Here is a 47,412-nt window from a genome sequence, read left to right as displayed (position 1 = left end):
GTTCCTGACGATTGCGGTCATGTCGAGCTGGGTTGTCAGCCCGTTTTCGTCAACGTAGTCGATGTTGGTGTTGTCCGGGTTGAGCGCGATCGAGGTTAGTGTCTCAAGTGCCTTCACCATTGCCCTCAGGTCGACGGTCTGCATCTGCCCAAGTGAGTTGGTGTAGGCCAGCACGCCGTTTGCCGGGTCGTATTGAAGCCCTGTCTCGTTAAGCGGAATCGTCAGCACCGTTCCGTCTTCCGCGGTATAGGTTAGCGTATTCGTTGGGTGACTATACGTCAACCGCCCGACATCAAGATTAAACGTATGTGTAATCCTATCTTCATCAACGTAGGTTAGCTCGTGCGTGCCGCGATCATATGAAAGGGTTGTCACCGTCTCCAACTGGCCTACGATATTCGAAAGGTCAAGCTCTCCAAGCTGGCCCAATGTGTTGACATACCTTAGTGTACCGGATAAAAAATCGTATGACAGCTCGGTGTTGTTCAATGGTATGTTCACTGCTGTGCCATCTCCACCGGTATAATTGAGCACATTCGTTTGGTCATCATAGGTCAGTGTTCCTGAATTGAGGTCGAATACATGTGCGACACCATCCTCGTCGGTGTACTCAATTTTATGTGCAGTGTTGTCATAGGCCAGCTTTGTCACTGTCTCCACCGCCTTGACAACCTCTTCCAAATTGATGATTTGGGTTTCGCCGGATGCATCTATATACGTGAGTTCGTAGGTTGCTGAATTATAGTTGATCGGTATGACATCCTCTCCTTTAGCAACCAGTACCCAACGACTACCGTCGTTGTAATAAATGCCCGGTTTCACATCGTTTGCAGCGGCCGTATTGTATACCATCATGCCTACGCGATGCTGCGACAGCGGAGCAGCATCATCCGTACGGACCAATTGGACACGGGTATGCAATAATCCTCTGTTTGAACTCTCCAGCTCCAACAATGCGTCTTTATTAGGCAATACTGCGCCGGAAATGGTGTTGTCTCTCACCTTCTGTTGAGCAAGGGTGGAGGAAGAGACAATGACAAATATTAATGCCAGTAGTAGACGGTTTTTCATAGGCAACCCTGATTACATTCTTTGGAGCGCGCCCAAATGCATATTTGCTGGCCCTTCGCTCCAAACCGGTATGATGTTGATGTAGTGTAACGACACGGCAACTGCCGATACGTCGCTTGAACGGTTATGTAGATATTATATGCTTCATAAAGTAAATGGTAGATGAGCGCATAAAGATGCAAAGTTTTACTAACAATCTCAATAAACAAGGCCCTAAATTTTTATTTTTTGTTTAAACATTTAATTCGGTGGTCAAACGGTTCTAACTGCTCACCACAACTTCGCATTGCCTACTTGCAAAAGTTTGGTTACCTTCGTGCGGTGATGCCGATGTTACTGCTACGAGCATAGGCCTTTAGTCAATTCCGGTATCTATTATCCACATGGTATACACTTGAAGACGACACTCGCTAAATTAATTTCCACGCTCGGCCATCCGTTTCTAACCGTTCCGGTTTTTGTTATTTTTTTGCTTTTCAGCATCGAATCGGTATTGCAGGCGACCTACCTCTCGCTTTTGATTATCGGGGGTATATTTATACCGATCGGAATAAAGACAATCCGTGGGGTGAAGAAGGGTACCTACACCAATCTCGATGTCTCCGACCGGGTGCAGCGGCAAAAATGGTTTATCGCTACGACGTTGCTCCTGGCGGCGGTGACCATCATTATTTGGCTCACTAACCAGGATAGGACACTCCGCTTGGCGACGACGTGCGCGTTGATGCTGTTGGTGGCCGCACAGGCGGTAAACAGGCGTATAAAAGCGTCGATGCATTTGGCGTTCCACGTCTTTCTCGGTTTCTTGATTTTCTATTTCAATTGGATTGCTGGCGTACTTTTTTTGCTGGTTGCACCGCTGCTGGCGTGGTCGAGGATACACCTTAAACGCCATGTATGGAAAGAGGTTATAGCAGGCGTGATGCTGGGTACGGCTTTAGGGGTCGCGTTTTGGGTGTTGAACTAAACGTTTTTAGCTGCTGCAGCTAATTTTTCTGCAATAGGCAGGTCTGCCGCCGCCCAGTTGAGCTGAGGAAGCTCGGCCGGAGATAACCATTGGCATTGGATATGCTCTTCAAGCAAGAGCGATCCGACATCTGAAGTGGTACACAAGTATGCCGCCATAGTAATGCTGAAATCAGGATATTTGTGGAATACGGTATGATACAATTCGTCCACATGGATATTCAGATGAATTTCCTCTAATACTTCGCGACGTAAGGCAGCTTCAAGCGGTTCTCCTGTTTCTACCTTGCCTCCGGGAAATTCATATTTGTAGTCAATGTAGCTGTATTTGCCGGCGCCTTTCTGCGCACACAATATTTTCCCTCGGTGCTGAATGATCGCAGCTACAACATGATAATGCGGCATGGACAAATATACTAAACTAGCCGAACGACAGTAGTTTCAGGAGTGATGGCTAACCCGTTGGTGTTCGTTAGTAGGTTGAGCCCCGGGGCTTTGCCGCTTTCCAAGGTTCCGTAATGGTCGGCTATGCCCAGAACCTGCGCACCGTTTATCGTGGCCCACTTAATAGTTTCTGTAAGCTGAAGATCAGGGAAGTGCTCATGGATGGTTTTAAGCTCGGACAGGATGCACAGCCGGTCGTTGGAAGCTAAACTGTCTGTTCCGATGGTAATTTTTTGCGGATAGTGAATGAAATTCGGGATTCTTGGTAGGGTACCCTCGATGTAAAGATTGGCGTTGGGGCAAAAGCACCAAGTGACATCCCGTCCCTGGCGTTCCACGAAGAAAATATCCTTAGGAGAGGTATACGTATTATGTACTGATAGTACAGGTGTTGAAGGAGATAAGTACGCTAAAAATGTCTGCAAAGAGTTTCTCGCTTGGGCCTTGAAATCGGTAATGTCTTTGCCCAGCGTCCGGTAGAAGTTTAGGAACTGACCGCTTTTATAACGGAACAGCTTGTTTTCTTCTTCGCTTTCTTGATTGTGTATACTCAGCGGCTTCTGTTGCCTGAGGGCTTCTTCGTTTAGTAGCTTAAATAATTCTTTGGATACCGAATAAGGTGCGTGGGCTGTAAGAGATGTGCTGATGTCGCCAAACTGCCCGGCGACGGCGGTTGCTTCCGCAAACTTCTGGTCCGCCAGTTGCGGCTCAAACCCCAGCACTTCTACAAACGTATGGTAGTGGATGTTGCTTTCCGCTTTCACCGCCGCTGAAATCGCAGTATTGGCGTGGTCTCCTACTGCTACAATGCCATTTTCGTGCATTTGCTTGTCTGCCGCTTGCATTGCTTGTTTGATTTTTTGCTCATCGCCAGCCCGGAAGGCAATGACTTGCTGCAGGAAAGGCGCCAGTCCTGTGTTCTTGGGAATAACTCCTTTCATGTGGGACAGCTCAAGGTGACAGTGCGCATTTACAAAACCAGGTGTGATAATTCCCTTGTGCGTTTCGATGGCTTGGCCGGAAAGTTTCGGATTGTCCGGAGCGTATATGTCAACGACGGTACCATTATCCATTATCTCAACAACCCCATTCTTGACAGCATCGCCGGAGACCGGTAATACGTAGTCCGCTGAAAAAAAAGCGTTCATATTTGTATTGATATTGGTTTCATATTAGGCTCGTTATCAATTTAAACGATGGCACTACCCGTGAGCGCCAAGCCTCATGAATATGCTATCGGTACAGCCAGGCAGATATAGCGTCATTAGGCTAGGTTTAATTTGAAGAACACAACAGCAAAGATGTATTATTTTTGGTGTTTAACCAAACGAACGGTAAAAATACGTGTAAAAAAGCTGTATCTTTGTGCCGTGGTTGCAGTTGAGTCAAAATTGGATATCCGAAGGCTGACGCTTGACCAGCTTCGCGACCGTTTGGTGGCAATGGGCGAACAGCCGTTTCGTGCCAAACAGGTCTATGAATGGCTTTGGCAGAAATCCTGTACGGATTTCGATGACATGAGCAACCTGAGCAAATCATTGCGCGAGAAGCTGAAGCAGGCGTTTGTCATCCATGCAGTCGGCGTGCGGCAGGCGCAGCGTAGTGCTGATAATACGATTAAAAGCAGTTTCGTTCTACACGACGGAAACATCATCGAAGGGGTATTGATCCCAGCGCCGGACCGAATGACGGCCTGCGTGAGCTCTCAGGTAGGGTGCAGCCTTACCTGCAAGTTTTGCGCCACGGGCTATATGGACCGCAAACGTAACCTCTATGCGGACGAAATCTACGATCAGGTTGCACTGATCAGCAAGCAAGCACAAGCGTATTATGAGCAGCCACTTACCAACATCGTGTATATGGGCATGGGTGAGCCGTTGCTCAATTATGCGAACGTACTCGCATCGATAGAACGCATAACGGCGCCCGATGGTCTTAATATGGCTGCAAAGCGCATCACCGTATCTACGGCAGGCATAGCAAAGATGATCAAAAAGCTCGGCGACGATCAGGTGCGCTTCAACCTGGCTTTGTCATTGCATGCGGCCACTGACCATAAGCGTGACGAAATCATGCCAATAAATGAGCAAAATTCGCTAAAGGCACTTGCTGAAGCCTTGAAGTATTATTACGCGAAGACTAAAAATCCGGTAACCTACGAGTATATCGTGTTTGATGGATTTAACGACGACCTGTCAGATGCACGCGAACTCGTAGCATTCTGCAAGCACCTGCCCTGCAAAGTGAATATCATCGAGTATAATCCGATTGCGTTTGCAGATTTCGAAAATGCCGCTGAAGATAAGATTGACCGGTTCGCCGATTTTCTTCGGCAGAAAGGAATAATTACCAATATCCGAAGAAGCCGCGGCAAGGATATCGATGCCGCCTGTGGGCAATTAGCGATAAAAGAAAAGTCAAGCCCGGTAGTCTGATTGCTTATGATGGTCAAACAGTACCTCAATGACCTCGTATCCTTGTTTTTTCCGCAAACGTGCGCAGGCTGTGACGTGCCGCTTGCGTATGGCGAACAGCTGATTTGCACGGCTTGTTGGTTCCATCTGCCTTATACATACGCGCATCTCGATTCGGAAAACGCGAGTGCGAGGCAATTTTGGGGCAGGGTTAAGCTTGAGGCGGCTGCTTCCTACCTGTACTTTAAAGAGGCGTCGCGTGTACAGCAGATCATTTACCACTTCAAATACAAGAGCCGGCCCGAATTAGGATTGATACTCGGCGAACGGTACGGCGAGCTGCTCAAGGAGTCGCCTCCGTTTAACCGCGCGGATGTGATCGTTCCGGTACCCTTACATCCTGCAAAGCTCCGCAAACGAGGATACAACCAAAGTGCGTTATTTGCGGAAGGGCTGTGCCGAGCTATGCAAATACCTGTTGCGGCGCTCTGCTTGGCGCGCGTTAAGGCTACCAGAAGCCAAACGCAGGTAAACCGCTATGCGCGGCATGAGAATATGCTCGAAGCCTTCGAAATACGTGATCCTGAGATTATTGGCGGAAAACACGTGCTATTGGCGGATGATGTGCTGACTACCGGGGCTACCATCGAAGCTTGTGCCAGCGTGCTGCTGGACGCAGGGGCGGCCAAGGTGAGCGCCGTCACCATTGCCAAAGCGCTGTGAGGCAGCCACGTAGTCCTGGACCGACGATTGCCGGTGGACGGGCGGGCATTTACATCCGCCGCGGAAAAGTCCGCATGAGGAAAGCAATATCACAAACACAATGCCGACACAATGCTGGATAAACCGGAGGCAAGTCGTCGTTTTCGCCGGATTGTCACCCATCGACTTTCTCATATGAACGGTGAAACAAGAGGTAAGCAAATACTCCCATGCCGGTGCCGACTGCGTCCGCAAACAGATCCCAAACCTCAGCCGAACGGTACGTGAATATCTTCCACTGCAGATATTCGGTAAACAACGCGAACAAAAAAGATATCAGCACAACCTTACATGACAAAATGAACGATGGTTTCGACGTGCCGGACTTCCTGATCGCCCCATAATACACTAAAACGGTGAATACAAAGAAAAAGCCCGTATGCACAAGTTTGTCGATTCCAGGAAATTTGGGGACGCTAGCCGTGTTTTCCGACGGAATGCTGCATAACACCAATACGACAACCGCCCATAGTGCAGCCCAAATATAATGCTTCATATTACGCCCTTCTGCCCCGACATGGAGCTGCTACCAACCAGGTTGTGTTTATACCGCTACCTGAGCTTGGTATGCTTCCGCTGAAAGAAGTCCGGCTACGTCTGCCGAATCATTAAGCTTCACTCGAACCAGCCAACCGTCGCCATAAGGGTCTTGGTTTACTAACTCCGGTGAACTATCTATCTTCTCATTGACGGCAAGTATGGTGCCGGTGACGGGCATAAACAGGTCTGATACTGTTTTTACTGCTTCGACGGTGCCGAATACTTTGTCCTGCGCGACTTCCTCACCGACCGTGTTGATGTCCACAAAGACGATATCACCCAATTCTCGCTGTGCAAAATCGGTGATGCCGATTACGGCTTCTTCGCCTTCCACACGAATCCACTCATGGTCTTTCGTGTATTTTAAATCTGTAGGAAAAGTCATTAAAATATGTTTTGCTGTTTACTGTTTCTATCGACATGCTCACCAGTTGACGACAAGTGCAGGCGCATGTGGACGCTATGGATTAAATCCTTGGCAAAAATAGAATTATAAGATGAAACGGCAAAATACCTTATCTTTATCCCCTCCATGAACAACTATGTACAAAAGCTATATACCATCGCCGGAAAGAAATCCCGGTTGATTATCGGTCTCATGTCCGGTACGTCCATGGATGGGCTGGACATAGCGCTCTGCCGGATTTCAGGCAGCGGGAGACGCACGGGGCTAATACTCCACCGGTTTATGACAAAGTCTTATTCAGACGCATTTCGCCATCGCATACGAAAAGTCTTCGCCAAGCGGTCCATTGACCAGCAGGTGCTGTGTGGGCTGCATGCACTGATCGGACAGGTGCACGGTCAGCTGATAAATGAAGCGTTGCACGGATGGGGAATCAGCAACGAAAAGATTGATCTTATCGCCAGCCACGGTCAAACGGTATTTCACGCGCCACAGGCACTTACTGGAAGTAGTGACTATCCTAATAGTACCTTGCAGATCGGGGATGGCGACCATGTCGCGGTAACCACGGGTATCATTACGGTATCTGATTTCAGGCAGAAGCATATTGCTGCGGGAGGGGAAGGTGCCCCTTTGGCAGCATATGGTGATTACCTGCTGTATACCGATGAGTACGAAACACGTGTGTTACTTAACATTGGTGGTATCGCCAACTTCACGGTCCTGCCGGCAACAGCCGGCGGGAATCTTTGTTTCGCCGCGGATGTAGGGCCGGGGAATACGTTGATGGATCAATACATGCAGGCGCACATGGGTATGGAGATGGATCGCGACGCCGCTGTCGCGTCAACGGGCGCAGTTAACGAGCCGTTGCTGATGGCATTGCTTGACCATGAGTTTTTTTCGTCGCCGTTCCCCAAAACCACTGGGCCGGAGTTATTCAACCTGCAATACCTTTCGGCAGCTCAACGGGTGTCGGAAACGGAAATGCTGCCAGCAGGCGATGTGCTGGCGACGTTATGTGCATTTTCTGCTTCGGCGATCGTGTCGGGTATCCGGCGTACGGCGCTGCACTATGGAAGCACGAGGGTGTATGTAAGCGGTGGCGGCCTGCACAATCCGCTGCTTCTGCGTTTGATTAAGGAGGGACTGCCGGATGTACAGGTGTCTTCGTTTGCCGAATTAGGTATACTGCCAGATGCCAAAGAAGCCGCTTTGTTTGCTTTGCTGGCTAACGAGACCGTAGCCGGGGATGCCGAGAATGTGGCGTCTATCGTGGATGCACCGAAGGTGTGTATGGGCAAAATCAGCTTTCCTGCTTGAAACTACTCCGCTCCGAGCGCTTCGTGCAAAAACAGCTTGAATCCGTGCATGCTCCGGAATGCTTGGAGTACCGTGTTCAATGCAGCTTCTCTTGTCAACGCTTCATCGGAAAAAGGGACCACCGCAGTAAAACTTTTAAGCTTGATCAATTCGATGTACGGATTGTCAACGTCAAAACCGGCGGGCGGCCGCTTTAATTTGTCCTGCATATCCAACTGGCAATGCTTCTTGAAATCCGGTTCGTTCAATAGCTTTTGTAAACGGGCCCCGTTATAATCAATCTCCTGCCTAATGGCCGCCAAATGCTCTTTCTCGGGCCGCCAATACCCTCCGGCGGCAAAACTGCCGCCAGGTTGGATGTGCAGGTAATACTCCGGTCCATTCAATTTGCGGCCAGCGGTAGAAATCCCTGCGCCCAACCAAGTTTTATACGGTGTTTTATCCTTACTAAAGCGTGTGTCGCGGTATATACGGAACAGGCATTTCGAAACCGAAATGTCTTCGGAGATATATGGGTCTGTTTCAGCGAGCCCCTTAATAACTGCTCCCGTGAATTCTTTCATGTTCTCCCAAGCACGCTCGTATGCTTCGCGGTTTTCCTGGAACCATTCTCTGTTATTGTTTTCCTTGATTGCAGCGAGGAAGCTAAATGTACTTGGATATAGGTTTGTCAACATCAGTGTGTACGTTTTGTCATTCATTATAATACGGTTAGCAGAAATGCAAGCACCGCCGGCCCGGCAAGCAGTAATCCGTCAAATCGGTCGAGCAAACCACCGTGCCCCGGTAGCACCGCGCCTGAATCTTTTACTTGTTGGCTGCGTTTGAGCATCGACTCGACCAGGTCCCCGAATGTGCCGAATAAAGCGATGATCAGCGCCATGACCAGCCATTGCCATTGTGCTAACTGCGGGAAATAGTACGCCAAAACCATTGATGTGATTAACGCAAGCAGGACGCCGCCAACGAATCCCTCCCATGTTTTCTTGGGCGAAATGCGCTCAAAAAGACGATGCTTTCCGAAAAGCTTTCCAACGAGGTAGGCACCCGTATCATTGGCCCAAAGGATAAGTATAAAGCCCAGCGGGATACGGTAGTCGTACACATCGGACAGAAAGCCTAGGGAAAGAAAAGAGGCAAATGGCAAGATTACATAGACAATACCCAGCAACGTGTATGCAATGCCGATAAACGGCTTTTCCTGTTTTTTGTATAGGGGAGCTATAAATATGGCTGACACTAATGGAACAATTAACATTAGGTAGTTTAAGGGCACCCACCCCAAACAATACCCGGTGTAGAGCCCGAACAACGCCGCACCGGCAGACAGCCCCAACAGCCGTTGCGGGGTACCCGCGCTGTCCGCGATAATCCGGTAAAACTCGCTTAGGCAGTACACGCTAAGCAGCATGAAAAATATGGCGAATAGGTAAACGCTTAGCAGTATAGAAGCGAGTACTACGGCTACGAAGAAAAAGGCGGTAATAGTCCGTACTCTCATTGTGGTTATGCTTCGTTGTCTCCGCGTTCCATCTTGCCTATCAGATCGCGCGCAAGTGCTTCTTCTGATTCATGTACGTACAGTTCCAGCTGCCCGAAGCGATAGGACGAGTCTTGTTTATTGATAATCACAGCAGATACTTCATGTTCCTCCAACATTTGCTTGGTAATCTCTGCTTGAAACGGGTTGGTGGTAGTGAAAAGTTTAATCCAATGCTTTTCCATGTTGTCGTGTGTTTCCTGAAGTGGCTGTTTTGTAGTACTGATATAATAGGACCGCCGTAAGTACAAAACTAATAAAATATAACGATGTGGGTATCTGCTCGCCCAGGTCCATCTCATTAAGCGATTTGCCTTGCCTGCGCAGGTAGAAGGCAGATAGCGTAGCGGCAGCATTGTTGATGAAGTGTGCCAGGACAGGCAACCAAATATTTTTGCCCCAGAAAAGCAGGTATCCAAACAGGGCGCCAAGCAGCATCCTGGGGAGGAAGCCATAGAACTGTAGGTGAATGGCGCTGAAAACAATGGCGGTGAGCCATATGGCTACGTGCGGGTTTCTGAGCCAGCGGGTCAATATTCCTTGTATACAGCCCCGGAAAAGGAATTCCTCGCCGATAGCTGGTATTACGGCTACGACAAAAAGGTTGACCAATAGCCCCCAGTAAGAGGTGTCCGAGAGCAGCAGGTTGGTCAGCCTTTCGAGTTCGGCTTCCTTCGTCTTCATCCAGGTCTCAAGGCCTGAAAGTGCTTCCGGGAGCTGCATCTGCTCGTTCAGTTTAATAGTCTGCTCAAAAACCGGTGCTGAAAAAAACATGATGCCAATGACCATGAACCATAGCGTCGGATGTGCCCGCGCTTTGAAATAAAGATAGCGGTACCGCTGCTTTTCTACGACGCCCAGCAGCAATGCCGGTAGTACAAACGTACCGATACTGGATCCCGCTTGGAAGATTTTGAGGAAATCTGCATTAGCTGAACTTCCCGACAAAAGACCTTCGAGGCCATCGATGCCAGCAGTAGGCCCGATAACAGCCAAGCCTATCAGCAGGGATATTATTCCAAATAAAATGGCGCCTGCAACGACCATTGCCAATAACAAGATCAAGGACGTTGCCGGATGGTTCCCTCCGTGTTGCGGGAGGCTGCTTCCCGAAGCATCATATTTGGACATGGAGCGTTTTGTTATTTTGGGGATGAAGATACGGATTGCGGCCGACACTCGGAAAAATGCAGCGAATACATTATATTTGAATTGTACTAACTAGGGGGGCGATGATGAAAGCCTTGCCAATTGTATTCCTTTTATTCTTGAGCTGTTTATTGTTAAAAGTAAACGTAACGGCACAGGAAGAGTACATTCTACCGCCGTCGCGGACACTGACCGTGATACCTTTCTCACTTGCGGCAGAAAGTGTAGTGCTGGTAAAGGCTGTCCTTATAGGCCATAAAGATACACTTACCTTTATACTGGATACCGGAAGTAGCGGAATTTCGCTCGATTCGGCGACAGCCAATGCGCTAAACTTAGTGCCGCAAGCGTCTGACATCAATATCCGGGGAATAGCCGGGCTGCGGAAAGCCGAGTTCCTTTATCGCCAGAAACTTAAGCTGAACGAACTAATCATAGACAGCCTTAATTTCCACATCAACGATTACGAATTTTTATCCTTCATTTATGGAATAAAAATAGACGGTGTAATCGGCTATTCGCTGTTCAGTCGATACATCGTTAAAATCGACTATGACGTGCAGGAGATCGAGATATGCTCGCAAGGTCCTATCAAATATCCAAAAGGAGGCTTTTTGCTCCGACCGTTTATCCGGACGTTGCCGGTACAGTCTGCCCGGATCAAAGACAACCGTAAGATTACCTCACGCTTTCTCTTTGACATCGGCGCGGGCCTGTCGCTGGTGTTGTCTCGTGACTTTGAGCAGGATAGCGCAGTTGTGCGCAAGAAGCGCAAACGGTTTCCCGTAGAAGCACACGGTGTGGGCGGAAAACTGTCCATGGAGATGACCCTGGTCAAAGATTTCCGATTAGGTCCTTACCGTTTCCGGAAAGTCCCCACTATGGTGTTTGAAGATGAGTATAATGTGACATCGTATCCGTATCTGGGTGGACTGATTGGTAATCAGCTATTGAAACGGTTCAATACGGTGTTAAATTACGAAAGGCGCGAAATTTACTTAAAACCAAACACATTGTTCCGGGAGCCATTCGAGTACTCATACTCCGGGATGGAATTGTATTATATCGATGACTTAATTGTTGTTGGCTCCATCGTCAAAGGCTCACCGGCAGATATCTCCGGTCTTAAAGAAGGGGATATCGTCTTTGCTATTGACAATAACGCCAATCAGGATTTTATACAGTATAAGCGAGCACTGATGACTGCAAAAAAGAGAGTGAGGCTGATTATCCGGCGCGGCGAAGAGTTGGTCGAAATTCGGATGAAGTTGCAGAGTTTGCTTTGACGCTCGGGAAACGTCGCCCGAATATTGCTATCTTAGCCATATAGAAATAACGCACATCGTGAAGAAACTAGACGTAAGTAGACAGGAGAAGGCAACATTGGATGAAGCTATAGACCATTGGCAGGAGCAGGGATTATTGGATGAGACAACTTCAAAGCGCTTGGCCGACTCATATGATGTAAAGGGTTTCGACTGGCGGCGCTTAGCTCAGTACGCGTTTTGGATAGCAATATCATGTGTTATCTTAGCTTTCCTCTCGTTATTTGCTGACAAAATGGTCCTCCGGTGGATTGAGCGGCTTTACGATACACCCGATGTGGCGATTTGTGTTTTTTGCCTAGTGCTAGCGGTCGTTTTTTACCTATTTGGATTTCGGAATAAGCGAATATATCCAGATAAGACGTTCAGCAGCGAAACATTGATGGCGTTGGGGGTACTGGCTACCGCTGCCTTTATCGGATATCTTGGCAGAATCATCGACAAGGGTTCAGGGCATTTTTCCTTATTGTTTTTAGCTTCAGTGGTCATATACGGTGTGCTGTCTGTTAAATTGTCGTCCAAGCTGATCTGGGTTTTTACATTGATTAGCTTTGGAATCTGGTTCGCTACTGAAACGGCGTATCACAGCAACTGGGGGTTCCGGTTTTGGGGGATGAATTACCCACTGCGCTTTACGTTATTCGGTGCATTGCTAACCGCATTCTCACTGTTCTGGCAACCGCGTATCACGCCCCTGCGGCCTTTCCATCAAATCAGCTATGTTGTTGGGCTTACCTATCTGATGATTGCCTTATGGCTGTTATCTATTTTCGGCAACTACAGCGACTTGGACAAATGGTCACAAGTGAGGCAATGGCATATCTTTTACTGGGGGCTTTTATCATTGGCCGTGTCGTTGGGTTTGGCTTGGTATGGTCTCAAGCACCGGGACAATATAGCGAGGGAGTTTGGTATCGTTTTCCTGATAATCAATATTTATACTCGCTTCTTCGAGTATTTATGGGATAATATCAACCGAGCTGTCTTCTTCTTGCTGTTGGCGGGTTCGTTTTGGTACATTGGTCGTTGGGCGGAGCGGATATGGACTGGTAGGGAAGCGAAATAATCCTTACCCTATGCTTGTTTTATGAACTGCACGCTCGCCAGAATTTTAACTTCATCGCTTACCACCACAGCGCCGGCTTCAGTGACAGCACTCCAGGTAAGGCCAAATTCTTTACGGCTCATATTGCCGGACACTTCAAAACCAACTTTGAAGTTGCCATAAGGGTCGGTTACCGTACCGCCTAATTCTACATCGAGCTTCATCGGCTTCGTGGTTTCCCCTACGGTTAGATCGCCATGCAGTAGAAATTCGCGCTCGCTTTTCGTTTCGATAGCCGTTGAAGTAAAGGTGATTCTGGGATGCTTTTCGGCATCAAAGAAGTCAGCAGACTTCAAATGCTCGTCGCGCTGTGCCTGGTTCGTATCGATGCTGGCCGTATCGATTGTAAAATCCACCTTGCCGGTTGTAAAATCTGATTCGTCTTCGGTTACAATTGTTCCGTCGAATGAACGAAAATATCCGGTCACGGTTGTGATTACCAAATGTTTTACCTTAAAGGTCAATTCTGAATGGGCGGGGTCCAGTTTCCATGTAGTTGCCATAGTCGTTTTTTTTGTATAACAAGAGAGTCCGTGTCAATGTTTAAACGATTTTTAATCCAGGCTTGTCTAAGCGTTAAAAGCGACCCGTATCTAGGCCTACGATCCTTTAAGTTATTGGGTCCTTATAGGGTTTTTATAGGGGTTTCATAGGGGGATTATAGGGGCGGTTCCCTTTGAAACAACTATAAGGTACCTATTACGTATTAATCGGCTGTGAATAAAGTTAGCTAGGAGTAGGCGTGCGGGTGCCTACACCTCGGTATTGGGAATTTTCCGAAAGAATATTCTATTGGATTTCGATACTATAGGTAATGTTCACACCACCTGCAGCCAGCATATCGTGTACAGAGCAGTATTTCTTGACGGCTAGTTCAGCGGCTTTTTCGGCTTTTGTTGGTTCGATGACGCCTTTCAGGAAAAAAGAAAGGTGAATGTCGGTAAAAATGTTGGGTGTCGCTTCACGCCGTTGTCCTTCAACGTCGATGCTAAACTCATCGATCTGTTGGCGCTGTTTTTTGAGAATGTTCACCAAATCTAAGGCGCTGCACGAGCCAAGCGCCATCAACACCAATTCCATGGGGCGTGCGCCCAGACCTTTTCCGCCGATATCCGGAGAGCCATCAATATGAATTTTGATATCGGTGGTGTCGCTGCTGCCTTCGAAGTGAACAGCTTCATTGACCCTTTTTAAGGAAATTTTCATCCGAATTCACTTGTTTTATGTTGCGATAAAGCTTGCCTGCCTCCCGGACGGAGCGAACTCCTACTGGTTCATGTCCCTTTCCTTGCGGAGAACTTACGCAAGTTCTATTTTATATCAACTGTTGTTTAACGCCTGGGTAATATCATCAATAATATCATCGATGTCTTCCAATCCCACAGATATCCGAACGCTGCCGGGCTTTATACCCAACTGCAACCGCTCTGCTTCTGTCAATTTAGAGTGCGTCGTGGATGCGGGATGCGTAGCAATACTACGCGAGTCGCCCAAGTTCGACGTGATGCATACCATCTTTAGCGCATCTAAAAAGCGTTTGGCTCGATCAAAACCACCTTTGATGACAAAAGTGACAATACCTCCTCCAGCTTTCATCTGTTTTTTCGCAAGCTCGTATTGTGGGTGCGAAGGCAGAAACGGATAGCGCACGGCCTCTACCTCCGGATGCCCTTCAAGGGCCTGCGCCACCTGCAGTGCGTTGCTGCAATGGCGGTCCATCCGTAAGCTCAGTGTTTCCAAGCTTTTAGATAGCAACCATGCATTGAAGGGTGATAGTGAAGGGCCGGTATGGCGGATAAAGAACATCAATTCATCAATGAGCGCCTTTTTACCCACAACCACTCCACCCAATACGCGCCCCTGGCCATCCATGTATTTAGTCGCTGAATGACTGACGAGGTCAAACCCATATTTAATGGGTTTTTGCAGGTATGGCGTAGCGAAACAGTTGTCCACATTGAGGATAACGTTAGGATATCTTGCTTTGAATTTGCCCAACCATTCTAAATCTACCAATTCCAGTCCGGGATTTGACGGCGTTTCGAGAAAGATCATCCGTGTGTTTGGGCGTATTGCTTTTTCCCAGTCCTCCGGACATGAAGCATCTACATAGGTAGTGGTGATGCCCCAACGGGGGAGTAGTTTGGTGAAAAGTTGATGCGTGGATCCAAATACCGCCCGGGATGAAACAATATGATCTCCGGTCTTTAGCAATGCAGCAAACGAGGCGAACACCGCAGCCATACCTGAAGAAAAAGCTAACCCAGCTTCTGCACCTTCCATGGCGCATACTTTGTTTGTGAATTCCGTTGTATTGGGGTTGGAGTACCGTGAATACACATTGCCGGCCTCTTCCTCAGCAAATATCGCGCGCCCTTGCTCCGCACTGTCGAAAATAAAGCTTGAAGTAAGGTAAAGCGGTACAGCATGTTCGCGGTATGGAGAGCGGTCGGCCTGCTCTCGGATGGCCTTCGTCTGTTCGTTCATGTCCAATTTTAGTCGGACAAACTTAGCCAATGTCGCGGTGATATGCAAGTCACCTCACCTTCTCCCGCTCCCGCATCTGCTGGTCCAGTGAATATGGGCCCGACCCCACCACGAAAAATAGGGACAGCAGAAGAAGCACGATGATCGAAACCCAAAGTTCCGAATTGAGGAAGGACAGCCCTCGCGTGATGTTTACAAAAAACACCGCGCCAATTAGAATTGGAAGTTGAAATCCGATGGCTACGCGCGTGATGAGGCCGATGGCGATTAGGATGCCGCCTACCAAATGCGAGAAAGCTATGTAGTGGACAGCCCCCCAAGTATAAATCTGGATATGCGTTTCCTCAATCAACCGCCTCAGCGATTCGGTGTCGGCCAGAAAGGTGACGCCTTTCATAAAAATAACGATGCCGAGTGCAATACGCATGATGTCCAACCACCGCGGGTGATGAGTGTCGCCCCAATGTTCGATGCGTTCAATGACATTCATAACTAACCTCCTTTCAGGTAAAAATTGGTAACTATACCATGTGAGTTGATGCTTAAACAAAAAAGCCCGTCTTTTGTTTGAAGACAGGCTAATTATCGAATAAGTGAAAACCTATGCGTATTCGTTACTTTTTGATGTACATTACCTCTTTTACCGCCTTAACTACCCGTTCTACATTGGGTAAAGCCGCTTGAATGAGTGTCGGTGCGTAGGGTAAGGGTACGTCTGCGGACGTAATCCGCACCACAGGAGCGTCAAGGTAATCGAAAGCGTCGCGCTGCACCTTATAGGCAATCTCGGCGGAGATTGATGCCAACGGCCATGCTTCCTCAACGATGATGAGACGGTTTGTCTTTTTCACCGAATTGGTAATCGCATTGTAGTCAATGGGGCGCACGGTGCGCAGATTGATGACTTCGGCATTGATTTCTTCGTTGGCCAGCTCTTTCACGGCGGGCTCCACCACACGGGGTAGCATTTTGCCGAACGTCACGATTGTCACATCAGTACCCTCTTTCGCGACATGGGCTTTGCCCAGTTCGAGGTAATACTCTTCGTCAGGAACTTCTCCTTTATCGCCGTACATGACCTCGGATTCCATGAAAATCACTGGGTCCGGATCAATGATCGCTTGTTTCAGCAAGCCCTTCGCGTCATAGGGATTGGCAGGTACCACCACCTTCAGCCCCGGGGTATTGGCGTACCAATTTTCAAAATTTTGAGAGTGTTGCGCCCCAAGCTGCCCGGCATTTCCCGTAGGCCCACGAAAGACAATAGGAATTGGAAATTGTCCTCCGCTCATGGAATACATTTTGGCTGCCGAGTTGATGACCTGATCGATAGCAACCAATGAAAAGTTGAACGTCATGAATTCAATGATCGGCTTAAGGCCATTCATTGCGGCACCGATGCCAATACCTGCAAACCCGAGCTCAGCGATTGGGGTGTCAATCACCCGTTTCGGGCCAAATTCATCCAACATGCCTTGGCTAACCTTGTACGCGCCGTTATACTCTGCCACTTCCTCGCCCATCAAAAAGATCTTTTCATCTTTGCGCATCTCTTCGTTTAAGGCTTCGCGGAGCGCTTCTCTGAATTGTATTTCTCTCATCAGTTATCTATCGGTGTCAAAAAAAATTTCGCACGCAAAACTACTATAAAAAATTGATATTTCAGGTCGTTCACCTGTCAAATTTTTGTGTGTATTGACCCGTCTAGCCGCGATGTGCATCGATAAAATCGATCAGCCAACGGTTGAGGTTTTTGACCGCTAGCGGTATTTGCCAACCCGCTTTGTTGCGGCGTTCGACGTAGTTGGATATTGCACGTACCTGTGCCACTGGTATTCCTGAATATTGTGCTGCATAGAAAACGGCGGCCCCTTCCATGCTTTCCGTTTGTGGATTTAGCCGATTCACCACATCAGTAATGGTGGCCTCATTGCCATGTATGCTGTTTACCGTTATTCCCTTGCATTTGCGTAATCTTTCCAGAATGGGGGCGTCAATGCTCGCCGTACCAAGGAAAGTGCCCCTTGCCAGCGCCAAGGTTTCGATATCAATAAAGTGTTCGCCGTCCTCGGCTCCAAGTTCAGCAAAGGTGTCTTCATAAACGTTTACTACTTCACCCATTGTGATGGAGCGATCGAAACTACCGGCTATACCTACGTTAAGCAATAGGTCGTAGCGCGCAGTAGCAAGCCGTTGGCCCAAAGCAAAGGCCGTGGCTACCATGCCAACGCCGGTAACTAAGACATCAATCCCCCGGCGCCGCTGACCGGGCAATCGGAGGAATGGCAAAATTTCCATTTCTGTTGCAGCTATGACCAATATATCCATGCGCTTCTGCGGGCTAATGTACGCAAAATGCGCTAATGTCGGTATTGCTTATTGATGTAGTGCGTCATTGATTTTCTTACTTTTGTCGGTGATGGATTATTTCAGACTGCTTTTACTTCCTTTTTCAATATTGTACGGCCTGGTGACTTGGCTTCGCAATAGATGTTACGATTGGCGGTGGATCAAGAGCACATCGTTTGATAGGCCGACCATCGTGGTGGGCAACCTTGCCGTAGGCGGCACTGGAAAAAGCCCGATGATTGAGTACCTCATTCGCTTGCTTGATGGACAATATAAGTTGGCTACGTTGAGCCGTGGATATGGCCGCAGAACCCAGGGCTTCATGGAAGTCCAGGTGGAGAGCACGGCGGCCGAAAGTGGTGATGAGCCACTTCAATTTAAACGTAAGTTTCCTCACGTCACGGTGGCCGTTGGAGAGGACCGTGTGAAAGGAGTAAGGCAGCTGTTTGAAACTGGCCATGACGTCGTTCTATTAGACGACGCTTTTCAACACCGTGCGCTGGATCCCGGATTTGTTATATTATTATTTGAGTATCATGCGATGGGCCGGCCCAGATTGTTGTTGCCGGCCGGCAATTACCGTGATGGGCTGTGGGAGCGTAGGCGAGCAGATCTCCTGGTGATTACCAAAACACCGGATGATGCGGCGGCGGCAGAGAAAGAACAGATACGCCGTAGGCTATCGGGAAGTGAGAATATTCCCGTTCTTTTTACCGGTATCAGTTATGGGACACTTGTTCCTGTTTTTCCGACCAATCGAAATGCGGCTCTACTCGATGCGAGCCTTTCCATTTTGCTTGTTACCGGTATCGCCAATCCCACCCCGTTACTCCGTTATCTTTCGGCACAGGTTGCGGAGGTTGAACAATTGCGATATCCTGACCATCATGAGTATACATCCACAGACCTTCGAAGAATTATAAACCGGTTCAATGGCTTGTCCAATCCCCGTAAGCTTATTGTTACCACGGAAAAAGACACACAGCGTTTCCTGCTTCCTTCGCTTCGCGGACTTTTAACGGGCCTGCCGCTGTACGTGATGCCGATCCGTGTCAGCTTTGATCATAAAGAAGAGCAGACTTTTCAGCAGATGGTGCTAGCCTATTGTGAAGCGCAGCTGGCACCACGGTGATGCAAGCTGCCCTGAGTATCTATGGTAGTTGGAAAGAAATGGCCGATTGTTGCGTAAGTGCTTTAGCCGGTCTTTAGTTTCTTTTGGATGTCCTGCACGTAAGATTTGAACTTTTTATCCGTTTCAATGAGGTCCTCCACCGTTTGGCAGGCATATATGACTGTGGAGTGGTCGCGGCCACCGAAAAATGCGCCGATGGATTTCAATGATGTTTTGGTATGGTTCTTTGCCAGATACATGGAAATTTGCCGGGCTTGGACGATCTCCCGTTTCCTTAACTTTGATTTGACCATCTCCACGGGTACCTCAAAATAATCGCATACCAGTTTCTGAATGTAATCCATCGAGATTTCCTTGTGGGTATTCTTGATGAAATTTTTCAGCATGGATTTGGCTAAGTTGAGATCGATCTCTTTTTTATTCAGTGTAGCCTGTGCCAGGAGTGACACCATGGCGCCCTCCAGTTCGCGTACGCTATTGTCAATCTGATTGGCTACGTATTCGATGACGTTGTCTGGCAGCTCAATACCATCGGTATACATCTTCTTTTTGAGTATAGCCATCCGCGTCTCCAGATCGGGTACTTGCATATCTGCGGAAAGCCCCCATTTAAAGCGGCTCAATAGGCGTTCTTCTAACCCCGCGAGATCTTTTGGCGGCTTATCCGAGGTAAGGATAATCTGTTTGCTTGACTGGTGGAGGTGATTGAAGACATGAAAAAAAATATCCTGGGTACGTTCTTTCCCGGCGAAATTATGGACATCATCCATAATGATGACATCCATAGCCTGGTAAAAATTGACAAAGTCGTTGATGGTATTGTTTTTCAAGGAATCCACGAACTGCTGGCAGAACTTTTCGCAGGATACGTAGATAACCAGCTTATCGGGGAGGGTTTGCTTTATTTCGTTGCCTATCGCCTGTGCAAGGTGCGTTTTGCCAAGTCCGACGCCACCATATATCATCAGTGGGTTGAAAGACGTTCCGCCGGGTTTACTGGCAACAGCGAACCCTGCAGACCTGGCGAGCCGGTTGCATTCGCCCTCGATGAAATTGTCAAACGTATAATGCTGGTTCAGTTGCGGATCTACCTGCAGCTTTTTTAGGCCGGGAATGACAAACGGATTCTTGATATCCTTGTTCAATGCCACAGGTATGGGAATAGACTGCCTTTTGGCTTCCGCACCGTTGCCGCTTGATGGAATGTTGGTGGTATAGGGGTTGCTTGTAGATGACTTTTCCACTACGATATTGTATTCCAACCGCCCATTCTCGCCAAGATGCTTTTTAATTGTCTTGCGCAGCAAGCCTACGTAGTGTTCCTCAAGCCATTCATAGAAAAATAAACTTGGCACTTGAATGGTCAAAACGTTGCCCTCTAATCGTACAGCCTTAACGGGCTCAAACCAGGTCTTATAACTCTGTGCGGGAATGTTGTCTTTAATGATTTGAAGACAGCTATTCCATACACTCGCGCTCGTTTTTTCCATTCGTTAATTCTTAATAAGTTGATTTACAATAAATGACCGAAAAAATGTTGATAACTTCTCCGTGAAACGAAGATGGCAAAAAAAAATCAGCTAAAAAATTAAAAATTAAAATATCGAATACTTATCTATTAATCAATAACTTAGGCAAATTTTTTGGTGAAACAAGCAAGATAAAATTCGAGTCTGGAAAATTGTCAACATGGTTAACTCGAGTGGCATAACCTGCGTTAAAGTTAAGTAAACTTTACGCAAAGTAATTGTAAAAAATAAATAAAATCGGAAAGTTTACCGGGAAAGTCGACGGTTGCGCCTTTTAGCTGCGATCCAATTGATCGCTAAGACTGCTACGAGTATCAGCAAACCCAACACCTCGCGCGTCTCTTCTATCCAGGGCTTTTCTGCTTTCATACTTTTTACTAAGTCTTTGGCAGGGTGGTGCTGGAACCAATCGAGCGCTCCCTGTTTAAAAACAAGGAAGTACACGATAAACGCTGAATAGATGACGATGCCTAATGCGTAGGCGCGCCACAAATAGCGGCCTTTTGCGGCCAAGTAACATAACCACGCGCCGTACAGGTAGAGCGGCATCCACAAAAAAGGATCTTCATCGTTATATTGAAGCGCGGCGCTTGCCACAAACACGATACAGCATATAATATTGAACGCTTTCATGCAGGGATCTGTCTATCGGCCAAAGATAAATTTTTTAAAACCTTTTTTTAAGCTTCTTGTTGATTATTTAGATTGTGCCGGGAGTGCTTGAGCCAATCAGGCTGAGACTATATCCCCAAACCTGATCTGGATAATGCCAGCGAAGGAAAAGCACATGACGTACGACGAAAGTTGTACAAACCCTATCCCAACTATGGTTGGATAGGGTTTTTTTAGTAAATCAAAACGCTGGTTCTACGCTTGGCTCACACGTCCGCTTCCTCGTAAGCGCTTATTGGCGGACAGGCGCAGACGAGGGTTCGGTCACCCAGCGAATCGTTTACACGCCCTATGCTCGGCCAGAATTTGTGCTCACGCACAAAAGGCAATGGAAAAGCGGCTTGTGAGCGAGAGTAAGGCTTATCCCACACGTCGGCGCTTACGGATGCGATCGTATGCGGCGCACCTTTCAACAGGTTATTCGCTTGGTCGCACCGACCTTGCTCAATGGCTGCAACTTCTTCACGGATGGCAATCATCGCATCGCAGAACCGGTCCAACTCGGCTTTAGATTCTGACTCGGTGGGTTCTACCATTAACGTGCCAGCCACTGGGAAAGACACTGTAGGCGCATGGAAACCATAGTCCATCAGCCGTTTGGCTATGTCACCTACATCGACACCTGCCGCCTTAAAGGAGCGGCAATCCAATATCAATTCATGAGCGCAGCGGCCATTAGCCCCGGCATATAAAATAGGATAGTGTTTTTCTAACCTCGTTTTGATGTAGTTGGCGTTCAGGATAGCATATTTCGTGGCATTAGTTAACCCTTGAGCGCCCATCATGGCAATGTAGGCATGGGATATGAGCAAAATTGATGCTGAGCCCCAAGGTGCGGCTGATACGGCATTAATGCCTTGCTTGCTCACATCCACCACTCGGTGGTTGGGCAAGAAGGGTACCAGATGTTTCGCCACACCGATTGGACCCATGCCAGGCCCGCCCCCCCCATGGGGGATACAGAAAGTTTTGTGTAAGTTGAGGTGACAAACGTCTGCGCCGATTAGTCCGGGGCTGGTAAGCCCGACCTGTGCATTCATATTTGCGCCGTCCATGTACACCTGTCCACCGCATTGATGGATGATGTCACAGATTTCGATGATTGGTTCTTCGAAAACGCCGTGCGTTGACGGATAAGTAACCATCAACGCCGATAGGTTTTCAGCATGTACCTCTGCTTTGGCACGGAGGTCTGCGACATCGATGTTGCCGCGCTCGTCGCAGCGTACAACCACGACTTTCATACCCGCCATACTGGCCGACGCCGGATTGGTGCCGTGTGCGGATGCCGGAATGAGCACTACGTCACGATGAAACTCGCCCCGGCTTTCATGGTAAGCACGGATGACCAAGAGTCCGGCATATTCGCCCTGTGCCCCCGAGTTGGGCTGAAAGCTCACTTTTGCAAAGCCTGTTATCTCGCTAAGCCACTCATCCAACTCGGCTATGATTTGCATATATCCACCTGTCTGGTCCGACGGCGCAAAAGGGTGCAGTTTGCTGAATTCAGGCCAAGTGACGGGTACCATCTCCGTGGTACCATTGAGTTTCATTGTGCATGAACCCAGGGGTATCATCGAGTGGCACAGCGAAAGATCCTTTGCCTCCAGCGACTTGATATACCGTAGCATCTCATGTTCGGAATGGTAGCTGTTGAATACCGGGTGCGTAAGGTAGTCGGATGTGCGCTGCAATACTTGAGGTATTGCTGTGGAAGTCGTGGCGGCAATACCAGCCATGTCGATATCATTGATCGTTTTTCCTTTAAACTTTGCGAAAATGCGCACGATCGCTTCGATATCGTCGAAGGTGGTTGTTTCGTCGATCGAGATACCGGCGGCCGTATCCTGATAAAAGAAATTTATCTCGTTGTTGAGCGCTTCGGCCTGCAACGGGCCTGCTAACTCGCCCAGCTCTACCCGCAGCGTATCGAAATACGTTTCGTTGAGCTGCGCATAACCAAGTTGCTGCAACGCACGGTCCAAGAGGACGGTCAGCCCATGAATACGGTCGGCAATCCGTCGCAAACCTTTTGGCCCGTGATAAGCAGCGTAGAATCCGGCCATGATGGCAAGAAGTGCTTGGGCTGTACAGATGTTGGACGAGGCCTTGTCGCGGCGAATGTGCTGCTCCCGGGTCTGCAGGGCCATGCGCAGCGCGTAGCCGCCGGAGGAATCGACGGTTACACCGATGATACGACCTGGAATGTTGCGTTTATAAGCCTCTTTGGTAGCGAAATAAGCCGCATGCGGGCCTCCAAATCCCATGGGGACACCGAAGCGTTGCGTACTTCCCACGACGACGTCAGCTCCCCATTCACCCGGAGGTGCAAGTAGTGTCAGGCTTAACAGATCGGCGACCGCGCATACCGAGATGTCGCGGGCATGAAGTTGCTCGACCAAAGTTTTATAATCGGACACCGTACCAGTCCCTGTAGGATATTGTACCAATACGCCGAAAACGCTGTCTGTGTCCGGCATTTCTCCAAGGTCTCCCACACGCAATTCGATGCCATAAGACAACGCCCGCGTGCGCAATACATCAAGGGTCTGGGGGAAAGCATGCTGAGAAACGAAATAGGTGTTTGCTGCTTTGCTTTTGCGGACGCTATACTGCATGAACATCGCCTCGGCCGCCGCAGTCGCCTCATCCAATAACGACGCATTGGCTATTTCCATTGCCGTAAGATCGATGACCATCGTCTGGAAATTCAACAGCGCCTGTAAACGGCCTTGCGCGATCTCTGCCTGGTAAGGCGTGTATTGGGTATACCACCCGGGGTTTTCAAAAACGTTACGCTGGATTACACCCGGCAAGACAACGTCATAATATCCCTGGCCGATATACGACCTAAACACCTTGTTCTTGTCCGCAACCGTCTTTATTCTGCGCAAATAAGCCGGTTCTCCCAAGGCGCCGGGCAATGCAAGTTCATTTGTTGCCCTGATTTGCGGCGGTACAGTTTCTTCAATTAGTTGATCAATGGTGCTGACGCCCAAGGCATCCAGCATGGCAGCTGTTTCATCAGCGCTGGGGCCAATGTGCCGCTCTTCGAATTTTTCCTGGAAATGTATCTTATTCATGTAGCAAGTTTACTACCCGGGTGCAGCCATGGTGCTTGCTAGCAAGCAAACGGTAGTTTTAGGCCGCAAAGATACGGAATTCAATGCTGAAAAAAAAGCGGATCGACGAGTCAGCGTCGCTTATCGGAAAGCGCTTGAAAACCATAAAAAAAGCCACCACTGGGCTGCAGGGTCGCTTTCTTTATGGTTGTATATTTTTACGCCAATATTCTTACAGGCTCTTCCAGCAGCGATTTCAGTGTTTGCAGGAACGCTGCTCCTGTGGCTCCGTCCACCACGCGGTGGTCGCAGCTTAGCGTAAGTTTCATGATATTGCCGGGCACCACCGCTCCATTTTTTACCACGGGCACTTGCTGTATACCGCCTACGGCAAGGATGCAGGCATCAGGCGGATTGATGATCGCGGTGAATTGGTCGATGCCGAACATCCCCAGGTTCGAAACAGTGAATGTCGATCCCTCCCAATCGGACGGCTGTAGCTTTTTAGTTTTCGCACGTTGCGCGAAATCCTTTACTTCCGCAGAGATGTGCGACAGGCTCTTGCCATCTGCAAATCTCACCACAGGAACTAATAGCCCTTCATCTACGGCTACCGCCACGCCGATATTCACATGCTCGTTGTAGCGGATTTTATCCCCTAACCAGGAGGCGTTTACTGCGGGATGTTGCTTTAAGGCTACGGCAGCAGCTTTGATGACCAGGTCGTTATAAGAGACCTTCAATGAAGCCACCTCGTTGATCTTTGTTCGCGCGGCTATCGCACTGTCCATATCTACCTGGATAGTGAGGTAGAAGTGGGGGGAGGTAAATAAGCTTTCCGAGAGCCGGCGCGCAATTGTTTTCCGCATTTGGCTAACCGGTTTCTCCGTGTAGCGTTCCTCGCCTACAAATTGCGGAATATTAACGGTTGCCGCTGCCGTCTCACCCGTTGTCGGCTGTTGCGCAGCAGCTGGCGGTGCGGCTTGGGCCGCCGGAGTATGGGTTTCGACATCCTTTTTGATGATCCGGCCACCATCACCTGTTCCTTTCACATCGCTTAAGATAATGCCTTTTTCTTTCGCAATCTTGCGGGCCAGGGGCGACGCTTTCACGCGGGAATCATCCTGGCCTGATGCCGATTCCGGGGTTTCTGCCGGTGCAGCGGATTCGCGCTCTTGGCTTTCTTTGGTTTCGGAGCTTTTTTCGACCCCTTTATCCTTCGTGCTTTTGCTTGTGTGTTGTTTGAGGAGCGGCGTCACATCCGTACCTTCTTTGCCTACAATGGCAATAATATCGTTTACCTTTGCTGCTTCGCCTTTTTTTGCACCGATATGCAATAGCGTACCTTCGGCATATGCCGTCACTTCCATGGTGGCTTTGTCGGTTTCGACATCGGCAATAACATCATCGCTTTTTATCGTATCGCCTACTTTGAAATGCCATTCAGCGATGACTCCTTCGGTCATCGTATCACTCAGTAGCGGCATGGTGATGACCGTGGCGCCTAGCGATTCGGCAGTTACTTCATCGCCATCATCATCTTCCTCTTCCATTTCTTCCTTGGCGGTGCTTTCCTGTGCTTTCTCCTCGTCTTTAGGCTCTTTCTTGACGTCTTTTTTATCTTCAGCTGAGTCGCCGGTTTCCCCCTCTAGCAACGACTTGTAGTCTTCCCCCTCTTCACCCAAGACAGCGATAACCTCGTCAACCGGTACGGCTTCCCCTTCTTTCGGGCCAATATATAATAAAGTTCCTTCTTGGTAAGATTCGAAATCCATGGTAGCTTTATCGGTTTCTACCTCCGCTATCAAATCGCCGGAACTGACTTTGTCGCCTACTTTTTTGTGCCATTTTGCGATTACCCCTTCGGTCATGGTATCGCTCATTTTTGGCATTTTTACTACTTCAGCCATGTTATATTGCGGTTAATCCTTATTAAAACGTTAGTTAGTTACTTCAACAATCTTAATCCGTGATAAACGGATAATCTTCTTGAACATACACATCTTTATACAGTTCGTCCGGCTCTGGATAAGGGGATTCCTCTGCAAACTTGACGCATTCGTCGATGGTCTTCTTCACTTCAGCTTCTACTTCTGCAAACCAGTTTTCGTCGGCATACTTTTTCTCTGCAATGGCTGCTTTTGTCGTAATCAATGGGTCACGGCCCTTGTAATCTTCCAGCTCCTCTTTCGTGCGGTATTTTGCGGGATCGGACATCGAGTGACCCTTATAACGATAGGTACGCATTTCCAAGAAGGTTGGCCCCTCACCACTGCGTGCGCGTTGCACCGCTTCGTCCATGGCGTTGTGCACAGCGACCACATCCATTCCGTCCACTGGTGCGCTCGGCATGTCAAAACCGTGCCCCATTTTATAGATGTCAAGCATGTTGGTGGTGCGGGCTACAGACGTCCCCATGGCATAACCGTTGTTTTCGCAAACAAATATGACCGGAAGCTTCCAAAGCATCGCCATGTTAAGCGCCTCATTGAAAGCGCCCTGCCGTACAGCACCGTCACCCATATAGCACACGCATACATTGTCGGTTCCGTTATATTTCTCGGCAAATGCAATACCGGCTCCAAGAGGAATCTGTCCACCAACGATGCCATGCCCGCCCATGAACTTATGTTCTTTGCTGAAAAAGTGCATTGATCCGCCCTTGCCCTTAGAGCAGCCGGTTATCTTGCCATAGAGCTCAGCCATGGCCGCGTTGGCTGTGACGCCTTTCGCAATGGCGTGTGCGTGGTCACGGTAAGCGGTGATCATGGAGTCCTCGGGCCGCAACACCGACATGGCTCCTGCTACCACGGCCTCTTGGCCGATATAAAGATGGCAGAAGCCCCTGATTTTCTGCTGCCCGTATAATTGTCCGGCTTTCTCTTCAAATTTACGCATGAGCAGCATAGACTTATACCACTCCAAGTAAGTCTCTTTTGTTATCGGTGTCGAACTCATTTCAACATTTATTAGCTAATCAATTTTGGAAGGCAAACTTAGGCAAAATTGTTGTGATATGCAATTTGCAGCACGGGCATATCTTTCAAATACGCCAGTACCGGCCGTGTTTCATCATTTTCCCAAATACCATTATTGGTATTCGTTACAATTTGTACTAACTTTAATTGTTTTTTATTTTGACGTCCCACAAATGAAGTACCACAAACACATACCGAGCGCCAGGCGCGCGACCGTCCTAGTGGCCGGCTTATTGTTTTTTTCCGGATTTGCTGTAATCAAAGATGACTTGTTTCTCATCAGTAAAAACCTGGATATTTTTTCTGCGGTTTATCGTCAAATCAGCCTAAATTATGTAGATGAAACGGATCCGAATACATTGATCAAAACCGCGGTGGATGCGATGCTTAATGAACTTGACCCCTATACAGAATATGTCGTAGAAGCGGATGTCGAAGCGTACAAGCTTAAATATGTCGACACCAAATATGGCGGTATAGGTGCATCCGTTTTTGAACGCGATGGTAGCATCTTCATAGCCGAGTTATTTGCAGGGCATCCCGCCGCCCGGGCTGGGCTGCAGCCAGGCGACGAACTGATCAGCATAAACGGCACAGCGCTGAGGCGTAAATCTTCGGCGGCGGTAAGCCAACTGTTGAGGGGAGGCGAAAACAGCGCTATCCGGCTTATGGTACGAAAGCCTGGGCGGGAAGATGCGGAACTGTTGGTGCTAACTCGTGCGGTCGTTCGGCAACCCAACGTTAGCTATGAGGGCTTATTGGCGGAAGGTGTTGGTTACATCAAGTTGGATAAATTTTTAGAGCACGCTGCTAAAGAAGTGGAAGAAGCGCTGCATGGTTTGGCGAAGGAGGCCGAACTTAAGGGTTTGATTTTGGATCTGCGAAACAATGGTGGCGGAATTGTACAGGAAGCTGTTAAAATCGTCAACCTGTTTGTGCCTGAAGGCGAGCTCGTGGTCAGCCAAAAAGGCAAAAATGTAACCAAGACCCACAGCTTCCGGACAACGGCCAAACCGATTGCGCTAGACATCCCGCTTGTCGTGCTTATCAACCGACATTCTGCATCCGCTGCCGAAATTGTAGCCGGCGCATTGCAAGATTTAGATAGGGCCGTAGTTATCGGCGAACGGAGTTTTGGAAAGGGGCTTGTGCAACAGACGTTTAACCTTCCTTATCATAACATGGTGAAGGTTACCGTTGCCAAATATTACACGCCCTCTGGCAGGTGCATACAGTCGCTGGACTTTGTCCACAGGGATAGCAGCGGCGAGTTTACCCGGTTGCCGGATTCCTTAATCAACGCATTCAGCACAAAGAAAGGAAGGGTTGTGTACGATGGCAGCGGTATATTTCCGGATATTGCCGTGGAAAAACCGCCGTATCACGCAATAACCAAAGACCTATTGAGCAAGTATTTGGTATTCGATTATGCAACGAATTTTAAGCGGGAGCACGCCCGAATACCTGACGCATCCAATTTTGAGATCGACGATATGCAGTATGCTGATTTCATCCGGTTTTTAGAGGGGAAGAACTACCATTATTCGTCCAGGACGGCGGAGGTGCTTCGGCAATTAGTAGAATTGGCTGAAGAAGAAAAGAATCCGGATGAAGTCCTTCTGGAATTGCGTACGTTGGCACAAAAAGTATCCCATAGCAAGCAGCAGGACCTGATCAACCATCAAAAAGAGCTTAAAGAAGTGCTTGGCTCCGAAATAGCATCCCGTTACTACCATAGAAAGGGGCGGATAAGCTTCTCGTTTAAGCATGATCATCAGCTACAGCGCGCCATAGCATTGCTTGGAACCACCCACAACGAATATTATAGTATCCTCGCCGGTGAAGGTCAATATAAAATCATCGGGCGGCCCGAAGCGCTTTTGGCCGTCGCTGAAACCGCAGACTAAAAATTACCGATTACTCGCCAATGGCATAGTATTGGAATCCGATCTGACCTAGCTTATTGTCGGGTAGGAGTTTCCTTCCGTCGAAGATGAACGCCGGTTTCATCATGCTGTCCTTAATGCGATGCCAGTTGTAAGTTTTGAACTCGTCCCATTCAGTGAGCACGGCGACGGCATGGGCACTTTCCATAGCATCATAGGGATCGTTCACCACGGTCACCAGCCTGCGGTTTTCCTCAGGGCTTCGTGAGCACAGGTAGTCGAGGTCGGCATAGACCTGTTGTGCGGTTACCTTGGGGTCATATACCACCACGTTAGCCTCTTCGCTGAGCAGTGCATCGGCCACGTGGATGGCCGCAGACTCGCGGGTGTCGTTGGTGTCCTTCTTGAAAGCCCAGCCCAGGAACGTGATTTTCTTGCCCGACACGGTGTTGTACATGGTCTGCACGATATTGTCCGCAAAGCGGCGCTTCTGGTGGTCGTTCATGATAATGACCTGTTCCCAGTAGTCGGCCACCTCATGGAGTCCGTAGGTGCGGGCGATGTAGACGAGGTTAAGGATATCTTTCTGGAAGCATGAGCCGCCAAAGCCGACAGAGGCTTTGAGGAACTTCGGGCCAATGCGGCTGTCGGTGCCGATGGCGCGGGCCACTTCATCGACGTTCGCCCCCGTGCGCTCACACAGTTCCGAGATGGCATTGATGGAGGAAACGCGCTGGGCGAGGAAGGCATTTGCCGTCAGTTTGGACAGCTCTGACGACCAGAGGTTGGTGGTCAGTATGCGTTCCCGAGGCACCCAGGAGGCGTAGACATCCACCAGCGCCTGCACGGCTTCGCCGTTTTCGCCACCGATGAGTACGCGGTCTGGATGGTGCAAATCTTGTATCGCGGTTCCCTCGGCGAGGAATTCGGGGTTGGAGAGGATATGAAAGTTCACGCCGTTGCCGGTGTTGTGCAGGATGCTTTGAAGGGCCTCGGCCGTACGGACGGGCAGCGTGGACTTCTCCACGATGATCTTGTCCGAGGTGGATGCCGCGGCGATCTGCCTGGCGCAAAGCTCGATGTATTTTAGGTCGGCGGCCATCCCCTTGCCTTTGCCGTAGGTCTTGGTAGGGGTGTTCACGGAAATGAATACCATGTCCGCCTCGGCGATCGCGGTATCAACGTCGGTGGAGAAAAACAGGTTGCGCCCCCGCGCCTCGGCGACTACCTCAGCAAGGCCGGGCTCGTACACAGGCAGCTTCGAAAGGTCTGCATTGTTCCAAGCGGCGATGCGCTGCTCATTGATGTCGACGATGGTGACAGTGATGCCTGGGCATTTCTGGGCGATGACGGACATGGTGGGGCCTCCCACATATCCGGCACCGATGCAACAGATTTTTGAGATGTTCATTCCAAATTATTTATTTAGTTTTTAGTTTGTTTTTATGAATGCCGTTTGCATTGTTGTTTTATAGGCAATAAAGCATGTGTTAAACATCCACCAACTCATGCGCATTTCATTCCAGACGTAGGTATTCTTGTTCATGAACGAAATTTCTGCGCAAAAGTAGTAAAAAGTCGCGTTAATCTTTAATTTTACCTTGCCAAACAGAAGCAGGTGTGATTAAGCAAGAGATAGTCGATAAAATACTGGATATAGCCCGTATTGAGGAAGTGGTGGGGGATTTTGTGGATCTCAAAAAGCGCGGCACCTCGCTCATTGGGCTTTGCCCGTTCCACAACGAAAAGACCCCGTCATTCAATATTTCGGTGAGCAAAGGGATTTATAAGTGTTTCGGCTGCGGAGCCGGAGGAGACTCCGTGCGATTTGTGATGGAGCACGAAAAGTACTCCTATCCCGAAGCGCTTAAGTACCTTGCACAAAAATACCACATCGAGATCGAGGAGACGGAACGGACCCCTGAACAGCTAGCAGCGCAAGATAAGAGGGAAAGCTTATTTATTGTCACCAACTGGGCGGGCAAGTTTTTTAAAGAAACCCTGTGGGATACCGAAGAAGGGCGTACCGTCGGCCTAAACTATTTTAAAGAGCGGGGCTATCGTGAAGATGTCATCCGGAAGTTCGAACTCGGCTATTCGCCCGAAGCATGGACAGCACTTCATGAACGGGCAAAGAAAGAAGGGTATAAGGATGAATTTCTCGAAGCCACAGGGCTTACTATCCGGAAGGATGACGGAGGCATATACGACCGTTTCCGCGGCCGTGTTATGTTTCCGATTCACAACCTGACGGGTAAGATACTGGGTTTTGGCGGCCGCACGCTGAAAACTGAAAAAAAAGCTGCCAAATACGTCAATTCACCCGAGAGTGAGATCTACCACAAGTCGGATGTCTTATACGGCCTCTTTTTTGCGAAGAAAGCGATCCTCGATGCCGACAATTGTTATTTGGTGGAGGGCTACGCCGATGTGCTTTCCATGCATCAGGCGGGCGTTGAAAACGTCGTTTCCTCATCCGGTACTTCGCTTACGGCTGGGCAAATACGGCTGATTTCGCGGTACACGAAAAATGTGACCATCTTGTATGACGGGGATGAAGCGGGGATCAAAGCGTCGTTGCGAGGTACGGATATGCTACTGGCAGAAGGGCTCAATGTCAAAGTGTTGCTGTTCCCTGATGGCAATGATCCCGACTCTTACGTACAGCGGTTTGGTTCCACGGCGTTCAAGCAATATGTCGCTGAGCATCAGCAAGATTTCATTTTCTATAAGACACATGTGTTGCTTCGCAATGCCGCCCATGATCCCGTTAAGCGCGCGGGCGTCATTCACGACATCGTAGAAAGTATTGCCCTGATCCCTGACGCCATCAAGGCGTCTGTTTTTGTCCGGGAATGCAGTGTGCTGCTTGACATCGAGGAGCGAATACTTATTGCTGAACTCAATAAGATCCGCATTGGGCAATCTCGTCGGGTCGAACGTAAAGCCGAATCCATGCCGCCGCAACCGGACACACCACAGGCTTTTTCCGAAGCGGCGCGGACGGACAGTGAGGAGGAGGCCGTCTCTTCGGATGTGCTTCATGAACGTGAGATCGTGCGCATTCTGCTCCATTATGGTGCCATGCCCGCCGCTTGGGAGGTGGACAGTGAAATCCCTATAGCACCGCTGCTGCTGAGCAGCCTGTCTGATGTTGTTTTTGATGACCCCGTGTGTCTTACGATCATCGATATTTATAAACGATACCTGGACCGGCAGGAGCTCCCGGAGCAACGGGTGTTTGTAGCGCATCCAGATCGCAAGGTTGCGGATTTAGCAATTGATCTGCTATCTACCAAGTACAGCCTTAGCCCAAACTGGAATGATGAGAAACGCAAGATATACGTTTCGCACGAGTCTGAGCGTCTGGAAGATCTGGTGTACGGCGCCATTTACCGCATCAAAAAGCGCAAAGTGGAGCAACAAATTTATCAGACCAGGGAGGCGCTAAAGGTGGAAGCTGACGCAACCAACGTGGAGGTACTGTTGGCTAACTATCAAAAGCTGAAAGATGTGTCGAAATTGATTGCTGAAAAATTGGGAACCATAGTCGTAAAATAGTCATGTCGAGCCGGCTTCAAACGGGCAAAAGCGGAGAAGATGCTGCCATAAGGTTGCTTAAGCAACAAGGCTATCAGATCCGTTGCCGAAATTGGCGTCATAAGAACCTCGAGGTAGACATTATTGCAGAAGATGGCGATATTCTGGTCTTTGTTGAAGTTAAAACTCGTAGCGGCCATGCCTACGGTATGCCCTACGAATTTGTCGATGCGGTGAAACAGGCACGGCTTGTCCGCGCAGCCAATCAGTATATTGCAGCCAACAGATACGGCGGGGAAATCCGATTTGATGTGGTATCGATATTGTACTCCGAAAAGCGCGAAACTTACAATACCCGCTTGATAAAAGACGCGTTCTGGCCGGATCATTAGTGCGTGGGTTGACAAGTGAGCCTGAGAACAAAGTCAGCGCATTGACGTGAAAATATTTATATGTTTGCAACCATGAACAAGTTGATTTATATCCTTATGATCCTGCTTGGGTTCGCTGTATCATGCAATACGCAACGAAACGCATCAAAATTCCGGTTTGCGACGCCCGAAGCCGGTACCGTTGTTAAAATCGGTGAATCTGTTCCGTTGAAATTGATGTTCCCATCCGATCTTTCATCTTTCGACTCGGTTGTTTATGCCATGGACGGTGAGGTGTTGGCGCGGAAGACTGACAGCGCCGTGGTAACCCTGGATACCGAAAAAGTAGCTTTTGGTAGCCGTACACTCAGTGCCCGGCTCTATCGCGGCAACGAAGAGCAGGTGGCTTACAGCAATATTGTTGTTGTACCGCCTCCGCCCAGCCGTTATGGCTTTAAGGTGATCAATGAATATCCGCATGATTCCGAGGCGTACACCCAAGGGCTTGAGTTCGATGCACAGGGAATCTTATATGAAAGTACAGGACAACAGGGAAAATCATCGCTTCGCAAAGTGAACTACCGGACGGGAGACATCATCCAGCAAATTAATCTGGATGAGCAGTACTTTGGAGAAGGTTTAACGTTGGTCGGAGATAAAATCATCCAGCTTACGTGGCGAAACAACGTCGGTTTCGTCTACAATAAAAACTTGGCTAAAGTTGGTGAGTTTGCTTACGGCCAAAGTAAGGACGGCTGGGGCCTTTGTTATGATGGTAACCGGCTGATTAAGTCTGATGGCACCAGTCGGCTCTATTTTTTGAACAAAGACAGTTATGCAGAAGAAGGGTTCATTGAGGTATACAACGATAAAGGACCGGTAGATAACCTCAACGAATTGGAATATATCGACGGAAAGGTGTATGCCAATGTATATACCAAAGATATTATCGTAATCATAGACCCTCAAACCGGTGCCATCGAAGGCGAGATAAACCTGATCGGAATTTATCCGGATAAGGCCGACCACGACAATGAACTCAATGGTATTGCTTACGACCGGAAAGGAGACCGGCTTTTCGTCACTGGGAAGCTTTGGAGTAAGCTTTACGAGATCGAATTGGTGGCAAGGTGATGCTTGACGAAATCAAATACCTATTTAAATACCGGGAAAAAACGATCGACCGGGCCATGCTTTACATCAGTGCATTATGTGCACTGGTCGTGCTTTTTCAATTGGGCTTCGATACCGATCGGGTTACCGCCCGTCAGTTTGCTGTTTTGACCGAATGGTTGTTTTACGGCCTTATGGTTTTAAGTGCCACCCGAACGTTGCTGGCAATATGGGCAGCAAACCGCATTATGGTGGCTCATTACGGCGGACTGGTGCTGATGCTGTATTTTTTAGTGGTGGCATTGGGGCGGCTTAGTGGCCAGGGTTTTTTGCCCTTCCTACAGCAAGCGGAGTGGCTGTATCTGGGTATTTTTGCTGTTTCCGTTACCGAACTATCGAAGAGCAGCCTGTTTTTCGATAGCTTCTATTTCAATCCGACCATCCTGTTTGTCATCAGCTTTTTGGTGCTTATTCTTGTGGGCACGCTGTTGCTGATGCTGCCGCGAGCGACACCGGAGCAACCGCTTGGAATTGTGGATGCGCTCTTTATGGCTACCAGCGCGGTATGCATCACCGGGTTGTCGGTCATAGACGTTTCCATGCAGCTCAGCGGCTTTGGGCAGACTGTGCTATTGCTGCTCATCCAGTTAGGTGGATTGGGCATTATGACCTTCACCGGTTTTTTTGGTTACTTTTTTTCGGGGGGATTTTCCTATAAAAACCAGTTGATGTACAGTGAGATCCTTAGTGACAAAAAGGTCGGATCCGTTATCAACACCTTATTCAAGATCATTTTTATTACGTTGTTTTTTGAAGCAATAGGTGCCGTCTTGATTTATTTCAGCGTCAGCAGCGAGGGGTTTCAGTCCAATGGCGACCGGCTGTTTTTTGCTGTGTTTCATGCGGTGTCCGCATTTTGCAATGCGGGTTTTTCTACCATTCAGAACGGCATGTATCATACTGACCTGCGCTTCAACTACAACCTTCAGCTCGTCATCGCTATGCTCTTCATATTGGGCGGCTTGGGGTTTGCTATCGTGTTGAATACCTACGCGTTTATCAAGCGATGGGTAGTAAACGGATTCCATCGTTTTGTCCATGGCAGGGCCTTTGTTTACCGGGCCTGGGTTATCAGCTTCAATTCCCGCTTAATCGCGTGGATGACATTGATCCTGATCGTGGTAAGTACCGTATTTACGTTTTTATTGGAGTACAACCATACGCTCGCCGAGCATGAGAGCCTATGGGGGAAGTGCGTCTCCGCATTTTTCACCGGAACGTCTTCTCGCACCGCTGGATTCAATATAGCCGACATGGGTGGCTTTACCTTCCCGACGATCATGTTCATCATGCTGCTGATGTGGATCGGCGCGTCACCGGGATCGACGGGCGGAGGGATTAAGACCACGACATTTGCCGTGGCCTTTCTCAATATCGTCAGCTTGGCACGCGGCAAGGACGATTTGGAAATTTTCAAACGCAAGATATCTCATGATTCGGTTAATAAGGCATTTGCCATTATTATGTTGTCTTTGTTAGCCATGGGCGTCGCCATCTTTGCGCTGACGGTGACTGATGGAGATAAAAGCTTGCTGGATATCGCCTTCGAGTGTTTTTCCGCCTATGCAACGTGTGGGTTGAGTTTGGGCATCACGCCTGAGCTGAGCAATGCAGGTAAAGTAATCATCACATGTACCATGTTTGTTGGGCGGGTGGGATTGCTTACCTTGTTGGTAGCGCTGGTGAAAAATATTAAGAACAAAAGTTATGAATATCCACAAGAAAAGGTGTTATTCTAATTGGCGCCGATCTGACGGTTGAAGATAAATTACAAATAATGAAATATATCGTATTAGGACTAGGCAATTTTGGTAGGGCGTTGGCTATCCGGCTTACCGAGCTGGGCCACGAAGTGATCGGCGTCGACAATCGCATGGCCAAAGTTGAAGAGCTGAAGGAGAAAATAACCCACACGGTACGGATGGATACAACGGATGCCGATGCCATGGGCGCCCTGCCACTTAAAGACGCCGATGCGGCTATTGTCGCCATCGGCGAGGACGAGGGTGCCTCGCTGTTAACTACGGCCCTGCTCAAGCAGCTAAGGGTAAAGCGCATTATCGGCCGGGTGGTGTCAGACCTTCAGAAAACCGTGTTGGAAGCAATGGACATCGACGAATACATCACGCCGGAAGAAGAGTCAGCAGCACGGCTGGCCATGCGGCTGGACAACATTGATATTGTCGACTCCTTTAAGATATCGGACCGATACAGTATTATTGAGACCAAGGTGCCATCTAAGTACGTCGGGATGACGCTAAAACAAGCTAATCTCACCAATAAATATCGGGTGATTGTGCTTACAACGATCAAGTCCACCGCGCGCCAGGAAAATGGTAAAACGAAAATCAATAAAGAAGCTACCGGCATCGCACAGTCAGATACCGTGTTGGCTGAGGGAGATATCTTGGTGCTGTTTGGCGAGCTGAAGGACACCAATAGGCTGATTCAAAAGGGCGAGTAGGGATTTTTAACGTATTAACATTTTCCGACAACGCCGTTTCTGAGCTGTAAACAACGGATCATCATTCATAAAAAAGCAATGCGAGTTCGGAATACAAAGCATTTTAGCTAAGTTTGGCACGTGTGTTTGAAATCCAATAGCAATACATGAAAACCTGGTTTAACAATAATTCGACTCATTTAGCGGTCATTGGCATTTTTATCGCCATTTGTTTCCTGTATTTTCCTTCGGCATGGCAGGGAAGGGTGCTATATCAGCATGATGTGTTACAAGCCCAAGCCGGGCAGAAGGAAATTTTAGATATTAAAGCACGCGACGGTGATATGCCACTTTGGACGAATTCGATGTTCAGCGGGATGCCTTCATATCAGGTCTTGATGGAGCTGCCCAATAACATCACCACTTACTTAATGCGTGGTTTTAAAGCGATATTCCCGCACCCCATCGATGTCGTACTACTATATTTATTAGGCGCCTATTTATTATTTAGTGTGCTTAAGGTTCGGCCGTGGCTGGCTGCTGTAGGGGCAATTGCGTTTGCATTTTCTTCCTATAATTTTATTTATATCGAAGCCGGGCATGCCAACAAGACGTATGCGATTGCCTTCATGGCGCCCATATTGGCGGGTATACTATTGGCCTTCCGCGGAAACTACCTTCGGGGTGCGTTGCTGTTGGCTTTGGCCATGGCGCTTGAAATTCGGGTAAATCACATTCAGGTTACGTATTATCTTTTTTTAGCGGCCTTGATTTTAGTGGGAATCGAATTATATCATGCGATTAAGGAAAAGAGACTGTTGCCCTTTGGCAAGGCCATCACCTATCAACTCGCCGCCGTGATTGTCGCCATAGCGGTCAATGCCTCCTTATTGTGGCCAACCTATGAATATAGCAAGGAATCATTGCGCGGGACATCCAATCTGAAGACTGAGAATGCGCAACGGGCCGACAATGGCGTGAGCCGTGAATACGCCTATGACTGGAGTCAGGGGGTCGGCGAAAGCCTTACCTTCTTGATACCCAACGCATATGGCGGTGGTTTGCATACCCGGTTGGATGCCGAGTCTAATGTAGCTAAGTTGGTCATAAGCAAGGGAGCGGACCCGAATCAGGCCCTTGGCTTTGCGGCAAACATGCCAACCTACTGGGGCGAAAAGCAATTTACTTCTGGGCCTTGGTATTTTGGCGCGGGGGTAATGTTCTTGTTTATACTCGGTTTGATCATTGTGCGGGGACGACTCAAGTGGTGGTTGGCCGGAGCGACCGTGCTGATCTTGTTGCTCTCCTGGGGGCGGCATTTCCCGCTGGTATCGGACCTGTTTTTTGACTACTTCCCGCTATACAACAAATTCAGGGCGGTTGAATCGATTCTTTCCATTGCTACGCTGCTTGTGCCAATTCTGGCGGTATTGGCGCTAAATGAGCTGGTAACCCATGGCAATAACATAAAAAATCTCGAGAAAAAAGTGTTGTATGTGCTTTACGGTCTAGGCGGACTGACATTGCTTATCGCGTTACTACCCGACTTGTTGCTAAGCTTCAAGAGTTCCAGCCACCAGGCGATGATACAGCAGTATGGACAGCAACTTCGCGACAACACGTTCGCTAATGAGCTAATGGCGGCGTTGGTGAAGGACAGGGCGGCATTGGCACGGGCGGATGCGTTTCGCTCGCTCCTTTTCGTTGTTGCCACATTTGCCTTGGTATGGTTGCTAATTAAGCATAAACTAAAGCCACAAGCGGCTGTCGTCTTACTTGGTGTGCTCGTTTTGATTGACCTATGGGGCGTGGATAAGCGGTACCTGAATGAAGATCGGTTTGCGGATAAATTGCAACTGAATCGTCAATTTGTGCCTGAGCGAGAGGTAGATAAGCTAATTTTGATGGACAAGGATCCTAACTACCGCGTGCTGGACCTGACGACTAGCCCGTTTATGGATGCTCGCACCTCCTACTTCCATAAGTCGATTGGAGGTTATCACGCCGCCAAACTGATGCGCTACCAGGAGGTGATTGAGCGGCAGTTTAGCAGTGCAATAAACGAAGATGTGCTGGACATGCTCAACACACGGTACCTGATCACACGCGACAACAATCAAAACAGCGAGCGGATCCAACGCCGTAATACAGCGGCCGGTAATGCGTGGTTCGTGGAAAAGGTGACGTTAGTAAAGGACAATGAGGAAGAAATGCAGGCCATCAACGGATTTGACCCACGCAAGGAAGCCTTTGTACACGAAGAGTTTAGGCCACTATTGGATGAAAAGCGGTTAGGAAGCCCAGTTAACGCTTCCATCGAACTGACATCGTACCGGCCGGACAGGCTGGTTTATGAGTATTCCACACCGCACGACGCGATGGCGGTGTTTTCCGAAATATGGTATGACAAAGGGTGGAAAGCTTATGTCGACGGCGAGGAACAGCCTATTTTGCGGGCGAACTACTTGCTACGCGCCATGCAGTTGCCGGGTGGAAACCACAAAGTGGAATTTAAGTTTGAACCTCGATCGTACCATTTGGGCGAAACTATTTCACTCATCGCGTCGATTCTGTTGGTTATCGGATCGGGTGTGGCAATCTGGATGGAAACCAAGGGAAAGGCGGCGCGCGTCCCGGTCAAAAGAGGCTGAGCTGCGGGTCAGTAACCCGAAATGAGCGGCGATGATGAGGGGTAAATCCATGCGCTATGATGGCTGTCCGGTGCTGTGTTGTTGGATAACCTTTGTTTTGGCCCCATCCATATGCAGGAAATTCTTCCGCAATTTGTTCCATGTATTCATCCCGATAGGTCTTGGCTAATATGGAGGCAGCGGCGATCGATAAGTATTTGCCATCACCTTTAATGATACAGCAATGGGGTGTCTGTTGGTAAGGGATGAAGCGGTTGCCGTCTACAATAATATATTCAGCTTTCAGCGCCAGCATATCAAGTGCCCGGTGCATGGCTAAATACGAGGCATTGTGGATGTTGATGCGGTCTATTTCCTGCGGCGTTGCACTGGCCACGGCAAACGCCAAGGCCTCTGCTTCGATAAGTTGGCGCAGTTCCGAACGTTGGGCCGCAGATAACTGTTTCGAATCCGTTAAAACTTCATGCTTGAACGTCCTGCAAAAAATCACTGCCGCGGCAAAAACCGGCCCGGCCAGGCATCCCCGGCCTGCCTCGTCACAACCCGCTTCAACGAACATGTCCTGATGGCTGGATAGTAGCATTGTTTTCCCTAACTTCGTTAACCAATGACAAAAATATAAATTTTGGAAGCAAACTGTAGAACATGCAGGTAGTGGGTTAATCCCCGCTTGTAATAATTCTTATACAATTAAACTAATCTATTATGCTCGCGTCAAAAACACGCATTACAAAAACACTGATGGCTTGGAAGATTTATACCATATGCATACTCGCAGTCGCAGTGTCAAACGCTGGCTATGCCCAGCGCAACAAGGGCAATGCCCAGGATTCCTTGGGCTGGGCGTCCCGCATTGTTGTTGACGGTAAACTCAACGATTGGGGAGATTCCCTGCGGTATGAACACGCCACGCAGCAATTTCATTATGAAATCAGGAACGATGCTACGGACGTCTATGTAGCCATGCGCGTGCACGACAAGGACCGGCAGATGCAGATTTTTGCACAGGGGCTGGCGTTCATGATCAACACTAAGGGCAAGCGGCGGGAAGGGCCTACGGTCTATTTTCCGGTAGCTGATCGGCTCGCTTTCCGCTCCATTATGTCCGCTGATAATGACGATCGACCGGACGACATGCGTAAAGGTGCACTGGCAGCGATACGGGCCATTCATGTCGTGCGGTTTGATGATGTGCTCGACGGACAGATTTCCCTCGAAAATACTTATGGAATCCACGCCCAAGCGACATTGGATACTGCAGATGCCTTGTGTGTTGAGATGGTAGTGCCGTTAGCGCGGTTGGGCCTATCTGTCGATGAGGGCAACGAAGTGGCTTTTAACGTGAAAATCAATGGAATAGTGGTTCCCGGCAGCGGGAGCTCGCCCAGCGTGATGCGGCGGGGGTATGGATATCCTTACGGTTATGGATACCCCTACGGTTATGGCCGGCAAATGCCTTCCAAACCACGGGAAGAGCCAGGGGTATGGATAGTGGCTCCTTTAGCGAAAAAATGAATTATTTTTACTTACAATAACTAATGACAATTTTCAATCAATCAGCTATTAGACAAACAATACGTGGTTGTCTGCTGGGCTCTCTATTTTTGTTGTTCAGTGTAGCAGGCTTTTCGCAGACCGGCAAACGGGTACAAGGCACTTTAAGTGATCAACAAGGCGAAGCCATCATAGGTGCATCCGTCAAATTGGTGTCGGAGGTGGATTCCATGCAGACCAGTTCGGGTAGAGGCGGTATCTTTACCTTCAACGGCATTAAAGGACAACGTTTTGTGCTTACCGTTACGAGCCTGGGCTTCGATACGCTACGCCAGCACTTCGCCTTTGAGCCGGGCAAGAATGACCTGATGCTGCCGGTAAGGCTTTCCACGTCCAGCCATATGCTTGCCGAGGTGTCCATTACAGGGGTAGCAGCGCTTACCATAAAAGAAGACACGCTTGAATACGCTACAAAAAATTTGCGCCTCCGTGAGGGTGCATTAGTGGAAGACGCACTTAAAAAACTGGATGGCGTGGAAGTGGATAAGGACGGCAATGTAACCGCACAAGGTGAAACCGTGACACGCGCCCGTATTAATGGCAAAGACTTTTTCGGTGGCGACATCAAAGCAGCTATTCAGAACTTGCCCGCTGAAATCATCGAAAAGATTCAGATTGTGGATGATTACGGCGATATGGCTAATGTCACCGGCAACCGCACCGGCGATCCCGAGCGGGTGTTGAACCTGCAGATAGCTCCCGAGCGCAACAACGGCGACTTCGGCAATTTCCGCGTGGGTGGTGGCACCGAAGAGCGCTATCAGGTAACCGGCTCATACGGTAAGTTTAAGGAAGGCATGCAGCTCTCTGTGCTGGGCAACCTGAATAACGTAAATGCTAGCTTGTTTGACTTTAATACCCGCAGTGGCGGCGCCCGCCGCGGTCGGGGCGGAGGAAGCTTTGGTAGAGGCTTCGGCGGCGGGGGTATGTGGGGAGGCTCGAACGGGCTCACGAACACCCAGTCCATCGGGCTCAACTATAGGCAGGATTTCAATGATAAATTGACCATGTATGGCGATTATAGTTTCGGACATAATAATAATACCACGCTGAGCGATGAAATGCGTGAGATCTACGCGTCGGCAGTAACCACCTACACGACGAGTAATATGGACAACGGGAGCATCAGCAACGATCATCGTTTCAGTTGGAACGTAGAGTATAGGCCTGATGATAAAAACTACATCAAATTCTCTCCTAATTTTGCCTATCGCCAAAACCGCGCGAATAATCTTTCACTAAGTACCAATGTGCGGGATGAATTACTGATTAATGACCTTACAAATCGGCAAGTCAATGCATCTTACGCGCCTAACTATGGCGCCAGCGGTCTGTACAATAGGAGGCTGAGCGAAGGCGGTAGGAATATTTTCTTCAACTTCTCGCTCAACACCGCCAGCACCGAGCAAGACCAAGAGCGTATATTGAATACCCTGGTGTACGAAACGACCATTGAAGATTTGGATAGTGTATACCAGCAACATCTGGTAAACCTGGAAAACAAAAACCTGAACGGCGGTGCAACGTTGTCTTACATCGAGCCTTTGGGGCAATACAGCAACCTGGAAGTCAGTTATGATTTCAACTTTGCTTCCTATGACAACAATCGCCAGGCAAATGCCTTCAATATCGACGGTACGCTCATTGATAATTCCGGATACAACAACAGTCAGCACTACGACTATACCTTTTCCACGCATCGGGGTACGCTTACCTACCGTTACCGCAAGGATAAATGGAATTATTCGTTGGGCGTAGCAGCCCAGCCCAATATGCTTCGTGGTGGTGCTGACATCGACGGTACGGCTATTGCCATAAATCGTAGTGGCTTCAACTGGATGCCGGTGGCACGGTTGGAATATGAAATGTCACGCACCAAGCGGTTTAGTGTCAATTACTCCGGTCGTGCAAACGAGCCGGGAGTTACCCAGATTCAGCCGTTCACCGACTATTCAAATGTGAATGCCCCCGTAACCGGCAATCCGAATTTGTCTGCTGAGTTTAACCATGAGCTGCGTATCAATTACCGAAACTTCAATATCGGCGAGGGTACATCATTCTTTGTCGGATTGACAGGGTCATTGGCTGAAGATAAGATTGTGACCAACCGTACCACTTTTGTAGACGATTCCATCGGGATTGTCCAGGCCACCGAATACCTCAATACAGATGGGTTTTATAACACCCGTGGCTTCTATAATTTTTCGAAACCTTTTAGCGACCGGACTTATACATTGTCGTTCAACGGCATGGTGATGTATAACAACAACGTCTCTTATGCATCGTCTGAGATTGCGAACAACGGAGCTCCGTATTTCAACACCGTACGCAATGTCGCCAAGAATTGGGTGCTCTCACAGGGCATCATGTTCAGGTACAATCCCACCGAAACCGTTGATGTGACACCTGGAATTCGATACACCTACAACACGACCGACAATACGGTTAATGCTGGCAATAACAACAATATTTCTACGTGGGCGTTCACGTTAAACGGCTCGGTTAACCTTACCCCGACCTGGATATTCGGAGCAGACCTGGCGAAAACCACCAACAACGGGTACAGCAGCGCGGTGCAGGCAAACCCGATGATCATTAATACGTACATTGAGAAGCAGTTTTTAAAGGGTAGGACCGGTGCTATACGCTTCCAGGCGTTTGACTTGCTCAATGAGCAGACCAACGTGTCGCGCAACGTTACCGAAAACATGATCATCGACAGCAGAACCAATAGGCTAGCCCGTTATTTCATGCTGTCGCTCACCTATCGGTTCTCGAACTTCGCCGGTGGCGGAATGGGGTTTGACGCTCCTGGTAGCCCGGGTGGCTGGGGCGGCGGCCGGCGAGGTGGCTGAAGATTTTAATTTTCGCTATCTTGCGCGGCTATGGAGTATGAGCTCATTAATTTGCCTAATGGTATCCGGATTGTGTTGCATTATGCCGCCTCGTCGGTATCTCACGCCTGTCTGCTTGTCAATGCGGGCGCCAGGGATGAACAGGAGGGCCAGCACGGGTTGGCGCATTTCATCGAGCACCTGCTATTCAAGCAGACCGAAAAACGGAACACCAATCAGATATTGAACAGGCTGGAGTCCGTGGGCGGCGACCTGAACGCCTATACCACCAAAGAATATACTTGTATCCACGCGTCCTTCTTAACTCCGTATCTGGAACGGACATTGGATTTATTCCAAGACCTTTTTTTCCATTCCGTATTCCCCGAAAGTGAGATGGACAAAGAAAAGGGAGTTATTCTCGATGAGATGGCCTCTTACCTGGACAGCCCTGAAGACTCCATCATGGACGACTTTGAAGATCAGCTTTTTCGTGGACACGCCCTTGGGCACAATATCCTCGGTACGGCAGAAGATTTGCAGCGGTTTACGCGCAACGATGTTTTGAGGTTCATCCAAAAGAACTATAATACCCATGAGATAATTATCGGGATCAGCGGGCACTATACTTCAAAGAAAGTAGCCGCTATTGCCAACCGGACACTGGGCGGAATACCCGAAAGCACGAAACAACAACGGCGGGCGGCGCCCCCACAAAGGGAGAGCCGACATGTCGCCGTAAAAAAACCAATTAATCAGACGCATTATGTCATGGGTGGAATTGCCTACGACACCCATCACGAGCATAAAGCGGGGTTGTTGCTGCTTAACAACCTGCTCGGTGGGATGGGTATGAGCTCAAAGCTTAATCTCGTCGTACGCGAAAAACACGGGATTGCCTACACCATCGAATCTAACTATACGCCGCTTTCGGATACTGGCATCTTCCATATCTATTTTGGTACTGACGAGGAAAAAGCAGACCGTGCGGCGCGATTGGTCGCCCGCCAGCTAAAGCGATTGCGCGACCAGAAAATGGGCGTGATGCAGCTGTTTCAAGCGAAAAAAAAGTTTAAGGGACAGATCGCTTTGGGAGAGGAAAATAGGCTGAACCTCATTATTACCTTGGCTAAAAGCTTGCTGGATCACAACGAAATACAGACGCTGGCTGATGTGTTTGCCAAAATCGATGCCGTCACCTCGGATCAACTGTTGGCCATTGCCAATGAAATCTTCGATGAGCATAATCGATCGACCCTACGTTTTGTGCCCGAGTAAGTTGTCCTAGTCGTCAAAAATATCGTTCAAACGACACGCCATAGGTAAACAGCAGGTTTTCGCTGTCGGTGCGGTTGACGCGATTGTAAGTCATCGCGGCTTTGAGGCTCAGCCATTTACTTAGCTGGAAGGATATGTCGTTGTTAAGGCGAATATTAAAATCACTCCCGTCTCTAAGCGAGGGTTGGAAAAAATTGCTGCCCTGCAACACAATCAGCGACTTGATCACGAATTTATAAGCCAGCCGGAATGAGTTACGAACGGTCTGGTATTGTACAGTTTGATCATCGACTAGGATGCTGCTCGCATCGAATAGAAAGCCATCACTTAGGTTGAAATATGCGGTCTCGCTGTCAAAGAAACTGTAAGCTCCGCCTGCGCCCGCGAGCAGCTGGTTCTTGATATTGAGTGATAAACTGGTGTTGTAATTGCCCAGCCCCCAGTAAAAGAATTTTCTTCCGGGGCGGTATAAATTTGCGTCGAAGGTGGCCGAGTAGTCGTTATTCGTTACTGAGCCGTCCTGTTGCCCGTAGAGCCAATTGTTGTTCAGATTGAGGCTAATCCGCTCTTTGCGGATGGAGAAGCGGAGCCCGTTATTGAAAAGATAAGCGCTTTTACCTGACGCCCGGTTGATGGAATTGGTAGACGAAAGCTGTACGTAATAATGCGTGCTATCAGTCCACTGCGCCCGGGCGGTGGTTGCAACCGATGCCAATAGAAACACGATATATATATTCCGTTTGACCATGGGCAAGCTAAGTTAGTAAAAGTAGTTTATTGCATGCATTGAAATCTCAAATTGCGTCGGTAAGTTTCGGTATAATCCGCTATATTTGCCCCATCTGCATTGAAATCTCATTAGAAACTCAACGATAGATGAAGAGCGCATATATCTTTCCGGGACAGGGCGCCCAATTTGTAGGCATGGGCAAAGACCTCTACAATCATAGTGAAGATACCAAGTTTTTATTTGAACAAGCCAATGAAATCTTAGGCTTTCGGATTACTGACATAATGTTTGCTGGGACAGATGAGGATCTCAAGCAAACGAAGGTAACGCAACCTGCGATTTTTCTGCACTCGGTGATCTTGGCCAACGCGTTAGGGAAGGCGTTTGACCCGCAAATGGTAGCCGGTCATTCTTTGGGCGAGTTTTCGGCGTTGGTAGCTACGAGAGCTCTCGGGTTTGAGGACGGCCTTCGACTGGTTGCCGCGCGAGCAAATGCCATGCAAAAGGCCACTGAGATCCAGCCCTCCACCATGGCCGCCATTCTGGGGCTCGATGATTTTACGGTAGAAGATGTTTGCCAGCGCGTAAGTGACGTGGTGGTTCCTGCTAACTACAACTGCCCAGGGCAGTTGGTAATCTCCGGCTCGGTTGCTGGTGTGGATAAGGCTTGCGAACTGTTGCTTGAGGCAGGTGCCAAGCGGGCACTGAAGCTGAATGTAGGAGGGGCATTCCATTCGCCATTGATGGAAGCCGCGAAAGTGGAGTTGCAAGCAGCAATTGAAGCGGTGGAGATCAAGACGCCGGTATGCCCGATCTATCAAAATGTCGATGCAAAGGCCTATACCGATCCTGAAGCCATAAAGCATAACCTGATCGAGCAGCTTACAGGGCCTGTTCGCTGGACGCAGACCATCCTCCATATGATTGAAGATGGAGCCGCGTCGTTTACGGAAGTAGGTCCGGGAAACGTACTGCAGGGATTGGTCAAAAAAATAGACCGTAAGGTAGAAACCGCTGCCGCAGTGCTATAGGCCGAATGCGGCCTTCACCTGGTCTACATAGTCCAGTTTTTCCCAAGTAAACAACTCAACTTCCAGCGATTTGGTTTCGCCGTTACTGTTTTCGAACGCCTTCGTCACCGTGCGCGGTTCACGTCCCATATGGCCATAGGCGGCCGTTTCGGCATAGATGGGATTGCGCAGCTTGAGCCTGGTTTCAATGCCGTAGGGTGTCATATCAAAAAGTTCATGTATCTTCTCTGCGATTTCGCCGTCCGACAGACCGACCTTTGCCGTACCAAAGGTGTTGACATAAATACCTATCGGGTCTTTGACACCGATTGCATACGATATCTGCACGAGCAATTCATCTGCTACTCCTGCAGCTACCAGGTTTTTGGCAATATGCCGGGTGGCATAAGCCGCCGACCGATCTACCTTGGATGGGTCTTTGCCGGAAAAAGCCCCACCACCATGGCCGCCCTTACCGCCGTAGGTGTCTACGATAATTTTCCTGCCCGTAAGCCCGGTGTCGCCATGTGGGCCGCCAATGACAAACTTGCCCGTCGGATTGATATGGTATTTGATGTCGTCAGTGAAAAGTTGCTGCAGTTCGGGTTCCAACCGAGCTTTTACCCGCGGAATGAGAATATGGATAATGTCTGATTTGATCCGCTCAAGCATGACCTCCTCGGTATCA

42 protein-coding genes and 1 riboswitch (1 of these 43 cut by a window edge) are annotated in these 47,412 nt (G+C 48.9%); of the genes, 18 read left to right on the top strand and 24 right to left on the bottom strand.

All coding sequences use genetic code 11. The annotated features are described in order from the left end of the window. Positions 1 to 1,071, bottom strand: a 1,071-nt coding sequence (locus ACFOET_RS21375) for a hypothetical protein (protein ID WP_379026563.1), incomplete at its 3' end; no start/stop codon positions are given. 394 nt (positions 1,072 to 1,465) lie between these two features. On the opposite strand from ACFOET_RS21375, the gene ACFOET_RS21370 reads away from it, so the two are divergent. Next, positions 1,466 to 2,038 carry a phosphatase PAP2 family protein gene (locus tag ACFOET_RS21370; RefSeq protein ID WP_379026561.1) on the top strand — a complete coding sequence of 191 codons (573 nt, stop codon included), beginning with the start codon at positions 1,466 to 1,468 and terminating at the stop codon, positions 2,036 to 2,038. Here ACFOET_RS21370 and ACFOET_RS21365 read toward each other — a convergent pair. Then, positions 2,035 to 2,442 (bottom strand): (deoxy)nucleoside triphosphate pyrophosphohydrolase, encoded by a 408-nt coding sequence (locus ACFOET_RS21365; RefSeq protein WP_379026559.1) that lies wholly within the window; start codon positions 2,440 to 2,442, stop codon positions 2,035 to 2,037. The genes ACFOET_RS21370 and ACFOET_RS21365 overlap by 4 nt on opposite strands. 11 nt (positions 2,443 to 2,453) lie before the next feature. Next, the gene (locus ACFOET_RS21360) at positions 2,454 to 3,629 is read right to left on the bottom strand and encodes an amidohydrolase family protein (protein ID WP_379026557.1); all 1,176 of its coding nucleotides are present in this window, start codon (positions 3,627 to 3,629) and stop codon (positions 2,454 to 2,456) included. Positions 3,630 to 3,851: 222 nt separating this feature from the next. Between ACFOET_RS21360 and rlmN the strand changes: the two genes are divergently transcribed. Next, the gene (gene rlmN, locus ACFOET_RS21355; RefSeq protein WP_379026555.1) at positions 3,852 to 4,916 is read left to right on the top strand and encodes a 23S rRNA (adenine(2503)-C(2))-methyltransferase RlmN; all 1,065 of its coding nucleotides are present in this window, start codon (positions 3,852 to 3,854) and stop codon (positions 4,914 to 4,916) included. A 6-nt stretch (positions 4,917 to 4,922) separates the two neighbouring features. Further along, positions 4,923 to 5,618, top strand: coding sequence for a ComF family protein (locus tag ACFOET_RS21350; protein ID WP_379026553.1), 696 nt, complete (start codon positions 4,923 to 4,925; stop codon positions 5,616 to 5,618). Positions 5,619 to 5,772: 154 nt separating this feature from the next. On the opposite strand, the gene ACFOET_RS21345 is transcribed toward ACFOET_RS21350, so the two are convergent. Together ACFOET_RS21345 and gcvH are read right to left on the bottom strand one after the other, a co-directional pair. Continuing rightward, positions 5,773 to 6,153 carry a VanZ family protein gene (locus ACFOET_RS21345; protein WP_379026551.1) on the bottom strand — a complete coding sequence of 127 codons (381 nt, stop codon included), beginning with the start codon at positions 6,151 to 6,153 and terminating at the stop codon, positions 5,773 to 5,775. Positions 6,154 to 6,201: 48 nt separating this feature from the next. Beyond that, positions 6,202 to 6,582, bottom strand: coding sequence for a glycine cleavage system protein GcvH (gene gcvH / locus ACFOET_RS21340; protein WP_379026549.1), 381 nt, complete (start codon positions 6,580 to 6,582; stop codon positions 6,202 to 6,204). A 147-nt stretch (positions 6,583 to 6,729) separates the two neighbouring features. On the opposite strand from gcvH, the gene ACFOET_RS21335 reads away from it, so the two are divergent. Beyond that, complete coding sequence (locus ACFOET_RS21335) at positions 6,730 to 7,926, top strand: anhydro-N-acetylmuramic acid kinase (RefSeq protein ID WP_379026547.1); 1,197 nt, start codon at positions 6,730 to 6,732, stop codon at positions 7,924 to 7,926. Between the two features lie 2 nt (positions 7,927 to 7,928). Here ACFOET_RS21335 and ACFOET_RS21330 read toward each other — a convergent pair whose 3' ends face one another. The 4 genes from ACFOET_RS21330 to ACFOET_RS21315 are packed head-to-tail and all read right to left on the bottom strand — an operon-like array spanning position 7,929 to position 10,597. Next, on the bottom strand, positions 7,929 to 8,627 hold the full coding sequence (locus ACFOET_RS21330) for a DUF2461 domain-containing protein (RefSeq protein WP_379026545.1): 699 nt from the start codon (positions 8,625 to 8,627) through the stop codon (positions 7,929 to 7,931). Next, on the bottom strand, positions 8,627 to 9,427 hold the full coding sequence (locus ACFOET_RS21325) for a phosphatidate cytidylyltransferase (RefSeq protein WP_379026543.1): 801 nt from the start codon (positions 9,425 to 9,427) through the stop codon (positions 8,627 to 8,629). The genes ACFOET_RS21330 and ACFOET_RS21325 overlap by 1 nt, the downstream gene beginning before the upstream one ends. Positions 9,428 to 9,432: 5 nt before the next feature. Continuing rightward, complete coding sequence (locus ACFOET_RS21320) at positions 9,433 to 9,651, bottom strand: putative signal transducing protein (RefSeq protein ID WP_379026541.1); 219 nt, start codon at positions 9,649 to 9,651, stop codon at positions 9,433 to 9,435. Continuing rightward, positions 9,632 to 10,597 carry a CPBP family intramembrane glutamic endopeptidase gene (locus ACFOET_RS21315; protein WP_379026539.1) on the bottom strand — a complete coding sequence of 322 codons (966 nt, stop codon included), beginning with the start codon at positions 10,595 to 10,597 and terminating at the stop codon, positions 9,632 to 9,634. The genes ACFOET_RS21320 and ACFOET_RS21315 overlap by 20 nt, the downstream gene beginning before the upstream one ends. A gap of 101 nt (positions 10,598 to 10,698) precedes the next feature. Between ACFOET_RS21315 and ACFOET_RS21310 the strand changes: the two genes are divergently transcribed. Further along, a complete protein-coding gene (locus tag ACFOET_RS21310; RefSeq protein ID WP_379026537.1) occupies positions 10,699 to 11,901 on the top strand; it encodes an aspartyl protease family protein in 1,203 nt (400 codons plus the stop codon). A 58-nt stretch (positions 11,902 to 11,959) separates the two neighbouring features. Next, a complete protein-coding gene (locus ACFOET_RS21305; protein ID WP_379026535.1) occupies positions 11,960 to 13,006 on the top strand; it encodes a DUF2157 domain-containing protein in 1,047 nt (348 codons plus the stop codon). 8 nt (positions 13,007 to 13,014) lie between these two features. Here ACFOET_RS21305 and ACFOET_RS21300 read toward each other — a convergent pair whose 3' ends face one another. From ACFOET_RS21300 to mqnB, 6 genes are all read right to left on the bottom strand, one after another. Further along, on the bottom strand, positions 13,015 to 13,548 hold the full coding sequence (locus ACFOET_RS21300) for a YceI family protein (RefSeq protein WP_379026533.1): 534 nt from the start codon (positions 13,546 to 13,548) through the stop codon (positions 13,015 to 13,017). Positions 13,549 to 13,834: 286 nt separating this feature from the next. Then, on the bottom strand, positions 13,835 to 14,251 hold the full coding sequence (locus ACFOET_RS21295; RefSeq protein ID WP_379026531.1) for an OsmC family protein: 417 nt from the start codon (positions 14,249 to 14,251) through the stop codon (positions 13,835 to 13,837). A 114-nt stretch (positions 14,252 to 14,365) separates the two neighbouring features. Then, positions 14,366 to 15,532, bottom strand: coding sequence for a trans-sulfuration enzyme family protein (locus ACFOET_RS21290; protein WP_379026529.1), 1,167 nt, complete (start codon positions 15,530 to 15,532; stop codon positions 14,366 to 14,368). 49 nt (positions 15,533 to 15,581) lie between these two features. After that, on the bottom strand, positions 15,582 to 16,022 hold the full coding sequence (locus ACFOET_RS21285) for a DoxX family protein (RefSeq protein ID WP_379026527.1): 441 nt from the start codon (positions 16,020 to 16,022) through the stop codon (positions 15,582 to 15,584). 124 nt (positions 16,023 to 16,146) lie between these two features. After that, a complete protein-coding gene (locus ACFOET_RS21280; RefSeq protein WP_379026525.1) occupies positions 16,147 to 17,133 on the bottom strand; it encodes a pyruvate dehydrogenase complex E1 component subunit beta in 987 nt (328 codons plus the stop codon). Between the two features lie 103 nt (positions 17,134 to 17,236). Next, on the bottom strand, positions 17,237 to 17,860 hold the full coding sequence (gene mqnB, locus ACFOET_RS21275; protein WP_379026523.1) for a futalosine hydrolase: 624 nt from the start codon (positions 17,858 to 17,860) through the stop codon (positions 17,237 to 17,239). 91 nt (positions 17,861 to 17,951) lie between these two features. On the opposite strand from mqnB, the gene lpxK reads away from it, so the two are divergent. Further along, positions 17,952 to 19,013, top strand: coding sequence for a tetraacyldisaccharide 4'-kinase (gene lpxK, locus ACFOET_RS21270; RefSeq protein WP_379026521.1), 1,062 nt, complete (start codon positions 17,952 to 17,954; stop codon positions 19,011 to 19,013). Between the two features lie 62 nt (positions 19,014 to 19,075). Here the strand turns inward: lpxK and dnaA are convergent, their stop codons facing one another. The 5 genes from dnaA to pdhA all read right to left on the bottom strand — a co-directional run bounded on the left by dnaA (position 19,076) and on the right by pdhA (position 27,234). Further along, a complete protein-coding gene (gene dnaA / locus ACFOET_RS21265; protein WP_379026519.1) occupies positions 19,076 to 20,503 on the bottom strand; it encodes a chromosomal replication initiator protein DnaA in 1,428 nt (475 codons plus the stop codon). 285 nt (positions 20,504 to 20,788) lie between these two features. Further along, on the bottom strand, positions 20,789 to 21,175 hold the full coding sequence (locus ACFOET_RS21260; protein ID WP_379026517.1) for a transmembrane 220 family protein: 387 nt from the start codon (positions 21,173 to 21,175) through the stop codon (positions 20,789 to 20,791). Positions 21,176 to 21,244: 69 nt separating this feature from the next. After that, a riboswitch (TPP riboswitch) is annotated at positions 21,245 to 21,341 on the top strand. 79 nt (positions 21,342 to 21,420) lie between these two features. Continuing rightward, positions 21,421 to 24,297 carry an aminomethyl-transferring glycine dehydrogenase gene (gene gcvP, locus ACFOET_RS21255; RefSeq protein ID WP_379026515.1) on the bottom strand — a complete coding sequence of 959 codons (2,877 nt, stop codon included), beginning with the start codon at positions 24,295 to 24,297 and terminating at the stop codon, positions 21,421 to 21,423. A gap of 197 nt (positions 24,298 to 24,494) precedes the next feature. Then, the gene (locus ACFOET_RS21250; protein ID WP_379026514.1) at positions 24,495 to 26,186 is read right to left on the bottom strand and encodes a pyruvate dehydrogenase complex dihydrolipoamide acetyltransferase; all 1,692 of its coding nucleotides are present in this window, start codon (positions 26,184 to 26,186) and stop codon (positions 24,495 to 24,497) included. A 52-nt stretch (positions 26,187 to 26,238) separates the two neighbouring features. Next, positions 26,239 to 27,234 (bottom strand): pyruvate dehydrogenase (acetyl-transferring) E1 component subunit alpha, encoded by a 996-nt coding sequence (pdhA, locus tag ACFOET_RS21245; protein WP_379026512.1) that lies wholly within the window; start codon positions 27,232 to 27,234, stop codon positions 26,239 to 26,241. Between the two features lie 193 nt (positions 27,235 to 27,427). On the opposite strand from pdhA, the gene ACFOET_RS21240 reads away from it, so the two are divergent. Continuing rightward, positions 27,428 to 29,161: a S41 family peptidase gene (locus ACFOET_RS21240; protein ID WP_379026510.1), complete on the top strand. Its 1,734-nt coding sequence runs from the start codon at positions 27,428 to 27,430 to the stop codon at positions 29,159 to 29,161. A gap of 10 nt (positions 29,162 to 29,171) precedes the next feature. Here ACFOET_RS21240 and ACFOET_RS21235 read toward each other — a convergent pair whose 3' ends face one another. Then, positions 29,172 to 30,551, bottom strand: a complete 1,380-nt coding sequence (locus tag ACFOET_RS21235; protein WP_379026508.1) for a UDP-glucose 6-dehydrogenase — start codon at positions 30,549 to 30,551, stop codon at positions 29,172 to 29,174. A 209-nt stretch (positions 30,552 to 30,760) separates the two neighbouring features. Between ACFOET_RS21235 and dnaG the strand changes: the two genes are divergently transcribed. The 6 genes from dnaG to ACFOET_RS21205 all read left to right on the top strand — a co-directional run bounded on the left by dnaG (position 30,761) and on the right by ACFOET_RS21205 (position 39,318). Continuing rightward, positions 30,761 to 32,701 (top strand): DNA primase, encoded by a 1,941-nt coding sequence (dnaG, locus tag ACFOET_RS21230; RefSeq protein WP_379026506.1) that lies wholly within the window; start codon positions 30,761 to 30,763, stop codon positions 32,699 to 32,701. A 2-nt stretch (positions 32,702 to 32,703) separates the two neighbouring features. Next, entirely contained in the window at positions 32,704 to 33,072 is a 369-nt protein-coding gene (locus tag ACFOET_RS21225; protein WP_379026503.1) for a YraN family protein, read from the top strand. 72 nt (positions 33,073 to 33,144) lie between these two features. Beyond that, on the top strand, positions 33,145 to 34,185 hold the full coding sequence (locus ACFOET_RS21220; protein WP_379026501.1) for a glutaminyl-peptide cyclotransferase: 1,041 nt from the start codon (positions 33,145 to 33,147) through the stop codon (positions 34,183 to 34,185). Further along, positions 34,185 to 35,963 (top strand): TrkH family potassium uptake protein, encoded by a 1,779-nt coding sequence (locus tag ACFOET_RS21215; protein ID WP_379026499.1) that lies wholly within the window; start codon positions 34,185 to 34,187, stop codon positions 35,961 to 35,963. Before ACFOET_RS21220 ends, ACFOET_RS21215 begins: the two co-directional genes overlap by 1 nt. A 38-nt stretch (positions 35,964 to 36,001) precedes the next feature. After that, complete coding sequence (locus tag ACFOET_RS21210) at positions 36,002 to 36,688, top strand: potassium channel family protein (RefSeq protein WP_379026497.1); 687 nt, start codon at positions 36,002 to 36,004, stop codon at positions 36,686 to 36,688. A 146-nt stretch (positions 36,689 to 36,834) separates the two neighbouring features. Continuing rightward, positions 36,835 to 39,318, top strand: coding sequence for a YfhO family protein (locus tag ACFOET_RS21205; protein ID WP_379026495.1), 2,484 nt, complete (start codon positions 36,835 to 36,837; stop codon positions 39,316 to 39,318). Here ACFOET_RS21205 and ACFOET_RS21200 read toward each other — a convergent pair. After that, positions 39,305 to 39,901, bottom strand: coding sequence for a ribonuclease HII (locus tag ACFOET_RS21200; protein ID WP_379026493.1), 597 nt, complete (start codon positions 39,899 to 39,901; stop codon positions 39,305 to 39,307). The two genes, ACFOET_RS21205 and ACFOET_RS21200, sit on opposite strands and share 14 nt — an antisense overlap. Positions 39,902 to 40,059: 158 nt before the next feature. On the opposite strand from ACFOET_RS21200, the gene ACFOET_RS21195 reads away from it, so the two are divergent. From ACFOET_RS21195 to ACFOET_RS21185, 3 genes are all read left to right on the top strand, one after another. After that, entirely contained in the window at positions 40,060 to 40,833 is a 774-nt protein-coding gene (locus ACFOET_RS21195; protein ID WP_379026491.1) for a hypothetical protein, read from the top strand. Positions 40,834 to 40,925: 92 nt separating this feature from the next. Next, complete coding sequence (locus ACFOET_RS21190) at positions 40,926 to 43,727, top strand: outer membrane beta-barrel protein (RefSeq protein ID WP_379026489.1); 2,802 nt, start codon at positions 40,926 to 40,928, stop codon at positions 43,725 to 43,727. 30 nt (positions 43,728 to 43,757) lie between these two features. Further along, on the top strand, positions 43,758 to 44,984 hold the full coding sequence (locus tag ACFOET_RS21185; protein ID WP_379026487.1) for a M16 family metallopeptidase: 1,227 nt from the start codon (positions 43,758 to 43,760) through the stop codon (positions 44,982 to 44,984). 13 nt (positions 44,985 to 44,997) lie between these two features. Here ACFOET_RS21185 and ACFOET_RS21180 read toward each other — a convergent pair whose 3' ends face one another. Continuing rightward, positions 44,998 to 45,732, bottom strand: a complete 735-nt coding sequence (locus tag ACFOET_RS21180; RefSeq protein WP_379026485.1) for a DUF481 domain-containing protein — start codon at positions 45,730 to 45,732, stop codon at positions 44,998 to 45,000. Between the two features lie 128 nt (positions 45,733 to 45,860). Between ACFOET_RS21180 and fabD the strand changes: the two genes are divergently transcribed. Further along, on the top strand, positions 45,861 to 46,745 hold the full coding sequence (gene fabD / locus ACFOET_RS21175; protein ID WP_379026483.1) for an ACP S-malonyltransferase: 885 nt from the start codon (positions 45,861 to 45,863) through the stop codon (positions 46,743 to 46,745). Here fabD and metK read toward each other — a convergent pair. Beyond that, on the bottom strand, positions 46,740 to 47,412 hold the 3' portion of the coding sequence (metK, locus tag ACFOET_RS21170) for a methionine adenosyltransferase (protein WP_379026481.1). The gene runs 581 nt beyond the window's last position; 673 of the gene's 1,254 nt are visible here — the last part of the coding sequence; its start codon lies beyond the right edge, outside the window; it ends in the stop codon at positions 46,740 to 46,742. The genes fabD and metK overlap by 6 nt on opposite strands.

Origin of the sequence: Parapedobacter deserti (assembly GCF_042646065.1) — a bacterium.
Classification (GTDB): domain Bacteria; phylum Bacteroidota; class Bacteroidia; order Sphingobacteriales; family Sphingobacteriaceae; genus Parapedobacter; species Parapedobacter deserti.
The sequence above is the reverse complement of the archived record's forward strand: the minus strand, read 5'-3'. Positions and strand labels throughout refer to the sequence as shown.

Coding starts and splice junctions, on each gene's coding strand:
- ACFOET_RS21365 (WP_379026559.1), bottom strand. CDS start 2,442: ATGCCGCATTATCATGTTGTAGCTGCGATCATTCAGCACCGAGGGAAA.
- ACFOET_RS21360 (WP_379026557.1), bottom strand. CDS start 3,629: ATGAACGCTTTTTTTTCAGCGGACTACGTATTACCGGTCTCCGGCGAT.
- ACFOET_RS21350 (WP_379026553.1), top strand. CDS start 4,923: ATGATGGTCAAACAGTACCTCAATGACCTCGTATCCTTGTTTTTTCCG.
- ACFOET_RS21345 (WP_379026551.1), bottom strand. CDS start 6,153: ATGAAGCATTATATTTGGGCTGCACTATGGGCGGTTGTCGTATTGGTG.
- gcvH (WP_379026549.1), bottom strand. CDS start 6,582: ATGACTTTTCCTACAGATTTAAAATACACGAAAGACCATGAGTGGATT.
- ACFOET_RS21335 (WP_379026547.1), top strand. CDS start 6,730: ATGAACAACTATGTACAAAAGCTATATACCATCGCCGGAAAGAAATCC.
- ACFOET_RS21330 (WP_379026545.1), bottom strand. CDS start 8,627: ATGAATGACAAAACGTACACACTGATGTTGACAAACCTATATCCAAGT.
- ACFOET_RS21325 (WP_379026543.1), bottom strand. CDS start 9,427: ATGAGAGTACGGACTATTACCGCCTTTTTCTTCGTAGCCGTAGTACTC.
- ACFOET_RS21320 (WP_379026541.1), bottom strand. CDS start 9,651: ATGGAAAAGCATTGGATTAAACTTTTCACTACCACCAACCCGTTTCAA.
- ACFOET_RS21315 (WP_379026539.1), bottom strand. CDS start 10,597: ATGTCCAAATATGATGCTTCGGGAAGCAGCCTCCCGCAACACGGAGGG.
- ACFOET_RS21310 (WP_379026537.1), top strand. CDS start 10,699: ATGATGAAAGCCTTGCCAATTGTATTCCTTTTATTCTTGAGCTGTTTA.
- ACFOET_RS21300 (WP_379026533.1), bottom strand. CDS start 13,548: ATGGCAACTACATGGAAACTGGACCCCGCCCATTCAGAATTGACCTTT.
- ACFOET_RS21295 (WP_379026531.1), bottom strand. CDS start 14,251: ATGAAAATTTCCTTAAAAAGGGTCAATGAAGCTGTTCACTTCGAAGGC.
- ACFOET_RS21290 (WP_379026529.1), bottom strand. CDS start 15,532: ATGAACGAACAGACGAAGGCCATCCGAGAGCAGGCCGACCGCTCTCCA.
- ACFOET_RS21285 (WP_379026527.1), bottom strand. CDS start 16,022: ATGAATGTCATTGAACGCATCGAACATTGGGGCGACACTCATCACCCG.
- ACFOET_RS21280 (WP_379026525.1), bottom strand. CDS start 17,133: ATGAGAGAAATACAATTCAGAGAAGCGCTCCGCGAAGCCTTAAACGAA.
- mqnB (WP_379026523.1), bottom strand. CDS start 17,860: ATGGATATATTGGTCATAGCTGCAACAGAAATGGAAATTTTGCCATTC.
- lpxK (WP_379026521.1), top strand. CDS start 17,952: ATGGATTATTTCAGACTGCTTTTACTTCCTTTTTCAATATTGTACGGC.
- dnaA (WP_379026519.1), bottom strand. CDS start 20,503: ATGGAAAAAACGAGCGCGAGTGTATGGAATAGCTGTCTTCAAATCATT.
- ACFOET_RS21260 (WP_379026517.1), bottom strand. CDS start 21,175: ATGAAAGCGTTCAATATTATATGCTGTATCGTGTTTGTGGCAAGCGCC.
- gcvP (WP_379026515.1), bottom strand. CDS start 24,297: ATGAATAAGATACATTTCCAGGAAAAATTCGAAGAGCGGCACATTGGC.
- ACFOET_RS21250 (WP_379026514.1), bottom strand. CDS start 26,186: ATGGCTGAAGTAGTAAAAATGCCAAAAATGAGCGATACCATGACCGAA.
- pdhA (WP_379026512.1), bottom strand. CDS start 27,234: ATGAGTTCGACACCGATAACAAAAGAGACTTACTTGGAGTGGTATAAG.
- ACFOET_RS21240 (WP_379026510.1), top strand. CDS start 27,428: ATGAAGTACCACAAACACATACCGAGCGCCAGGCGCGCGACCGTCCTA.
- ACFOET_RS21235 (WP_379026508.1), bottom strand. CDS start 30,551: ATGAACATCTCAAAAATCTGTTGCATCGGTGCCGGATATGTGGGAGGC.
- ACFOET_RS21225 (WP_379026503.1), top strand. CDS start 32,704: ATGTCGAGCCGGCTTCAAACGGGCAAAAGCGGAGAAGATGCTGCCATA.
- ACFOET_RS21220 (WP_379026501.1), top strand. CDS start 33,145: ATGAACAAGTTGATTTATATCCTTATGATCCTGCTTGGGTTCGCTGTA.
- ACFOET_RS21215 (WP_379026499.1), top strand. CDS start 34,185: ATGCTTGACGAAATCAAATACCTATTTAAATACCGGGAAAAAACGATC.
- ACFOET_RS21210 (WP_379026497.1), top strand. CDS start 36,002: ATGAAATATATCGTATTAGGACTAGGCAATTTTGGTAGGGCGTTGGCT.
- ACFOET_RS21205 (WP_379026495.1), top strand. CDS start 36,835: ATGAAAACCTGGTTTAACAATAATTCGACTCATTTAGCGGTCATTGGC.
- ACFOET_RS21200 (WP_379026493.1), bottom strand. CDS start 39,901: ATGCTACTATCCAGCCATCAGGACATGTTCGTTGAAGCGGGTTGTGAC.
- ACFOET_RS21195 (WP_379026491.1), top strand. CDS start 40,060: ATGGCTTGGAAGATTTATACCATATGCATACTCGCAGTCGCAGTGTCA.
- ACFOET_RS21185 (WP_379026487.1), top strand. CDS start 43,758: ATGGAGTATGAGCTCATTAATTTGCCTAATGGTATCCGGATTGTGTTG.
- ACFOET_RS21180 (WP_379026485.1), bottom strand. CDS start 45,732: ATGGTCAAACGGAATATATATATCGTGTTTCTATTGGCATCGGTTGCA.
- fabD (WP_379026483.1), top strand. CDS start 45,861: ATGAAGAGCGCATATATCTTTCCGGGACAGGGCGCCCAATTTGTAGGC.